Here is a 52,061-nt window from a genome sequence, read left to right as displayed (position 1 = left end):
TACCCGCGATCTGCCGGGTGGTGCGATCTTTACGGATGGGCGCGTACGGGAGAGACTGCGGGAATGGGCGAGGTCTATCCGATGCCGACGGTCGGTGACGTGTTCAGCGACGTGCGCGGCGGTGGTCGAACGATGCGGGTCAGCTACCACGAGAACCGTGAGGTGGTGGTGATCTCGTTGTGGTCGGACGCGCTGTGCCGGGGCTCCTTCCAACTGGCCGCCGACGAGGTGGGCCGCCTCGCCGCCCTGCTGTCCCAGATCGAGCCGCCGACCCTGCCGATCCCGGCGGCGGCGGGCACCGAGCCGGCCCCGCTCGCCCCGGAACAGACCGGCGACGTGTCCATGCTGGCCAGGCCGATCCCCCGGATCGCCTGACGGACGTTCAGCCGGTGGCGCGCGCGTCGGCCCACCGGCGCGCCTCGATCTCCCCGGATTCGCCCGGCACGGACACGGTTCCGTTGATCAGGGCTGCCGCGCGCTCGGCGAGGGCGGGGACGTCGGCGCCGGGCCGGTACAGCGCGGCCCACAGTTCCGCCTCCAGGGCCAGCGCGGGCTCCTCCCAGGGCTGCACCGGCCGGGCCGCCTTCACCCCGGCCGCCCGCCACCGCGCTTCGACGCGTGCCTCGTACGCCGGTCCGATGTCGAACATGATGCCGGCGAACGGGTGGTCGAAGGCCGGCAGCGACCACGGGCGGGTCCGGCCGATCCGGGGCAGTCCGACGGCCTTCACCAGCTCGAACACGAGATCGTCGGCCGGGTCGCCGCCCCGGTCGTCAGGCTCGGCGACGACCCGCAGCCGGTCCGTGTCCGGCCGCAGCCCGGCAGCCGCCGACCAGGCGCTCAGCTCGGTGACGACGTCATCAAGCGTGCACCCGGACGGCTCGGGCATGCCCCTCGGCTGATGCCGGTAGCTCTCACAGCCGCGGCCTGCCGGCCACAGGTGGGTGAGCGGCCCGGTCCGGCCCGGGGTCGCCGGGCACATCACCGCGCAGGAACCGTCACTGACGTAGAAGGCCAGCACCGGATGCCCGGTCGACGCGGTGAGCGCCGCGCAGGCGCCCCGCAGGTCCGGCGGATCGTCGAAGCCGCGGGTCTCCAGCAGCTGCCAGCCGTCGCTCAGGTCTCGTAGCCAGGTGTGCCGGTGCCCGAACCCGCCGATCCCGTCCTGCTCGGCGAGCAGCCCGTGCGGCCGCGCGACGACGACCGTCCCGAAATAGCCCACGCGGGTTCAGCGGCGGCCGGTGGCCAGGGCGATCAGGAACTGGCCGCCGCCCGGCTCGACGGTGGTGGTGACGGGGAGGCCGGGGACCAGGCGGGAGAACCGGTCGGCCAGCCAGTCCGCGGCCTCCTGGGCGTCCTTGCGGCTCGGGCAGCGGGCCACCAGCTCACGGCCGCCCTTGCGTTCGAGGCGTTCGGCGACGGTGATCAGCGGGGCGGGCTCGATCACGTTCAGCCGCTCCGGCCAGGCGATCACCACCTTCACCGCGCCCTTGCGGGAGTTGCAGGCCCGGTGGGCGAGGCGTTCGGCGAGTTTCGCTTTGCGGTCGGCGGTACGGCTGTCGACGCTCGGGCCGCGCGGGTCGTTGACCGACATGCCGGCGTCCACCGGCTCGTCGCACACCCAGCAGCGCCAGCCGTCACGTTCCGCCACTTCGTCAAGAGTGCTCATCGGCGACGACGCTACCCGCCTGGACCGGCGCTCCTACGATCGGCGTCGGCATCGGTACCGGCGGACGGGAGCGGGCACATGCGGCGTTCGATGATTGCCGTTCTGCTGGTGGCGCTGGTGGCGGGCTGTTCGGCGCCGGGCCGGCCGGCCGCGCCGGGCGAGCTGAGCGATCCCTGTCCGCTGATCACCGACGAGATGCTGCGGCGGCTCGCGCCCGGTTCGGAGCGGGTGCCGTCGCAGGTGCTGGGGTCGATCAGCGGCGACCGGAGCTGCGTGGTGGACCTGGCGGGCGCGATGCGCGGCGACCTGTACGTGGAGGTCGCCGTCACCGGAACGGGCTCGTACGACGAGGAGTGGCGATCTGAGCGGTGCGCCGGCATCCAGGCCGAACCGACCGCGGACGGGCCCGGCGACCGGTCCTGTTTCCGGGTGAAGGCGTGGGCGGACGGTGAGGCGCGCATCGACGGCTGGGCGTGGTCCGGCGACGATTTCGAGGTACGGGTGGCGTACCAGCTGGTCGACCCGCAGATCCTGCCGCCCGGCGCAGAGCAGGACCTGCGGAACCTTCTCGCGTCCGCGGTGGACACGCTGCCGGTGTAGCGCCAGCCGTCGCCCAGGCCGGTCGAACGACCGGCGAAAGCCGCGTCAGCGACGGCCGGCGAGGCCAGCCGTCGCCCACGCCGGTCAAACGACCGGCAAAAGCCGCCTGAGCGACGGCCGGCGATCCTATCCGGCGGATTCCAGGGCGGTGATCCGGGCGCGCAGCGCGTCGACCTCGTCGCGGAGCTCTTTCGCGGCGGTCACCAGGGCGGCGACCAGGCCGTTGTAGTCGACGCTCTTCAGGTTGTGGTCGCCGAACTCCTGCACCAGCTCGGGGAACGCCGCCTCCACCTCCTGCGCGATCACGCCCATCGACGGTTTCCCGGAACGGCTCTCCCCGACGTCCGGGGTGTCCTTCCAGTCGAAGGCGACGCCGCGTACCCCGCTCAGCCGGTCCAGGACCCCGCGCAGCGGGCGAACGTTCTCCTTCACGCGCATGTCGCAGATGTTCGGAGCGGCGATCGGGACGAACGCCCGTACCTCCGTGGAAGTGACCCGCAAGCGTTCCGTCCCACCTGTGCCGGTGTCGACGCGCACGTGGAGCCCGTCGCTGGGGTTGCCGGTGCGGACGTCGAGGAAACCGCCGGGATTCTGCCCGTTGTTGACGTTGCCCCCGAACAGCCGCATCCCGGTCTCGCCGGCGTCGGTGCGCCCGCCGAAGTACAGGTTGCCGTCGGTGCCCGCCGCCGCGTGCGGTAACTGCACGTTCCCGGAGCCGAGGGTGAGCCGCTGGCCGGGCGCGCCGGTGCCGATGCCGACGTTGCCACTGGCGGCGATCCGGACGCGTTCGGTGCCGCCGTTGCCGGTGTCCACCCGGATCCGCAGGCCCTCCTGCTGATTGCTGGTCTTCACGTCGATGAATCCGCCCGGGATCTGCCCGGCGTTGACGTCGCCGCCGAACAGCCGCATGCCGTTCTCCCCGGCGTCGGTGCGCCCGCCGAAGTACAGGTTGCCGTCGGTTCCGGCGTTCGCGTCGGGCAGTTGCACGTTGCCGGAGCCGAGGGTGAGCTGTTGGCTCGGGTTCGTGGTGGCGATGCCGACCCGGCCGCGGGCGTTGTTCGACGATGGCGTCACCCGCATCACCTCTTCGAGGTTCGCCGGGGCGCCGTTCGTGTTGGTGCGAATGACGAGAGCCGAGTTGTTCCGCGTACCCAGGAAGTTGTTGTTGCCGTTGATCTGATTGCCGTCGAGATCCCAGGACATGGTGTCCTCCTCCGCGAGTGCCTGTGCGTTCGTCGCTACTCGCGCGTGGGGAGCCATTCAACGCGTGCGGCCTCGATCCGACAGCGGTTTCAGGTCAGCGCCCGGCTTGCGGCTGCGATCAGGACCCCGAGGAGTACGGCCAGGAGCACCGGAGCCTTCAACAGCCGGGCGACCACGACCCCGGTCAGGGCGGCGAGGACGGTCCAGTCGACGGCGCTCCAGCGGCGGCCCAGCACCTCGGTCACCACCAGGGCGGCGAGCAGCGCCGGCGCAAGCAGTCCGATCACGCCGCGGCTCCAGGCCGGCAGTTCGCGGTCGCCGAGCAGCGCCGGGCCGGCCGCCTTGAGCAGGAGACTTCCCGCCGCCACCGCGACGATCACCACCCACAGCGTCATGTCGTCACCTTTCGGGAGCGGAGGCCGACCAGGGCGCCGGCGGTGGCGCCGACCAGGGCGATGCCGGCCGGGACCCACCACAGCAGGCCCGCCGCGACGGCCGCGCCGAGGGCCGCGGCGATCAGCGGGAGCCGGCCCTGGCGGAGTTCGTCGAGCAGCAGGGCCAGGAAGAACGCCGGGAAGACGACGTCCAGGCCGAGGGTCTCGACCAGTTCGCGGGAGGGGGCGCCGAGGACGCCGACGACGGTTCCGGCCACCCAGGCGGGCCACTGCACGATCGTCGCGCCGAACATCCGCCACCGGTCGAACCGGCCCCCGCCGAGATGGGCGGCCACCCACGAGCCGTCGACCACGGCCTGTCCCTGCACCGCGCGGCGGAACCGGCCGCCGGACAGGCTCGGCCCGACCGCCAGCCCCATCGGCAGGAACCTGCCGTTGATCAGCAACGCCGCCGCGACCGCCGGTCCCGCGGCGCCACCGGAGGCGAGCGCCGTCATCAACGCGAACTGCGCCGACCCGGAGAAGATCAGGACCGAGGCGGCGATCGCGGCGACAGCGCTCCAGCCCTGTTCCCGCGCGCTCGCCCCGAATGTCACGGCCAGCACGAACCCGGCCGTGGCCAGCCCCATCCCGACCTTCATGCCGCCGACGAAGCTGTCTCGACGCCCGTCCATGCCCACCCCCGGGTAGGGCACTTACCCGGCGGGGTGGGCACGGAACCGCCGGGTCAGGCCGCCTGGGTGAGCATGTCGCCCCAGCCGGCCTGGATCATGCTGGTGAACCGCCATTGACCGCCGCTCTTGGCCATCACGTCGGCGTACCGCATGTGGTGGGTCTGCCCGTCCGCGGTGATCGTCGAGTCGGTGATGACCACGGCGAGGTCACCGTTGAGGAAGAACGGCCGCCGCTCGTTGTCGATCTGCGCGGTGGACCCGTTCATGCTCATGCTCTGCACGAACGTCTCCCGGTCCCACTGCTGGGTGACGCACTCCCCGCGGGAGTCGTTGGTGGTCACCGTCAGCGGGAACCGGGCCACGTCGGCCATCGCCCCGGTGTCGTTGCGGCGGGCGAACTCGTCGTACCGGTCGAACCACTCCAGCAGCTTCCGGGTGTCCTCCGGCGTCGGCGTGAAGGGGGCGGTGGTGAACGGGCTCTGTTCGGTCAAGGCAACCTCCCGATAGAAACTCCGTACATTGTACCGAGTTTCCGGGCGATCATCTGCCCCGGTTCCGCGGATGGTTGCGGGCGGCCCGTTCGTTGCCGTGCCGGTAGTTGCCGGTGACCCGCGCCATCAGCTCCTGCGGGTCGCCCTCCGCGACGTCGGCCAGGAACCGGACGGCGGTGGCGCCACGGAGGACGGACGCGGGACGGCCGTGATGCAGGACTTCGACGTCCCCGTTCTTGCGGAGACGATAGGTGAAACCTTCAGGTACGCCAGACATCGCCGTATCCTCATCGCCGGCCCGCCCTCCGGCCACCCATTTACGCGGTCAGAGCCCGCCGGGCCCGTGGTAAGGAGGCCGCGGAGGCGGCGGCTCGAATCCGGGACCGCGGAGTTCCGCGATCACCTTGTTGATGTCGCCGAGCGAGACGGAACGCTTGTGGATGCGTTCGATCCGCTCCCGGATCCGGTCGGCCGACAGCGTCGGATACTGCCGCACCACCTGGCGGATCAGTTCGATGCTGCCGTCCTGCAGGGGCGTCACCTCCGGCCCCGGCGGCTGGCCACCCTGCGAGGGCTCGAACGGATAGTGCATCGCGGGCCGCGGATCCTCGTCGTAGACCATCGCACACCCTCCTCGGGAAGCGTCTTCTCCGACCTGACGCTAGGAAGCCGCCCGCCCGCAGGTCCATGCCGGATCGCCGGGCAGAAACCTGCCAGGTGATCCGCACGACGACACACATCGATCATTCATTGAGATGATGGCCGCCGATGCGCGGGACCCGGCCTGCGGCCCCGGGGAAGGGATTCCGGTCGAAGTGGCAGTCCGCGTCGCGGTGGTCGATCCGCTGCCGATGTACCGGCAGGGAGTCGTCGGTGTGCTGGCTTCCGCCGGGCACACCGTCGACACCCCCACTGACGTGCTGCGCTGGATACGCCGCCGGCAGGCTGGCTGTGTCCTGCTGACGGTCCGGGCCGAGCCGGACTGGGATCTCCTGGACCGGCTGTCCGGGGAGCCCTCCGCCGCCATGATCGCTCTTCTGGAGGACGACACCCCCACGGCCGGGGTACGGGCGGTGCGCTCGGGCGCCCGATCCGTTCTGCCGCGTTCGGTGGCGAACCGGATGCTGGTGCGTACCGTCGAGGCGACCCTCGACGGCCAGTCGGTCATCCCCGCCGAAGTCACCCTCCTGTTGTCCGCGGCGAATCCCCGGGATCCGGCGCTGGCGTCCGCCGACCGGGTGACATGGTTACGCCACCTCGCCGCCGGCGGCACGGTCGCCGAGCTGGCCGACCGGCTCGGCTATTCCGAACGTGCCATGTATCGCCTGCTGCAGGCCCTGTACCAGGAGATGGGCGCACATTCCCGGATCGAGGCGGTGTTGCGGGCCCAGAAGGCGGGCTGGGTCTGATCAGCGGTTCCGATGGTCATCGAGCACCGCGAGAAGCGAGCCCAGCACACCCTGCTTGGCAGCGTCCAGTTCGCTGAACAGGATGCGAAGCCGGGCGATCAGTCCGGGAGCGCCCGGGGACTGCGTGCGGGCTCTCGCCAGGTGCAGCCGGGCCTCCTCGAGGTGCTGCCTCGCCTCAGGGCTCCCAGGCCGCTCGTCCAGGGCCAGCCCGGCGAGAGCGAACGCCAGCATGTCACGGGTCGCGAAGTCGTCCTCGTCGTCGCGCAACCGTTGCCGGGATTCCGCCTCCAGCTTGCGAAGCGACTGCCGCGCCCCGCTGATGTCACCGCTCCGGCGGATGAGGAGCGCGTTGAGGGCCAGCACCAGGAGGGAACGACCGGGCCGCAGGTACCGTGCGGCGCGCTCGGCCTCCTCACGGGCCAGGCCGACGTCACTGTTGCGCAGGTATGCCACGCACCGGGTGGTCCGCGCCCGAAGCAGGGTAATCGGATCGGAGATCTCGCCGGCGGCATCCACCGCCTGTCCGGCGACTCGAAGCGCGCTGGGCAGATCGTTCTCGGCCAGATGAAGGTCCGCCTCCCCGTCCAGGTAGGCCGGTTCCAGCCATTTCTCGGTGGCAGCGGCGCGCGCCGCCCGCATTGATCTCCACGCCTCCCCGAACCGATCCTTCTCGGCGTACCACCGGGCAAGTTTGAGATGCAGGTTGACCGTGCGGACCGCAGCGAACTCGGTAGCGGTGCCCGTAGTGGGAAAGTTCGCGTCCCCTGGCAGGTCGAGAGCGTGCGTCGCACCGGCGATCGCTTCATCGATCAGTCCGTTTCGGCGGTCGCAGTCGGCGAGCCCTTCCAGCGCGCCCATCAGTACGGAGAGATCACCGATCCGCTCGGCGTCGTCCACCACCTTCTGGAAGTGCTCCCGCGCCAGCCGGGTCCGGTTCGCCTCCCAGTACATCGCGCCCTGATTGAGGTGGATCCGTTGCTGGGCGGCGAGGTCACCGAGCGACGACGCCTTCACGAGGGCCTTCTCGTACGCCGTGACCGCCTGCTCGAACTCCCCGCGATGGACGTGGATGTCGGCGAGCGCATTCTCGTTCGCCATCTCCATGTAGTCGTCGCCGAGCCGGTCGCGGACCGCGATGCGCTGACCGGCGAGCAGGTAGCCGCTGTTCCACCGGCGCAGGTGCCGGTAGACGTCCTCCATCACCGGGAAGGCCAGCCGGGGCAGCCCGGCGTCGATCAGCGCGTTCAGCTCGGCGAAGCGGGTTCGCAGATCGTGTACGGCGGTGACCGATGGAATGTGCAGACCGGCGAGTTCGTCGGCCACATTGGCCAGCAGGTCGCGCCGGGCTCCGGGCTCCATCTGTCCCAGATAGATCCGCGCTTCGCGATCCGGCACGAAGTACCGGCCGTCGACCTCGTCGCGGTAGACGATCCGATCGCGGTGCAGCCCGGCGAGAGCGTCGGCCGGGCCGGTCTCCCCGCTCCGGGCGCCGCTCGTCTCGTCCTCGACGGTCAGCGCCGCGACGACCGCTCCCACGGGAACCGGCGTACCGAAGGCAGCCAACGCTTCGACGACGCGGCGCTGCACCGGCCCGAGCCGGTCGATCAACAGCAGTGCCAAGCGTTCCGGCACGTCACGCGGCGGGAACCGGAAGAGTTCGACGGCCAGGTCGGGCAGACTGATCGGCCGCCGTACCGAGGCCACCAGCGCGTACATCAGTTCCGCATGCCGCAGATTGCCCTGTACATGCCCGTGCAGGCGGCGTCGCAGACCCTCGGCAAGGCTGTCGAGGTGCAGGATCGCGGTGTTCTGGTCACGCTTGCGCAGGTATTCGTAGAACTCGGTGCTTTCGAGCGGCGGCAACGACACCGCATCGTGGACCTCCGGCCAGGTTCCGTTCGCCGGTGACACGGGTGACCTCCGGAAGGCCAAGACCACCGAGACACGGTGGTTCTGATCGGTGGTGAGCAGTTCGAGGGCTTCGTCCAGGTCGGCATCGGCCAGCTCGGGCCGGTCCGGCCGCAGAAGGTTCTCGGCGGCGTCCACGGCGACGACCACCCGCTGATTACCCAGGCGTTCGAGAACCGATGCCAGCCGTTCCAGGGAGGCCCGGCCGTGCTTGATATCAAACGGCGGGAACGATTCCGGTTCGATCAGGTCGATGAAGGTCCGCAGGTCCAAGCCGGTGGCCGCATCGACGGTTCGCCGCCGCACCTGGACGCTGGGGTCCTTCTCCAGCGGGCCGAGAACCGTCTGGAGGATGGTGGACTTGCCCATCCCCGCCAGTCCTTTGACCAGCACCGCACCGTACGGTCCGTCAGCCACCCGCCGGGACAGGGCGACCTGTTGGGCGTGCCGGCCGATGACCGGCGGCTCCGTGCCCGGCGGGGGCGTCGCAGCGTGCTTGCGCTTCACCGGCGTTCTCCGGGCCGGTGGCGACGAGGACTCGTCCTTCTTGAGATACAGGTCGGCGGCCGAGGCGGCCAGATCGAAACACCATTGCCGTTTGTCTTCCGAGATGTCCCGCCCGACATGGATGAGGCCGACTCCGACCAGACACAACAGCATCTGCTCCCGCCACAACTTGGCGAATCCCGATCCCTTCTGGGATTCGATCGCGCCCTTCCGGATTTCGGCACTCAATTCCTGGAAGTGACGGACCTCCGCGCTCATCCCGGCTTGCGCCGGATTGACGAGTGCTTTGATGATGTCATTCCGGATCTCACCCTGGTAGTGATGGATTCGGTCGAGCACCAGGGCTACGAGAAGGTGCATCGGATCCCAGGCCAGCGGCGCCTGCCGGGAGAAGTGGTCATAATCTATGAGCATGTACGCCTTGGGGTTGGGCTTTCCGGCAACGGGCAGAAATATGTTCCGCCCGCTGAGGTCACCGTGCGCCTTCCCGATGATCAGATCCTCCACGTCGCGTTCCGACTCGGCGCCCTCGATGAAGTCCAGTGGACTTCGCCGAGTATCTCCGTAGCCGTGATCCTGTGCCCATTTCATGACCTTCGGCAGATATTTGTCGCCGATCGCCGCTCGGAGGATCTCACCGGTGGTGGAATCCCGGCCGTGCGGATCCGGGCCGTTCCAGTCTCGAATGACCGAATGGACGATCGAACGGCAACAGCGGTTCATCAGGGACTCCGCAGCTATCTGATACAGCTGCTGGTAATGCTCGGCGCCGTCCCCGGCGAGGCTGAGATAAACTGCGCGCCATTCGCCGATGGTGACCTCTCCGCCGAACTGCGGGGCTAGATGCGCACTGCGGAAGCCGTCTGACGCCGCCCAGGCGTCGTTGAATACGCCCGAGCGATTCGGTGAACAGAATTTCATGACGAGGCGTCGACTTCCGTACCTGTCGCTCTGCGTCACTTCAGCGACCGGGAATCCGCTTCGCCCGTCCGTCAGCCAGCCGCGATGGCGAAGTTCGTACTCCGCCCTCTTCAGGTACCACTCCTCGAAAGCCGACATCAGATCAAGCGGGAGAGCCTCTCCCCACTTCTCGCGATCTCTCAACTCTCGCATGGCGGCTCCTACGGGCGCACGACGACTATCGTCAATGTAGGTGCTCGCTGTGATCAATTGAATCCTGCGCGGAGGGATCGTTTATGGCTGAAGAGCTGACCGAGTTCGGCAAGGCCCGCAAGGATCTCGTCTGGGGCATGTACACCGACGTGCGCCAGCACTCCCGGCATGCGGAGACGCTGCGGTCCAATGTCGTCAACTTCATGATCGTGGTGGCGTCGGTCCTGATCGCGGTGATCGCCAACGACCGCAGCGTGACCAGGTCCGAACGTGCGCTCTGTATCGCCGTGGCAATGGTCGGGTTGATCGGTCTGGGGTTCGCCGCGTCGTACACGGAACTCCACGAGCGCAATCGGCTCCGCGCGATGCGGCTCCGCAGGCACCTGGACGACACGTACTTCGCCGGCGAGACGACGACCATCGAGTCCCTCCTCGACGAGGCCGACGGGCCGCACGAGTCGGGGCGCCTCTATCGCTGGACCCGGCGGATCACCGGCAGCACCCAGCGTTTCTGGTTCCTTCTTCCCGGAGCGGTGTTGCTCGCCGGGGTGTGGCTGACGGTGCTGAGTCTCTGAGGCTGTCGATTCGGAGGGCGTGCCGATCGTCGTACGGTTGAGGCCCGGCTCCGGGCCGTGACCTGAGGGGACATGACGTGGCGAAGTATGTGCTGTTGATCCATGGCGACCCGGCGCTGTGGAACGCGATGACGCCGGCCGAGAAGGAAGCCAACACGGCGGCGCACGAGGCGTTCACCAAGGCTGCCGGGGATCGGGTTCTCGGCGGGGAGGAACTGGAGTCGCCGCAGGCCACGACGACTCTGCGGGCGAGCGGTGGCGGGGAGCCGCTGATCACCGACGGGCCGTTCCTGGAGACCAAGGAGTCGCTCGGCGGGTTCTACCTGATCGAGGCGGCGGATCTCGACGAGGCGATCGGGCTGGCGTCGTTGCTGCCGGAGACGCGGATGTCGCACTGTGGGGTGGAGATCCGGCCGGCGATCTTCCACGGGTGAGCGGAACGGCCGGTGGCGGCGGGGAACCCCCGCCGCCACCGGCCGTGCGATCAGGCGCCGGGACGGGCGATGTCGCCGCGCCACGAGCCGGTCTCGCCGCCGCGGTTCTCGATGAATTCCTTGAACCGCTTGGCGTCGGCCTTCACCTGGTGGCTGTCGACGCCGACAGCGCTGCCGACCTTCTCGGCGAGGCCCTCGGGCTCCCAGTCGAGCTGGATGGTCACCCGGGTCTCGCTGTCGGCGAGGCGGTGGAAGGTGACGACGCCGGCGTGCTTGGTGTCGCCGCCGGTGCTGCGCCACGCGACCCGCTCGTCGGGGTGCTGTTCGGTGATCTCCGCGTCGAACTCACGCGTCTGCCCGGCCACCTTGGTCACCCAGTGGGTCCGGGTGTCGCCGATCTGCGTGATCGACTCGACGCCGTCCATGAACTTCGGGAAGTCCTCGAACTGGGTCCACTGGTTGTAGGCCGTGCTGATCGGCACGTTCACGTCCACGGACTCGGTCACGGTGCTCACGATCTTCTCCTTCGTTCCGGGTGACCTTGACCTACCCGCTCTCGCCTCGCCCAAACACATTGCGTCGGTTCATGCGTCGATACGAGCCACGCCCATCGGATTCGGATAGGGGACGACCGTGCCGGCCACAGTGGCCAGCGGCGTCAGCAGATCGAGGATTCTGCTGTGCTCCGCGGGACTGAACACACGCCACGGCTGCGCCGCCAACCGGTCGGTGCTGTCCTCGACGGCCTGGTGCACGGCCGTGCCGGCCGCGGTGGGCCGCCGCTCATGATCGAGCCAGCCACGCTCGGTCAATGCCACGGCCGCGGCCTCCCACTCCTCATCGGTCCAGCCCCGGTTGGGCTGGAGCCGGTCCCGGCCGCCGTGCAGCGCGGCCCGCAGCACCAGCGCCTGGCAGCCGGTGATCCCGGCGTCGACGAGCGCGGTGATGTGCCCGTCACCGCGATGTTCGCGCAGCACGGTGGCGGCCAGCCAGAGCCGCGCGAACGGGTCGCCGGGTGCGGGCAGCGCGGCGTTCGCCGCGGCGAGCGCCCGGCCGTCGGTCGCCGCCGCCCGGGCCGCGGCCTCCAGCAGAGTGGCGGTCTCCGCGCAGAGCCGCGGGTCCGCCGGCAGAACGGCCCGCAGCGCGGCGGACGCCCCGCCGAGGCGTGCGGTCAAGGCCTGCTCCGGCGAGGCACGCTGCCACACGTCGGGGAGGGCGCGGGCCACCATGGCCGGCGCGAACGAGAAGAACAGGGCGGTCACCGGCGCCGCGGTCACCGCCCCGAGGGGCGCCGCCCGCCCCGCGAAGTAGCCACGCCAATAACCACGCAGCCCGGCGGCCTCGAAAGCGGCCCGGGCCTGAGGTGCGAAGTAGGTGACGGCGTGCAGGGGCTCGTACCGTTGCCACAGCTTCCTGACCATCGACATACCACGATCCAAGCGCACCATCGTCACGTGAGGGGGGATGCCGGTGGACGGCGATGAGGTGAGGGCTGCGGTGGCGGAGGCGCACCGGCGGGAGTGGGCGCTGGTTCTGGCGACGACGGTACGGTTCACCCGGGATCTGGACCTGGCTGAGGAGTGCACGCAGGAGGCGTACGAGCAAGCTCTCCGGATCTGGCCGGAGGCCGGTGTGCCGGACCGGCCCGGGGCCTGGCTGACCCGGGTGGCGCGCAACCGGGCCCTCGACGTCATGCGGCGGGAGACCGGGCTGCGGCGGCGGCTGCCCCTGCTGGTGAACGACGAGACGGCGCCCGGACCGCACGAGGCCACCGACGACCGGCTCCGGCTGATCTTCACCTGCTGGCGCGGGCGGCGAGCCGGGTGGCCCCGGACGGGCGGATGCTGCTGCTGCCGGAGCAGGACCGGTCCCGCTGGGACACCGCGATGATCACCGAGGGGGTGGCGTTGCTGACGGAGGCGTTGCGGCGGGCGCCGAGCCGGTACGCCGTGGAGGCCGCCATCGCCGCCGTGCACGCCGAGGCCCCCACCTGGGAGGCGACGGACTGGGACGAGATCGTCGGCCTGTACACGGTGTTGCGGCGGATGTGGCCGGGTTCCCCGGTGATCGAGCTGAACCGGGCGGCGGCGATCGGCATGCGCGACGGCCCGGCGGCGGGCCTGGCCGCGATGGAGCCGCTGTTGAACGAGCCGGCGCTGGCGACGTACGGATATCTGAGCGCCGCCCGCGCCGACTTCCTGCGCCGCCTCGGCCGATGGGAGGAGGCCGCCGTCGCGTACACCGAAGCTCTCGCTCTGACCGGCAACGACGTCGAGCGCGAGTTCCTGGAGCGGCGGCTCGGCGAGGTCACCGGCCGGCCCTGCCCTAACATCAGCGATCATGGCGATTCCTGAGCGCGTCCCGATCGCGTACGAGCCGGACTACCGCACCGACACGATCGGCACGTTCGACGGCGGCCAATTCCTCGGCTGCGTCACGGCCCCCCTCTCCGACGGTCCCGGGGAGTGGTTCCTGCACAAGCGGTGGTACGCCGTACTCCATCTCTTCGACCGGGACGGCGCCCACACCGATTCACAGATCTGGTGCGGCGGTACGAGTGAGAACGAGGACGCCTCGATCGACCGCGCCCGGGCCCGCCTGAACGAATGGCTCGCCGAACTGCCCGGCACGTCCTTCGGGGACATCGCCGTCAAGCTGTTCCGGGTCGAGTTCGAGGGACACACGTTCGGGCTGGTCGACGAATCCGAGGACTACGAGGCGGACCACGCGGAACTGGTGCCGAACGACCTCGGCTTCGACCCGCCGTGGGACGGCTCCTACGACACCTGACGATCGGCTGGTAGATTGCCGGAGGCCGTGCGAGAGACCGAGGAGGTGGTACCCGTGAACGTTACGACGTGGGTGCTCCTCACCAGGGCCACGGTCGGGCGATAGGTCGTCCGGGAGCGCCGTTCCAGCGCACTCCCGAAAGGTACGACCCATGCGGTTCAGCTCCGAGAAACGCCTCGACGACGGCGTCCTCGAACGCGAATTCACCCTCGACGGGATCCCCGGCATCCTGTGGACCCCGGAAGCAGCACCGGCCCCGCTGATCCTTCTCGGCCACCCGGGCGACCTGCGCCGGATGTACCCCCGGCTGGCCGGCCGGGCCCGGCACGCCGCCGCCAACGGCTACGCCACCGCCGCCATCGAACTCCCCGGCAATGGCGACCGGCCCCGCGACCCCGCCGCCGACCAGGCACGCGCCGAGCTGCGCGCGGCGGTTCAGGCCGGTGAGCCGGTCAGTGACGAGATCGTCGACCGGCTCGTCCTTCCACTGGTCGATCAGGCCGTCCCCGAATGGCGGGCAGCCCTCGACGCCCTGCTGGCGCTGCCCGGGATCCGCGGGCCGGTCGGGTACTCGGGCGGGATCATCTCCATCGGCACCCGCCTGGCGGTGGTCGAGCCGCGCATCTCGGCGGCGGTGCTGTTCGCCGGCAGTTACGTGCCGCGCGGCATCATCGCGGAGGCCCGGCAGGTCACCATCCCGCTGCTGGTCCTGCTGCAGTGGGACGACGAGGGCAACGACCGGCAGCAGGCGCTCGACCTGTTCGACGCCTTCGGGTCCGCGGAGAAGACCCTGCACGCCAACACGGGCGGTCACACCGGTGTCCCGAGCTTCGAGGGTGATGACGCGAACCGTTTCTTCGACCGCCATCTGATCTGAGGGGTCCTGCGGCCGGTGCTCCCCCACCGGCCGCAGGACCGGACGGTCGCCGGCATTCACGACTCGCATCCCATGCAGCGCAGCGGCGACCAGATCCGTGACGTCTGCAGCGGTCAGCGTCCCACTGCCGCCGAGGCCTCCGGAAATCTTGAGCGCAGCTCAGCGCACAAGAAGGGGCGGAAGTTGGATCTTGTGCGCCCGGCGACGGCCCCAGGCGCACAAGATCGGCGACGCTTCGAGCCCTGACCGCCCGGACGATCATGGCGGCGGAGTGGGTCACCGGTTCAGGGTGATCCAGTAGCGGCGGGTACGGCCGAGTGGGGTGTCGCGCACGTCCTCGAGGACGCCGCCGTGCTTCTCGATCACCCGTACCGAAGCAGTGTTGTCCTTCTCGCAGGTGATGAGGACGCTGTCGAGGCCCCGCTGCCGGGCCAGCCCCAGCACCTCGCCGAGCGCCCAGCTCGCCACGCCACGGCCGCGTGCCGACGGGCGGACGCCGTAGCCGATGTGACCGGCCGCGTCGAGCAGGAAGTCGTCGAGCGCGTACCGCATCGTGATGGCCCCGAGGATGGTGTCCTTGTCGTCGACGATCCACCAGTATCCGGCGTGCACCAGGCCCGGCACGGGTGGCAGGCTCTCGTCTCCTTCGCGGCGCAGCCGTTCCAGCCATGCGGCGAAACCGGCGGGCGTCTCGATGTCGTCGCCGGAACGCCACCCGCTGCCGGGCTGGTGGACGCCGTGTCCCCACTCGTCACGCGAGGTCAGCCATGCCGCGTGCAGCTCCGCCGTCGGATCGATCAGTCTCAGCACGCCCCGAGATCACCACGTCGGCAATCCGGCCGCAACCCGTTTCGAGCGCGGGCGACTCAGGAGACCGCCGAGCCGCGTGCCGCATCCTGGGGACGTGACGGACCTGGCCGGCGGAATCCGCTGTCGCGGGTCATCCGGGCACACGATCGGCCGGCGGTCTCGGGAACCGCTATGCCGTGCGGCTGAGCAGGGCGCGACTGATCGCGGCGGCGGTCGGCAGGTCGTCGACCGTGACGAGTTCCGTGTCGCGGGCGCAGACGGCGTGGCCGAAGCCGGGGCCGATCACCGCGACCGCGGACTCGCCGGGAAGCGGCTGATCGAGCACGATCGTCGAGGTCGCCCGGCCGGGCAGGGCCGCGTCCGGCCGGCTGGCCACCATGACCGAGGTCTCCGCCGCGGCGGCGATGTCGCGCAGCCGGTCCATGGCTCCGGCCAGCGCGCCGTCCAGCGCGCCGGGTGTCGTGGGGACCGGTGTGCGGTGCCGGGCGGCGATCTCGAACGGCGTGCCGGCCGGCTGGTGGAAACCGGGCCGCGGCCCGCGCAGCGCGTTCGCCGCGTCGTGGTCGAAGTCGCAGCCGATCTCGCCGGGGCGGCCGAACAGCCAGCCCTGGCCCCGGTGCGCCCCGAGCCGCCCGGCGGTACGCAGGTCGTCCTCGGTCTCGATGCCCTCGGCGATCACGGTCGCCCCGGTCCGCTGCGCCTCCGCCCGTACCGCGGCGGTGACCTTGCGGGTGTGCCCGCTCTCCGGGTCCCGGATCAGGCTCATGTCCAGCTTGATCACCTCGGGCTCCAGGATCGGCAGGAACGCCAGCGACATCGGGTCCACGCCGACGTCGTCGAGCGCGATCGCGTTCCCGCCGAGCTGGATGTGCCCGGCCAGCCGCAGCAGGCTGCCGGGGACCGCCGGGAGCGCCCGCTCGACGTACTCCAGGATCGCCCGGAACGCCGGCCGGCTCGCGAACAGCTCCATGAGCCGCGGCGACAGCGGCTGGTCCATCACCGCCGGTTCCCCGTTCGCGAACAGCAGCGGCGGGGCGACCGGCGCCGCGATCGCCCGTTCCAGGGCCCGGTCGAAGCACAGCATGTCCAGCTCACCGAGCCGCCCGGCGGCCCGGCCCGCCGCGAACAGGCGGTCCGGGAACTCCAGCTCCGTCCCCGCGGGGCCGCGGGCCAGGGCCTCCACCCCCACGACCGTACGGGTGGACAGGTTCACGATCGGCTGGAACAGCGGCCTGACCAGCCGCCCCGCCAGAACCTCGTCGATCGTCAGGGCGCTGACCCGCGTATGCATGACCCGGTCTCCTCAGAACGGCGATCTCCTCCCTCATCGGCCGAAAGCCCGCGCGGTCAAGCCCTTCCACCGTGTCGAGTACGGCCGGCCATGACGCCCGAAGTCCACACGCCCGATCACACCGCCGAAGCGTGCTGAGTTCGGCCGTTCCGCGCACCCCAAAACCACACGCGGGTCAGCGCGAGGGCGGCGGACAGGATGATCACCGCGAGGATGGCGTGGCCGATGTCGGGCGCCCACAGGCTGAGTTTGGCCAGGTCCGCGCCTTTCCAGAAGGACGGGACCAGCCAGGCGGCGCAGGCGGCGAGCGCGGCGCAGCCGGTGGTCCAGGTGGCGAGAGCTGCGAGGGTACGGCTACGCGACCGCACCTTCCGGGGCCCGCCGCGCAGGACCCGCGTCACCGACCGGATCAGCACGAGCAGCAGGATCGCGGCGATGGCGTACAGGCCGGCGAGGACCTGCACGTGCATCGGGTCCTCGGCGGCGGCCACCGGAGCGGCGCCGTGCATGATCCGGGCCAGGTTGAACGCGCCCGCGCTGAGCACCGGATCCGCCGGCAGGCCGTAGACGTTGGCCATCACGACGACGGCCAGGTTCGAGCCGGGCACCAGCACGATGTGGGTGAAGTAGTCGGGGGTGGCGCCGGCGTGCCAGACGATACGTTGCCCGGTCCCGTCGAGGGTGCTGTTCTGCCAGCCGAAACCGTAGGTGCCGTGCCCGGTCGGCACGGTTCCGTCGTGCATCTGCCGGGTCGCGTCCGGGCCGAGAATCCGGGCGCTGCCGTACCGGCCGCCGTTGAGCTGAGCGATCGCGTAGTGGGTCAGGTCGTCGAGGCTGGCGGCGAGGAATCCGTACGGGACGCCTGCCGTGTCGAACGGCGCGTCGAACCGCTGCGGCCGGCCCAGGTAGTAGCGGTGGCCGGGCGGGACACCGACGGCACGCGCCTCCTCGGCGGTGGCGGCCGCGTGGGTCATCCCGAGCGGGCCGAGCACGTGGCCGCGCAGGTAGCCGCCGAACGTCTCGCCGGTGACCTGCTCCACCAGCGCGCCGAGGATCATGTAGTTGGCGTCGCTGTACTCGTAGGTCCGCCCGGGCTCGGCGACCGGCCGCAGCCCGGCCAGGTCACGCACCGAGCGGGCCAGGCCGCCGGGCTCGTTGTCGTACCGGTCGGTCAGCCCGGTGCTCCACACCTGCGGCAGCCCGCTGGTGTGGTTGAGCAGCCGCCGGACCGTGATGCCGCCGTCGAGTCGCGACTCCGGGAGGTACGCCGAGGCGGCCGCGTCCAGGTCGACCTTGCCGGCCTCGGCCAGCTGCGCCACGGCGAGCGCGGTGAACGACTTGCTCGTCGACCCGAGCAGGAACGGCGTCGACGTGGTCATCGGGCGCCCATTGCCGTCACGGCCCCAGGCGCCCCGCTGGACGACGTCGGTTCCGCGGATCACGGCGTACGCCAAGCCCGGGCTCTTGATCTGCTCCATGTGGTCGCGCAGGTAGCTCTCGCCCGCCGTGGACCCGTCGGCGGCGGCCGGGCCCGCGGTCGTCACCGCCACGGCGACCGCGGCCAGCACCCAGCGCAGCATGCGCATCGATCGCATCCCGTCAGCCGATCTGGCTGAGCAGCTTCTCGAGGGCGGCCAGCCGCTCCCGGACCTCGCCCAGCTCGGTCCGCACACCCTTCAGCTCGTCCGCCGCGGCCCGGGCGGAGTCGGCGCCACGCTCGGCCAGCGCCCGGTAGCCCTCCTCACGAGCCGCCGCGTAACGGGCACGGTAGAACGCGACGGCGACGAGACCGCCGACGAGGATCACCGCCAGCCCGATCACCGCCGCCGCTATCGTCGACGTCTGCGCCATGTCCAGCGCCACCTGCTCGGTCATCGCCTATCTCTCCTTGTCGGTCAGGGTCTGCGCGGCCCGCGCGATCGCGTCCAGGTCCAGGGCGAGGGCGAACGGGACGGCCTCCACGTACTTCACCGAGCTGCCGTCCGGCGCCGTCACCAGCTCCCCCGTCACCAGCCCGGCCGCTTCGAGTTTCTGCAGGTGCATGTAGAGCAGCGGCCGGTTCATGCCGAGGCGCCGGGCCAGCTCGCTGACATAGGTCCGGCCGTGCGCCAGGGCGGCGAGGATCCGCAGCCGATGCGGGCTGGCCAGCGCCGCCAGCAGCGCGACCAGGTCGTCGCCGTCACTCATCCGGAACCGTCCTCTCCACCAGGGGCGTCAGGTTTGCATGACACCCCCCTGTCAGCAAACCCTGACACCACGGATGGGCTCATGTCAATGCCGTCGGTTGCCGAGTCTGTCCGGCTGGTGCTCAGGGCTGTCTCACCAGTGTCGAGACAGCCCTGAGAACCAGCCGGGGTGACGCCTGCCGTTGTCAGCCCGTACCGGAAAGTCGGAAAGTGATCAGCCGGCGGCGGGTTCGTAGCGGTAGCCCACGCCCCACACGGTGACCAGCCGCGCCGGCGCCGCCGGGTCGGACTCGATCTTCTCCCGCAGGCGGCGCACGTGGACGGTCACCGTCGACTGGTCGCCGAACCGCCAGCCCCACACCCGGTCCAGCAGCTCGGCCCGGGACCAGGCACGCGCCGGGTGGCGCAGCAGGAACTCGAGGAGATCGAACTCGCGGACGGTCAGGACCAGCGGGCGGCCGGCCAGCTCCGCGGTCCGCCGCCCGGTGTCGGCGACCAGGTCACCGTCACGCAGCAGGACCGGCGGCTGCACGGCGGGGGTGCGGCGGCGCAGCACCGACCGTACGCGCAACGTCAGCTCCCGCGGGCTGAACGGCTTCGTCACGTAGTCGTCGGCGCCGACCTCCAGACCGAGGACCCGGTCGCTCTCCTCCCCCAGCGCCGTCAGCATGATCACCGGCAGGTCGGGCATCCGGCCGCGCAGCCGGCGGCACACCTCGAGACCGTCCAGACCGCCGAGCATCAGGTCGAGCACCACCAGATCCGGCCGGTCGGTGTCGGCGGCGGCGAGCGCCGCGGGCCCGTCCGGAGCGAGGTGTACGCGGCAGCCGTCCTGCTCGAGATAGCGGCGCACCACGTCACTGACCGTCGGGTCGTCGTCGACGACCAGCACCAGAGGGGACACGCCGCCCATGCTGCCGTACGCCGTAAGCACTTCGTAAGCGCCCACCGCCCGTCCCACCGGTTTACTGGTACCCGTGACCCGCAAACCTCTTCTCTGGATCGTCGTCGCCGTGCTGGGCCTGGCCGGGGCCGGCGCGCTGTACTGGTTCCAGCCCTGGCGCCTGTTCACCGACAAGACCGTGACGGAGACCCTCGCCGTCGTCCCGACCGCCCCGCCCGCGTCGCCCGCGCCGTCGTCCTCGGCCGCGCCGGCCGCGCCGCCCGGACCGGCCGTGGTGGCCCAGGGTTCCTTCATCACCCACGAACACGACACCACAGGCAAGGCGCGGGTCGTACGCAACCCCGACGGCAGTCACCAGCTCGAACTGGTCGGCCTGGACACCAGCGACGGCCCGGACCTGCGGGTGTGGCTGTCCGACCAGCCGGTCCGCTCCGGCACGGCCGGCTGGAAGGTGTTCGACGACGGGAAGTACCGGGAGCTCGGCAAACTGAAGGGCAACCACGGCGACCAGGTCTACAAGATCCCGCCCGGCGTCGACCCGGCCGACTTCACCAGCGTCAGCATCTGGTGCGCCCGCTTCTCGGTCTCCTTCGGCGCCGCCACCCTCACGGCGTGAGGCCCGCAGCGGCGGTCCAGATCGCCAGGGCCTTGTGGAGCAGGTCGGCGTTGCCGGTGACGGGCTCGCCGGCCGGGCCGGTGACGGTGTCCTCCAGGCCGATGCGGGTGGGCAGGCCACGCCGGCCGGCGTGGGCGATCAACGGCCAGCACGTCTCGTTCTCGCCGTGCAGCAGCCGGGGGCCGGGGACGCCGTGGTCGTCGAGGTGGGTGAGGATCTCGTCGGCGGTGTCCGCGGCCGTCCCGGCGATACCGCCGATGATCTCCACCAGGATGCGGGTCCAGCCGGTGGGCCGCGCCCCGGCCAGGGTCCGGGCGTCGGCGACGGACCACACCCCGGCCTCCACCCCGATCCCCGCGCTACGCAACGTCGCCGTCAAGTCGGCGAAGCCCGGCTCGCCGACGTTGACCGACGCGAAGTCGGGGCGGGCCGCCGGCGGCAGGCCGCCCCAGCGCGCCACTGTCGCCAGGCGGCGGCCGGCGTCACCGTCGGTGATCCACAGCCCGGTGGACACCCCGATCGGCACGCCCGGACAGGCCTGGCGCACGGCGGCCACGGCGGCGCCGATGTCGCCGGGGCGCAGCGACTCCGTACCGCCGGGATCACGCGGATGCAGATGCAGCGCCTCGGCGCCGGCGGCCACCGCACCGGCCGCCTGCACGGCCAGGTCACCGGGCGTGACCGGCACCGCCGGATGCTCGCCGGGGCGGCGGCCGCCGTTGAGGCACGCTTTGATCCGTTCGATCTCGGTGCGCACGGTTCCCCCTTCCGCCGGCGGCCTTCACCCTAGTGGGAGGCGACCGGCGGAGGGACGGCATGGACGGTGACGAGCCGGTGCGGGCGACGGTCGTCGTGGCCGGGCTGGGGCCGGTCGGGGCGGTGCTGGCCGCCCTGCTGGGCAGCCGCGGCGTGGACACCGTGGTGGTGGAGCCACAGGAGCAGCCGTACCCGAAGCCGCGGGCCGCCGTGCTCGACAACGAGGCGCTGCGGGTGCTGGCGCTGGTTCCCGGCCTGCCACCCTGGGCGGCGTGGGCGACGCGGGTGGCCCGGAACGGGGCGGTCGGGCCGGATCACCGGCCGCTGCTGATGATCGCGCAGAGCGCCGAGGCGTACGGATATCCGGGGGTCGTCCGTCTCGATCAGCCGGCGTTGGAGGCGGGGCTGCGAGCGGCGGTCACCGGAGCGGGGGTACGGGTGCTCGCCGGGCGCAGCGTCCGCGGCGCCGAGCAGCACGAGGACCGGGTCGACGTTCTGCTCGACGACGGCACGAGGGTGACCGCGCGGTGGCTGGTGGGCTGCGACGGCATCGGCAGCACCGTCCGCGGCACGGCGGGCATCGGTTTCCCCGGGACCAGCTACCCGCAGCCGTGGCTGGTCGTCGACGCCCGTACCGACGCTGAGGAGACCCCGGCGACCGTCGCGTTCGTGCTGGATCCGGCGCGGCCCGCGGTGGCGATGTGGCAGGGCGGCCGCCGGCGGTGGGAGTGGATGCTGCATCCCGGCGAGGAGCCGGAGGCGATGACCAGACCTGATGCGGTACGGGATCTGATCGCGGCCTGGACCGATCCCGCGACCGTGGAGATCGAGCGGGCCGCCGTGTTCACCTTCCACGCGCGGATGGCCGGCCGGTGGCGTGCCGGGCGGGTTCTGCTGGCCGGGGACGCGGCGCACGCCATGCCGCCGTTCGCCGGCGCGGGTCTGGCGATGGGCATCCGGGACGCCGCCGCGCTGGCCTGGCGGCTGGCCGAGGTGGCGGCCGGGGCCGGTCCGGAGCTGCTCGACGGCTACGAGCGGGAGCGCCGGCCGGACGTCGCGAGCCTGACGGCGCTGGCGTTGCGCATCGGGCGGATCGTGCAGACCCGCAGTGGTACGGGGTCGTGGGTCGCCCGGGGTGTGCTGCGGGCCGTGGCGGCGATCCCCGGGTTCGCTGGTCGCGCCGGCCGGACGATGCCGTCGCGCCGGCTGCCGCGCGGGGCCGCGGGCGCACTTCCCGGCGCGGGCCGGGTCCTGCCGAATCCGCGGGTGACGGTCGCGGGCGGGCCGATTGTCCGGCTGGACGAGGTCGTCGGCTATCGGTGGGCGTACATCGGGCACGGTTGTGATCCCCGCACCGTGACCGCCCACCCCTCCCCCGGCGCGGTGCTGCTGGCTCTCCACCTGCCGGATCCGCCGCCGGGCTGCCTGCCGATGACGGATCTCGACGGCCTGCTGTCCGGGCCGCGCGGCAGTGTCACGGTGGCCCGCCCGGACCGTTTCCTGCACGGTATGCTGCCCCGTCAGACCGGTTTCGATCAGCCGGAACCGGTCGTGTAGGGGTCAGCTGTCCCGGCGGTGGCCGCTGGCACGCTGGCAGTCGGCCATCCGCCGGCGGGCCGAGTGCAGCCGCTCGCCCATCACGCTCAGGAACCGGGTGGTCAGCTCGTTGCCCAGGCCGGGGTCGGACTGGAACAGGGCGCGGACCAGCGCCCCGTTGAACGTCAGCGCGTGCGTGGTGTCGATCGCGACGGCCCCGAACGTCCAGCGGTACGGCGGGAACAGCCACGAACAGCCCAGCACCGTCGGGGACCGCAGCTTCTCCAGCACGAAGTTGTCGTGCCCGGGAACCTCGGTGTCCAGATAGACCTGACCGTCGGTGAGCAGCCAGAACTGGTCGGCGGGCGCGCCCTCCCGGAAGATCCGGTTGCCGGCGTGGAACATCGAACGGCTGGTCAGCGGGGCGAGCAACCCGAGCTGGTGATCGGTGAGTCCGGACAGGAACGGCTGCTCGGCGAGCGTTTCGACGGTGGTGAACACGGCTCCTCCTCGACACGGCGGGGGTTGCCCGTCCAGTCAATGCCGTTCGGCCACGAAAGGTGAAGGCCGAAAGTCCCGCCCGTTCGGCGCGCTGCGGGACTCCTTCGGGACCGTGCCGGGTCAGGTGCGGGGCAGACGTGGAGCGGGACGCGGGGGAACGCGGCGGTCGGGAAGTGTTCGGTGAGGTGGTCGCGGGGCAGGCAGTCGGGCCGGGGCCAGTCCCGTCGCGGCGCCCAGGATCGCGCCGGCGCCCCATCGGCGGCGGGCCGGATGGTCCTCAGGCATCGGCTGATCCGGCGGCGTCGACCAGGGTGGTCAGCGCGGCGATGACGGCGGGTCGCTGGTCGGCGGGGATGTTGCGCAGGAGCTCCGCGAAGCGGGCGGCGCGGGCCACCGCCAGCTCACCGGCGGCACGCCTGCCGTCCGGGGTCAGCTCCAGCCACACCAGCCGGGCGTCGCCGGCGCGCTCGGCGCGGCGCACCCAGCCACGGCCGGTCAACTGGCTGACCAGGCGGCTGACCGTGCTCTTCTCCAGGCGCAGCCGCTCGCCCAGCGCGCTCTGGGTGAGCGGGCCGTCCCGGTCCAGCTCGCCCACGGCGTGCGCCTCGGAGGTCGGCACGGGGGTGCCGCACGGGGTGCGGTCCGGCTGGTGCAGGCCGAACGCGCGGACGAACGCCGTGATCCGTCCCTGCAGGACGAGCGCCTGTTCCAGATCATCGTCCATCATGGTTCGACCGTACAACCAATCAGTTCGACGATGCAACCATCTCAGTTCTGTGGGATCGGCCAGGTGGCTTCGGGGTGGCAGCGGGCCGGGCACGCCAGGATGTAGATCTCGTTGCCGAGGAAGAGGTGGGCCTGCTCGTCGCTCGTCCCGTACTCGTCCTTGTCCTTCATCGGCCACATGTCGAAGCCCGCGTTCTCCGGGACCTGGGCGAGGAACACCATGTCGGTGCCGCAGGCGCAGCGGTGCTGCTCCGGGTACTGGGCCCACGACGGCACCCCGCCGATCTTGAAGCCCTGCCGGCCGCGGACCCCGTCGACCACCTCGGTGTCCTGCCGCACGTGCAGCCGGTGCGACTCGACGAGCGGGTCCTCGTCGGGGGCCGGCTCTCCGGCCGGGCGGATCAGGATCCGCCAGAACGTGTCCTCGTCGGGCGGGCCCGGAACGTCGTCGTGCACCGGGCACTGGAAGGCGAGCAGGTGGTCGCCGCCGAAGTGCGGGACGCCGGCCGGGATCTCCACCTGGAAGAAGAAGACCATCCGGGCGCCGCAGTGACACGCCGGCCACGGCTCCCCGGCGGCCAGGAGCGGCCATCCGCCGATCGTGTTCCGGTCGCCACGAACGGCTGCGTCCGGCAGGGTGACGATGAGGTGGATCAGGCCGGGATCTGACATCCGCGCCACGATACCGGTCGGGTTCGATGGGAGGCGTGGACACGGTCATGCGGCTGTTCCGGGACGCGGTGGACAGCGTCCCGGCGTACCGGAGGTTCCTGGCGGCGCACGGGGTCGACCCGGGCGGGGTGACCGAGGCGGCGCAGATCCCGCTGATGACCGGGCGACTACCACCAGCGGTTCCCGCTGCCGGAGCGGTGCCGGGGCGGGCGGCTGGACACGGCGGCGATGGTGGCGGTGTCGTCCGGGCGGCCGACGGTCCGGCCCCGCACGATCCGGGACGAGGAGCCGGTCGCGGCGCGGTTCGAGCAGGTGTTCCGGGACGGGTTCGGCGCCGATCAGCGCAGCACCCTGGCCGTGGTGTGTTTCGCGCTGGGCAACGGGGCCGGCGGGATGTGCACGGTGGCGGCGTGCCGGACGCTGTCCGCGGACGGATATCCGGTGACGGTGACGGTGGCGGCGCCGGGCAACGACATCGACGAGATCCTGCGGCTGGCCGGTGAGCGGGGTGGGTCGTACGAGCAAACGGGGCGTGGCGTCGCTGTACGGCACGGCCGATGCGGGGGTGCTGGGCAACAAGACGCCCGGGAGCGTACGGGTACGCCGGTTCCTGGCCGGGCGGCCCGATGTCGCGTCCCGGCTGTTCGGGGATTCCCGCCTGCCGACCCTGGTGCAGTACGACCCGGCCGCCCGCGCGTTCGAGACCGCCCCGGACGGGACGCTGGTGTTCAGCGCGGACGGCACGGTGTACGTGTTCGGCCGTTCCCCGCTCACGGTGTCGTTCTTCGGCGCCAACGTGTACCCGGAGAACGTCGCCGTCGGCCTGGAACAACCGCCGGTCAGCGGGTGGACGACGGGACGTTTCGTGCTGCGTACCCTCGAGGATTCCGATCGTGACCGGCATCTGCGGGTGATCGTCGAGCTGGCCGCCGGCGCGGAGCCGACTCCGGACCGTGCCCGGCTGGCCGCCGCGTCGATCCGTGCCGAGCTGTTGCGCCTGAACAGCGAGTTCGCCGACTACGCGCCGCCGGAGAGGCAGACGCCACTGGCCGAGCTGCGGCCCGCCGACGACCCGGAGTTCTTCCCGAAGGGTGTCAAACACCGCTGCACCCGGCCGGTCTAGACCTTCACGGCGCCGATGCCAAGGGTGCTGGTGGCCGGCAGCAGGCCGGCGGTGAGGACGGCGCCCAGCAGCGGCAGGTTCAGTTCGGCCAGCCGGGCCGCGCGGGTCTCGCCGAGGGCGCGCCACGGACCGGCGGCCAGCTCGTCGGTGTGGCGCTCGACCTGGTCACGCAGCTCCTGACCGGCCGGGGTGGCGGTGCCGTCGGGGGTCAGCAGGCCCCGGCCGGTGAGACGGTGCCGTGCGGCCGCCCACTCGTCGTCGCTCCATCCGCGGCCGGCGAAACCGGCGACGGGTGCGGCGCCGATCGCGGCGAACGAGACGAGCGCCTCGCAGGCGTCCAGGCCGGCGGTGCGGAGGGCGGTCAGGTGGCCGTCGCCGCGGTGCTCGCGCAGGATCGTGTAGGCGTGCCAGAGCCGCAGGTGCGGTTCGTCCGGCCAGGGCAGGTCGAGGTTGGCCGCGGCCAGAGGCCGATGCGCCACATCGATGCTCTCCGCGGCGATGCGGGCCAGGGCGGCGGCTTCCGAGAGGTCGCCTTCATGAAGACCCTTGAGGGTACGGTCGACCGCTTGCCACCGCGCCTCGACGACCTTCCCGGGCGCCGCCGTGTCCCAGACGGCCGGGACGTGCTCGGCGATGGTCGCCGGGCTGAAGCTGTAGTACGTCGCGGCGACCAGGTGCGGTCCGGCCGCGCCGAGCGGGGCGGTGCGCCACGCGAAGTAGCTGGGCCAGCGGGATTCGACGTCGTAGCCGAGCGCGGCCGCCTCCTCGAACGCCTCCGGGCTGAAGTAGAGCGTCGCGTGCACCGGCTCGATCTGGTGCCACATGTTCCGTGCGAGTGTGGGCATCGCCAGCATCCTCACTGTCTATGTACGCTATGACAGTGACGGTAGATCCCTGGCGCATCACTGGTCAATCCCAAATAGACAGTTACGTCGGCCGGTGGGTCGAACAGGCTGTCACCCTGATCAACTCCACCGAGGACATCGGCGAGCTGACCCCGGTCGCCGACGCGCTGCGCCCCCTGTTCGGCGCCGGCGAGCACCTGGACACCGCCGTGGCCCGGCTCAACGACCTGCTGACCAGGCACCGCGCGGTGCCCAACCTGCACGGGCACCCGGGGCAGCCCCCGGTCCTCGCCTTCCACCGCCCGGACGCCACCCGCGTCGACGCGTGGGCCGCCGACATGGGCACCGCGCTCGCCATGGTGATCGGCGTCGGCCAGGCCGCCCGCCTCGGCGCGTGCGAAGCCGAGCGGTGCGCGCGGGTCTTCTTCGACACCACCCGCAACGCCTCCCGCCGATTCTGCGGCCTGACCTGCCAGAACCGGGCCAAGGCCAGCGCCTACCGGGCCCGCAGGGCGGCGCGCTGAGCGATTTGTCGGCATGATGCTGCGGTGCATCCGTTGATCGCCGCTTTCGGCCTCGCCGTCCTCCTCTCCGCGACCGGCGCAGGCCTGGAAGGAGTCGATCTCCAGTACGGGGCCGAGACAGCGGCCATGCTGTTCCTGGCCGGGTTCACCGCGCTGGCCGGCCGGTCCGTCCCGCGGCCGCTGCGTCTCGCCCTGTTCACCGTCGCCGTGCTGCTGGCCGCCGCCGCCGTGGTGGAACTCGTCGCGCTCCGGATGCCGTCGCCCGGGCTGCCGCCCCGCGGCGCCAACGGCTGCCCGCTCGCCACCGGGCCGCACGCCGACTACTGGCGGGACCGGCTCTGGTCCGGCCAGCTGGCGGAGCTGCTCCGGTTCGGCGCGGTGGCCTCCGCGGCGGTGGCGGTGCTGGCGCTGCCCGGCTCACGGCGCACCCGCACCCTGGCGCTGCTGACCGTACCCGCCGTGGTGTTCGGCCTCTTCGTGATCGCCTCCGGCCCGAAGGACCCCGGCCGGATCGCCGCGATCTCCCCCGCCCTGCTGACCCTGCTCGCCGCGGGCATCCTGACCGCCTCTGCCGTCACCCGTGCCGTCAGCGGCCTGGCCACCCGGGTCGCGCTCATCGCCGGCGCGGTCCTGACCTTCGCCGCGGTCCTGCCGGGCGCCGACGACCTGGCGTCCCTGCACCGGCAGATCCCCGAGCCGGAGAGCGCCTTCACACTCTGCGGCTACGCGTTCGGCGCCGCCACCGCTCCCCCGGTCGGCGCCGTCGCTCTGACAGCCGCCGCGGCAGTGCTGTTCCTGGCCGCGCCCGCCTTGGTCACCTGGGCGGTGCTGCGGGCCGGCCGGCTCAACTGAGGCGCTCGCGGCCCTCCCGGATCACGTTGACGCCGGCGTTGCCGCTGCCGTGCGACGGGGTGTCCGCGGTGGGTTCGGTGTCGACCGGGCTCGCCTCGGTCTCCTCCGCACCGGTGACGTGCTGGTCGGTGCTGCTGCCGGCGTCCTCGCCGTGAACCTTCCGCTCCTCGCCCACTGCCGTCACCCTCCGCTCGAACCGTTCCGTCCGACATCGGTTACCCGTACCTGACCGCCGAAACCCCGGCTGGTTCTCATGGCTGTCTCAGCGGCGCTGAGGCAGCCATGAGAACCAGCCGGCGGGGTGACCGCGACGCGCATGCATGGCCCGCACCCGCGGGACGGCCGTGAGGGGAGGCCTGCCGTGGCCGCCGCGAGGCACGGGACGCTGCGTGGCCCGTACCCCGGCCGGGTTTGCCGTTTCCGGCCGGGAAGTGACCTGATCGATTTCTAGCGTGGCCGCATGACGAACATCCGCCCGTTCCGTATCGACATCCCGCAGTCGCAACTCGACGACCTGACGGCCCGCCTCGCCAACACCCGGTGGCCGGACGAGCTGCCCGGAGTCGGCTGGAGCCGTGGCGTCCCCGTCGGATACCTGCGGGAGGTCGCCGACCACTGGCGCACCGGCTTCGACTGGCGGGCCCAGGAGGCGGCCCTCAACGCGTACCCGCAGCACGTGACCACCATCGACGGGCAGAACCTGCACTTCCTGCACGTGCCGTCGCCCCGGCCGGACGCCACGCCGCTGCTCCTGCTGCACGGCTGGCCCGGCTCGGTGGTGGACTACCTCGACGTCATCGGGCCGCTGACCGATCCCGGCGCCTTCCACCTGGTCATCCCGTCGCTGCCGGGATTCGGGTTCTCCACCCCGCTGGCCGGGCCCGGGATGAACGCGGACCGGGTCGCCGGCATCCTCGCGGCGCTGATGGCCCGGCTCGGGTACGGCAGGTACGGCGTCCACGGCTACGACTGGGGCGCCTGGATCGGCGCAGCGGTGGGCCGGCACGACCCGGAACGGGTCATCGGCGTCCACCTCACCGCGCTGGTCACCGTCCCGGACGGCGAGATCGGCGAGCTCAGCGTGGCCGACCAGCGACGCTGGGAGCGCATGCCGAACTTCAACGACGGCTATCTGCAGTGCAACGCCAAACGGCCGCAGACCGTGGGGTACGCCCTGACCGACTCCCCGGTCGGCCAGCTCGCCTGGATCATCGAGAAGTTCAAGGAACTCACCGATCCGGAGGAGGCCCTGCCGGAGGCCGCCATCGACCGCGACCGGATCCTCACCGACGTGTCGCTCTACTGGCTGACGGGCACGGCCGCCTCCGCCGCCCAGATCTACTACGAGGAGTTCTCGGCGCCGGTACCGGGCGGCGGCGGGCGCGGCACGGTGCCCACCGGCGTCCTGGTGTCCGCTCACGACACGACGATCCGCCCCTGGGCCGAACGCGATCACCACATCGTCCACTGGACGGACCTCGGCAAGGGCGGCCACTTCCTCGCCATGGAGACACCCGATCTGCTCGTCGATGACATCCGGACGTTCTTCCACAAGCCGAAACCTGAAGCAAAGGTCTGAGTTACCCCTTATGTCGCGGATGGCCCGGCGACCTGAGGGAGAGGCAAGCCCATGCGTACGATCCTGAAAGCGGCCCTCATCGCCGCCTCCCTGGCGGTTCTCGCGCCCGGCACCGCCGCGCAGGCCAAACCGTCGCGGGAGGTGACCGCGATGCTCGGCACGTACGGTTTCGGGCGGGCCGGTGTCATCGGGCAGTCCGGGCAGCAGGCCGGGGTGTGGCGGTCGTACTCGGTCCGGTCCGGGTTCGGCGGGGACGACCTGATCGTCACCTACCGGCCCCGGACCAGGCCGGCCAAGTACGAGACGCAGGTCTACACCGCCGCGTTCAACGAGGTCGCCGACGCGTCCGGGGAGTGCCGGAAGGTCGGCGAGAACGGTGTCGCCCGCCGGGTCTGGGTGTCGTTCCGCTGCCGGACCGGGTTCGCCCCCAGTTACACGCTGCTGGTGCGCTGACGCGTGATCCGTGGCCCGGCGGGTAGCCGAGCCCGCACCTGGCCGACTTCATCCGCACCTGTCACGCCGAGGCCCTGCTGCTCGGGCTGATCGGAAATGTCAGGGGGTGCGGTTAGGGTCCGGGGCGTGCTGGAGAGACTTTCCGATGTGCCCTGGGCCGAGCTGACACACGCCTACGGTTCGGCGGCCGACGTTCCCGGCCAGATCCGGGCGCTGGCCTCCCCCGACCCCGCGGTGCGCGCCGCGGCGTACCGGAAGTCGTTCGGCAACATCTTCCACCAGGGCACCCGGACCCAGGCGAGCGCGTTCGCCGCGCCGTTCCTGCTCGAGCTGCTGGCCGACCCCGCCACCCCGGACCGGCCCGGTCTCCTCGAGCTGCTGACCGCCCTCGCGATCGGCTACGACGAGTCGTGGCTGCCCCATCCCTTCCCGGCTGCCGACCTGCGCAGGCGCGCCGACGGCGGCGACGTGGTGCTGGCGGGCAAGCCGCTGCCCACCGGTGAGGAGGACGACCCCGGCGACTACGAATACGGGGAATCGCTCGACGAGGACGATCAGGAGCGGATGTACGCGTTCATCGACCTGGCCGTCCACGAGGCGGTCCGGGCCGGGGTTCCGCTGCTGCGCACCCTGCTGATCGACGCCGATCCCGCCGTGCGGACCGCCGCGGCGTACGCGCTGGCCTGGTTCCCCGAGGACGCCGCCGGCAGCATCGCCCCGCTGACCGCCGCCGCCACCGGCCCGGACGACACGGTCGCGGCGTCCGCGCTGGTCGCCCTCGGCCTGCTCGGCGCCCCCGACGACACCGTCCTGCGGGCTGCCGTGTCCGGCGATCGGGAGCTGCCCCGATGGGGTGCGGCGGTCGCACTGGCCGCCCTGCACGGCCCGGGCGCCGGCCTGGACGCGGTGGCGGAGCTGCACACCTGGGCGGCAGGTGACCGTCCGGCTCCCGGCGGTATCCCGTACCTCGAAGGCAACCTGTCCGGTTACGCCGCGCTCGCGTTGCGCCAGCTCGGTGACGCGCACGCCGGCTCCGCGTTCGACACGCTGCTCGCCCGGATCCCGTCGGTCGACGGCCCGGACGCCATCCCGGTCGTCAAGGAGGCGCTGAGCCTCGCGTTCCCCGACGGCCGGATCGCCGCGGGCACCCGTTTCACCGATCTCACCGATCGTCAGCAGCGCCTGGTCCGCGCCCTCGCCGGCTCACCGTCCACCTGGCAGTGGGGTGACTTCGGCGTGTTCGGCGACTTCATGGGCATGGTCCACGGGTACGGCCTGCCGATGACCGCCGAGGCGATGGCCACGTTCGCCGCCGCCGACGGGCTATCGTGACGGCATGGGTTGCTGCTGCTGCGCCGCCATGAACATCCGCCCCGCCGTCTGACGGCGGTCTCGCGGTTCGCCGTTCCCCGGCCCGCGCCTTTGCACCGCCGGATCAGTGTCCCGCCGGCAGCGCTTCCGCATGCTCGCTGTGCTGCCGGATCCTCCTGCCTTGATCCGGAGCCACCTCATGTCCCAGCATCCGTGCCTGTTCCTCATGGTCGGCCTGCCCGGCGCCGGGAAGACCACCCGGGCCGCCGAGATCGCCGCCACCCACCGCGCCCTGCGGCTGACCCCGGACGAGTGGATGATCCCGCTCTTCGACGGAACCCAGCCCGACGGCAGGCGCGACCTCCTGGAGGGCCTGTTCCTCAACGTCGCCGTGGCGGCGCTGCGCCTGGGCACCAGCGTCGTCCTCGACTTCGGCCTCTGGAGCCGCGACGAACGATCCGCGCTGCGCGGCCTGGCCGCCTCAGCCGGCGCCGCCTGTCAGGTGGTCTACCTGCCGGTCGGCCTGGCCGTCCAGCGAACCCGGGTCGCCCGCCGTCAGGCGACCGCCCCGCACACCACGTTCCCGATCTCCGACGCCGAGATCGTCTACTGGCGGGACCGGTTCGAGGCGCCCGACCCCGCCGAACTCGACGCCGCCTCCCCGATCCCGGGTCCCCCACCGGGCTGGCCCGGCTGGCCGGAGTGGGCCGCCGACCGCTGGCCCTCCTTCACCCCGACCTCACCCGCATAGCCCTCCGGCTGGTCGTCGGTGCTGTATCCCGCCGCCTGAGACAGCACTGACGACCAGCCAGGGTTGCACCGTTGCCGGCCCGCAACCGGGTGACATAGTCGTCGGGAAGCGGCCGGGCGACGATCACGACTCGTCCGCGCGTTGGTGGCCGGGAGACGCGATGGTCATGGTGGTGAAGGGTGGCCGATGAGTCAGAGGCGCTACTGGGAGACCGCGGGGGCGGAGAAGACGTTCACACATCCGGTGTGCCGGGATTGGCTGGCGAGGGTCAGCCGGACCGCCCGGGTGCTGGACTACGGATGCGGTTATGGCCGGGTCATGGCGGAGCTGAGCGATCTCGGCTTCGATCGTGTCGCCGGGGCGGACATCTCGGCGGCGCTCCTCGCCCGGGGCCGCCGGATGCTGCCGGATCTCCGGTTCGAGCTGATCGAGTCGCCGCCCGGGCTGGACCATCCGGCGGGGAGCTTCGACGCGATCCTGCTGTTCGCGGTGCTCACCTGCGTTCCCGCGGACGAGGACCAACGGGCGCTGATCGCCGAGGTCCGCCGCCTGCTGGCGCCCGGCGGGCTGCTGTACGTGAGCGATCTCGTCCTCCAGACCGACGACCGTAACCGGCGCCGGTACGCCACCGGTGCGGGACGGAACGGTACGCCCCATGGAGTCTTCGCCACCGACGACGGCGCGGTCTGCCGGCACCACGACCCCAGGCACCTGCGGGGTCTTCTCGACGGTTTCGAGCCGGTGGCCGAACGCGGCATCGAGGTACCCACCATGAACGGGAACCCGGCGACCGCCCTGCAGCTACTGGTCCAGGTGGGTGGTGTCGTTGAGGCGTACGACGGCACGGTTGTGGAAGAAGTCGTCCTCGTGCAATGAGGTGATGCCGCCGGCGGAGAACCTGAAGTTGACGTAGCCGGCGGCGTCGATCGGCATGCCGATCCAGGCGGCGACGAGGAACGTTGCCGTGCCGCCGTGCGCGACCACGATCTGGTGCGGAACGTCGGAACGCCGGATCCGGTCCATCGCCCGGTAGGCCCGTACCGCCAGCTCCCCTTTGGTCTCGGCTCCCGGGATGCCCTCGTCGTGGCGCATCCGCTCGCCGACCGCGGGCGGCGGGATGAACCGCTCGTCGAGCCACGCCTGCGGACGGCCACCGGCCTCCCCGTACGACTTCTCGCGCAGATCAGCGTCCAGCACCACGTCGGCGCCGAGCCGCTCGGCGATGATCTCGGCCGTACGCCGGGTGCGCAGCAGGTCGGACGAGAACACCTCGGCAGCTGGAAGCAGCCCCGCCAGAGTTTCCGCGATCCGAACGGCATGCCGCAGCCCACGGGCCGTCAGATCCGAGTCGTACCAGCCTCCGACCAGGTCATCGACGTGATGTGTCGCTTCCGGATGGGTGACCAGATAGACGTTGCGCACCACGGTTCTCCTGTTCTGCCAGCCGCCCGTCGGCGGCGCGCATGACCTTGGCCGGGTTGTGGTCCAGCGGGCCGCACCACGGCAGCTCGCGGCGTGCCCGGGCATGGATGCGCCGGACGATGGCGGCGAGTTGGGCGACCTCCGGCGCGCCGGCGGCGAGCGCCCGGTGGAAGGCGACGGCCCAGTCGCCGGCGCCGCACGGGGTCCAGCCGTCCCCCAGCAGTGTCCGTTGCGCTTCCCGGGGTGTCATGCCGTCGAGCGTAGACATCGCGGGTGCCCGGGGAACGTCCCCCTCGCCCGTTCCCCGGGCACCCGGATCACCGACGGTACCGACCGATGTCGATACCGTCGTCCCACGCCGGGTTGACCCCGTCTCCACCCACGGGGGTAGGTCAGGCGGTGAGGGCCGGATAGTCGGTGTAGCCGCGGTGGTCGCCACCGAAGAACGACGCCCGGTCCGGGGTGTTGAACGGGCCGCCCGCCGCGAGCCGGGCCGGGAGGTCCGGGTTGGCCAGGAACAGCGCGCCGTACGAGACCAGGTCGGCGAGGCCGTCGGTGATCAGGGCGAGCGCGTCCGGGCCGGTGACGTCGGGGTGGGTGGCCGGGTTGACGATGAACGTGGCCGGCCACTGGGCGCGCAGCTTGCGGGTGAGTTCCCGGTCGGGGCTCTCCACGATGTGCAGGTAGGCCAGGCGGATCTCGGCGAGACGGGCGGCGAGGGCGGTGTAGACCTCCTCCGTACCCTCCTCGGAGATGTCGTTGTAGGGGTTGTCGGGCGAGATCCGGAAACCGACCTTGTCGCCGCCGATCGCGCCGGCGACCGCCGCGGCGACCTCCACGCCGAAGCGGATGCGACCCTCCACACTGCCGCCCCAGCCGTCGGTACGCCGGTTGACGCCGGACGCCAGGAACTGGTGCACCAGGTACCCGTTCGCCCCGTGGATCTCCACGCCGTCGAACCCGGCGGCGATCGCGTTGCGGGCGGCGGTGACGAAGTCGGCGATGGTCGCGGTGATCTCGTCCTCGGTCAGCTCGTGCGGGACGACGAAGTCCTGCGGCCCGCCGTGGGTGTAGAGCTGGCCGGCGGCCCGGACCGGGGACGGCGCGACCGGGATCAGCCCGTCCGGCAGCAGGCTCGGGTGGCCGATCCGGCCGCTGTGCATGAGCTGCGCGAAGATCACGCCATCCTCGGCGTGGACCGCGTCGGTGACCCGGCGCCACGCCGCCACCTGCTCGGCCGAGTGCAGGCCCGGGGTGTCGTCGTAGCCCTGGCCGACCACCGACGGCTGCACACCCTCGGTGATGATCAGGCCGGCCGAGGCGCGCTGCGCGTAGTAGGTGGCGGTCAGCTCGGTCGGGGTCGCGCCGGGGCCGTACGCGCGACTTCGGGTCATCGGCGCCATCGCGATGCGGTTGGCCAGCTTGGTGCCGGCGAGATCGTACGAGTCGAATGCGTCAGCCATGGCCGTTCCCCTCGGATAAAGTTCGCAACGCGAACCAAGTTAGTTCGCGGCGCGAAGTAACGCAAGGTAGGGTGGAACACATGGCAGACGACCCGGGACTCGGCAACACCCTGGTGTGCCTGTCCACCATGATCCAGCGGCGTTATGCGCAGATCTGCGCCGACCACGACCTGACCGTCGCCCAGGCCCAGCTGCTCGGCCTGGTCAAGGACGGCCCGCGCGGCCTCACCGAGCTGTCCCACCTGCTCGGCCTGGCCAAACCCGGGCTGAGCGGCCTGGTCGACCGCACCGAGCGCCGCGGCCTGGTCCAGCGCATGTCCTGCACGCAGGACCGCCGCGCCTGCGACCTGACCAGCACCCCGCTGGGCAAACAGGTCGGCGACGCCCTGCACGCCGACGTCGGCGCCCGCCTTCCGGAGATCATCGCCGACCTCCCCGCCGCTGATCGCGAGACGTTCGCCCACCTGCTCACCGTGATCACGGGCGGCCGTTGACAATCGACGCATGCGGATCTCCCGACGCGTCACCGCCCTCGCCGGCGCCGGCGGTGTGATCGTCTTCCTCGCCGCCGTGACGGCCCTGCATCTGCTGCCCACCGGCCTCGACCCGATCGGCCGCACGGTCAGCGAATACGTCAACGGGCCCTATGGCGGCCTGATCCCGGTGGCCGGCCTCGGCATCGGTCTCGGCTCCCTCGCCATCGCCCGCGCCCTCGGCCGGCTGATCACCCGCGCCACCCGGATCGCGCTGACCGTCTGGGGCGTGGCGATGCTGGTGGTCGCCGCCTTCCCCGCCGACCCCGCGCCACCCGGCCGCCCGATCACCCTGACCACCGCCGGCACCGTCCACATCGTCGCCGGCGCGATCGCCTTCGGGTCACTGCCGGTAGCCGCCGTCCTGATCAGCCGCGCGACCCGCCGCACGCTCCGGATCCTCGGCCTCCTCACCCCTCTCGGCCTGCTGTTCTTCCTGATCACACTGGTCAACCGGCCACCGGTCTCCCGCCTGATCGGCGAGCCGATCGCCTACGGCCTCGGCGAACGCGCCATGATCACCGTTTACTGCGCGTGGCTTCTGGCTGCCGCTTCCCAGGCATTTCACAAACCCTCTCCCGGTACGCCGTGAGCCGCCCCACCCCGGACCGTCTACTCCCCGGCGAGACCCGCACCCACTCCCATCGGGCTGGCCGTCGGGGTGGTCGAGACACCAGCCGGGCAAGATCCACCGCTGACCGGGACGGGCCGTGCGTTCGCCTTCGAGATGAGGCGGCGCTGGGGTTCTACGCTCGCGGCGGTGACGACTTCTTTGGATCGGACCGTGCGGTCCGTGTGCGCGAGCTATCTGGAGATCGCCGACCGGTGTGCGCCCGGGCTCGTCGAAGGGCTCTACCTGCAGGGATCGATCGCGCTGGGTGACTACCGGCCCGGGGTCAGTGACATCGACTTCGTGGCGGTCGGCAGTGCGGCGGCCGAGCCGGCCAGCGCCGGGGAGATCCATCGGGAGTTGCGGCGGCGGCACGGGCGGAAACCGTACTTCGACGGGCTCTACGTCACCTGGGACGACCTCCGCTCTGATCCGGCGACGCTGCCGGGTGGGGTCGCGGTGCACGAGTGGCGGGTTCGAGGCGGATCCGATGCCGAACGGAACCTCGTCACCTGGCACGTTCTGGCGCGGGCTGGGGTGGCGGTCCGGGGGCCCGCGCTGGACGGGATGGTCCGTACCGACTGGCCGGCACTGGCCGCTGCCACCAGGGAGAACTTGGCCGGGTATTGGCCCCGGTGGGCCACGCGGACCGCCCGGTCCCCGGTCGGATTGTCGGCGTGGGCCACGAACTGGGGCGTGCTCGGGGTGGCCCGGCTGCGGCACACCCTCGCCGCCGGGCGGATCACCAGCAAGACGGAGGCTGCGGCATTCGCCGAGGTGACGTACGGGGACCGCTGGCACCCGATCATCCGGGAGGCGCTGCGGCTGCGCACCGGCGGCGACCCGGTCTACCGCAACCCGTGGCGTCGCCGCGCCGACATGCTGGGTTTCGTCCGCGAGGCCCTGCGCCGATGACCGCATGCGAGGCGGCGGCGATGACAGAACACGAGGTGTTGCGGCGATGACGGGACACGAGGTGTCACCCCGATGACCGAGTACGTGGAACGTGTCGATGCCGAGGATCGGGTGCTGGCCGTGGTGCCGCGCCGGGACGCCGTCCGTAACGGCTGGATGCACCGGATCGCGACCACGATCTGCCGTGACGACGACGGCCGGATCCTGGTGCACCGGCGGCCGGACGGGGTCAGCCGGTTCCCCGGTCACTACGAGACGAGTTTCGGTGGGGCGGTGCGGCCCGGCGAGACGTACGCCCGGGCCGCCCGCCGCGAACTGACCGAGGAGACCGGTCTGGACCTGCCGGTCCGGCACCTCGTCACGTTCCTGTGCCGAGGCGCGTACCACCTCGCCGTCCACGAGGCCCGCGTGCCGGAAGCCGCCCGGCTGCGCCCCGACCCGGCGGCGGTGGCGTGGCACGGCTGGCTCACCGAGGCGGAAGTCCTCGAGGCCCGGGAGCGGTGGCATTTCGTGCCGGACGGCCTGATCGCCCACGACCATGCCGCCGCCCGCTGGTGAACCGAACAGCCGACCCGCGGCCGGGCGGCCGATGCTCACCGCTGACCGCGCGCCGGGTCAGGCGACGGCGTCGGGCTCCGGCGGGTCGGTGCGGTTCCAGGCGATGACGGCGGCGGGGATCATGCCGGCCACCAGCGTCGCGGTGACCATCACCTGGATCCAGTTGTCGCCGGGGATCAACGGCGTCCCACCCGATCGGCTCAGCACACCGTCCGCGATCGCGATCAGCGTGAGCAGGGTGAACAGGCCGATGGTCACACCGTGGGCACGGCGGTGGGCGGCGTCGCGCTCGCTGATCTCGCGCTCGTCGAGGAACCGCTCGGGAACGCTGTCGAGCAGCCGGACGGCCTTGCGCAGCAGCAGGAGGCTCCCGATCGCGAGCACCGCTGTGACGCCGAGCAGGGCCGTGCCGACCGCGTCGTCGGGGCGGCCGGCGGTGATGAGGCCGCAGGCCAGGACGGCGGTGGGCGGCACGACAGCGACGATCCGGCGGGTGGTGCGGCCGGCCAGCCAGCCGGGCAGCGGCGCCTCGCGCTGCGCGCGGATCCGGGCGTCCATCTCGGCACGCAGTGCGAGGACCTGCTCGGCGGTGGTGGGTCGTTCGCTCACCGGGGATCGTCTCCTGTCGAAGGGGGGTACAGCTGGGCGGACATGGGGGTGAGCGGGGCCAGCGCGAACACCGCCTCGACGGGCAGGCCGAAGTGCTCGCAGATCCGCAGCGCGACCTCGAGGGACGGGCCGTAGTCGCCGCGCTCGATGAACCCGATGGTCTGCGGGTTGACGCCGACGGCGGCGGCCAGGTCGGCGCGGGACACGCGGCGCTCGGCCCGCAGGGTCGCGAGCCGGTTGTGCACGGCGGTCCCCCGGCGCCCGTCCTTCTTGCCCATAGCCACCGAAGCATTATGTATACGCAACGATACGTTCGTCTACTGTGGTGCCATGAACGTTTCGATCGCCTCGCTGTATGACGCGTTCGCCTACGTGCCGCGGCCGGTCTCGCTCGACTACTGCGACTGCTGCTTCACCCCCGAGGAGGAGCGGGCGGTGCTGGCAGGCGTTCCGTTGCGGTCGCTGCCTGCGGAGACCCTTCAGCCGTACGCCGCCAATGTGATCTTCAATGTCGGCAGCCCCGCCGACCTGCGGTATTTCCTGCCGCGCATCCTGGAGATCGCCGCCGGTGACGGGTTCGGCTGGCCCGACCTGGAGCCGCTGATGAACCGGATGCACCACGCCGGCTGGCATCAGTGGGCGCCCGCGGAGCGCGACGCGGTCCGGGCCTTTCTGGCCGCGCTGTGGGCGGCGGAGCGGAACGGCGACGTGCTGTGCGCGATCGGGAACGCCGAGGACGATCTCACGCCGTACCTGAGCGCGTGGCTCGCCGCCCTCGCCGACCCGGTCACCCGGCCGGCGGAGGCGGCTCGCCTGCGGACCCTGCTGCAGGAGGACTACGCGAAGGGCCGCCTCACGAACGCCTTCTGGAGCGGCCGTCCCGATCAGCACGAACAGGTCGTCGCCTGGCTGACCGGGCCGGAGCTGCAGCTGGCGATCTTCGCGGCGTACGAGGTGACCGACGACGAGGCGACCGCTCAGATCCTCACGGACATCGACGCGCTGCTATGAGCGCCGGCTGCCGCTGAGTGTCCGTGGCGGGCCGCCGCAACCGTTCGGTCTCGGTCAGGCCGGCTGCCGCCAGGCGACGGGACATCTCGTCGGCCGGCCACCGGTACGCGGTCGTCACCTTGTGATCGAAGGCGGACACCTCGTCACCGTCGACGAACCCGACCACCAGCACCCCGCCGGGCCGCAGCACCCGCCGGAACTCCGCGAGCACCCCGTCCAGATCGTCCGGCGGCAGGTGGATCAGCGAGTAGTTCGCCAGGAGGCCCGCGATCGTCCCATCGCCGGCGTCGAGGCTCGTCATCGAACCCAGCCGGAACGGGACGCCCGGATGGGCCGCCCGGGCGTGCGCGAGGAACTCCGGGACCAGGTCGACCCCGGACACGTCGACGCCCCGCGACCGCAGGTGGCCGGTGAGATGGCCGGGGCCGCAGCCCAGGTCGAGCACCGGCCCGTCGTGGATCGTCAGGTGCCGGGTGATGAGGTCGAGGTCGTCGGGGTCGACCTTCTCGGGGGCGGCGAACAGGCTGATGTACAGGTCGGCGACGGCGGCGTAGGCGTCCCGGATCTCCTCCATGATCAGACCCGCTCGATCTCGGCCGCGAGTTCCGGCGCCGGCACGTCGCCGGCCTCCGGGAACAACGTGACGGTCACCGTGCCGCTCCGCTCCCAGACCCCGGCGACCCGGCCCCGGTGCACCACGACCGGGGAGATCCAGCCTGCCGCCCGGCTGATCTCGGCCCGCCGGTGCGGCGCGACGATCTGCTCGTCCTTGGTGCCGGGACCCAGAACGAACTGATCAAAAGCAGGCAGCAGCCGTACGTCCGGCATCGGTTCCGCGGTGGCGATGTCGTCCACGTCGGCGCTCCGGGCGTACGCCGCAAGTCCCTCCACGGTGACCGCCGTGAGCTCGCCGGAGGCCGCAAGCGACGCGAACCAGCCTTTCAGCGTCGCCCGCCGGGTCGCCCCGCGCAGCAGCCACTGGTCGAAGGCCTCCATCGTGGCCGGCCCGTAGGCGCCCAGGTAGGCGGGGATCGCCCGGCTCGCCGCCTCGTCCGGATCCGGCAGGCCCGGCCAGTCCGGCGCCCACGTCGCCGGGCTGGTGAAGGTGATCCGGTTGCCGTCGGACGGGCCGTTGCACAGCAGCCCCTGCCAGGCCAGCGGCTTCAGGATCGCACCCCAGCCGGACGCCAGCAGCTCGGCGAGCGAGTCGTCCCGGGTGTGCCGCACGATCTCGGCGGCCAGCTGCTCCCGGGTGAGCACCCGGTCGTGCAACGCCGCCCGGGTCGCGTCGGCGAGCGCGGCGACCTGATCAGTGGTGGCGTAGGTGCGCTGCCAGGCGCCCTTCTCCCAGGTGCGGGCGGCGCCGAGCAGGCTCAGGAGATCCGCCGCCTGCGGCACGGTGAGCAGGTGCAACGTACCCCGCATCGCCCACACCTTGATCAGCCTGCGGCTCGCCAGCGCCGCCGCTGCCGCGCCCCGGCCGGGCTCCGGGCGCCGCGCCGCGATCGCGTCCTCGGCCGCCGACGCCACCTGCGCCTGCACCCCGCACAGCCGTTCCACGATCTGCTCGGCGCCGATCCCGCCCGGCCGGTCCAGGAACTGCCGCCGCATCCGCCACGACCGCACCCGGTCCCAGGTCAGCTCTGTCATCCGCCCACCCTATGAAGTGGACCGTCACAATGGGGTGCGTGAACCGACGCCGCCGCAAGAAACTTCAGCGCCAACTCGTCGACGCGGCCGCCTGGGCCGAGCCTGCCCGGGTCGCTCGCCTGATCCGGGCCGGCGCCGACCCGAACCTTCCCGACCTGTACGGCACCACCCCGCTGTACCGGGCGAGCGTCCAGAACCGTGCCGACAACGCGGCAGTGCTGCTGGCCGCCGGCGCCGACCCGAACCGTGAGAGCGGCACCGGCGAGGAGGGCCTGCCGCTGTGCGGCGCCGCCTGCTGGGGCCACGACGACACGGTCCGCGCGTTGCTGGCCGCGGGCGCGGACCCGTCGTTACGCGAGGATTCCGGGCAGGGCCACTCCGCGCTGGACTGGGCCGCCTTCGGCCCGCACCCCACCACCATCGCCCTGATGACCCCGGCCGCCAGGGCGGCATGACCGGGGTGGGCTGAAGCATGAGAATTCGCCGTACGTTCGCTGTTCTGGCCGCCGGGCTGATCACCTCACCGCGGCCGGAGTGATCCACACGCGGAGGCGGTCGGGGCCGACTATCTGGCGGTCCAGTCGCTGACGTGGACGGGCTCCTGCCTCGACTGCTCACGATCGGACCGCAGAGTCCGTGTCGCGGGTTCATTCCGGGCGGGCGCACATCGGCGGCCTCGATCGCGTCCTCTTGGCTGCATCATCAGGCGGCGCGTCGACAGGCATTCGATGCGGCCGTGACACCGATCCGCCCAAGATAGCGACACCGGGATCCTTCGCTCGACGGTGGATCTTGTGCCCTTACCCTCGAACGGACACTGCGAGGCGTGGGCGGATCCATCTCGGCGAGTTCGGGAGGCGGTTTTTACGGCGTACGCCGGGAGGTTGTGAGGCTGTCGAAGCACGGCCGCAGCAGGTTGATGATCTGTGCGGGTGAGGCGTCGGCGAGGGGGCCGAGCCGCAGCATGTAGCGCTCGATGAGCACCCCGTGCACGATGGCGCTGAGCAGGGCAGCGCGCAGGTCGGCCTCGTCGCCGGGGATGGCTGCGGCGATCCGGTCGTGTTGTGGGCCGGCCATCTCCCGGTAGCGGGTGGCGGCGTCGGGGTTCGTCAGCATGGAGCGGAGGACGGCCAGGGAACCGGCCGGTTCGCTGTCCAGCCGGCCGGCCAGGGAGTCCAGCAGCGCGTCGGTGAGTTCCTCCGGAGTGCCGGCGGGCAAGGCCTCCGCGGGTGGCTCGGCGGCGCGGGCGAACAGTTCATCCTTCGACCCGAAGTAGTGCATGACCAGGCCGGGGTCGACGCCCGCGGCCCGGGCGACGGCGCGGATGGTGGTGCGGTCGTAGCCGGATTCGGCGAACAGTTCGCGGGCGGTGTCGAGGATGCGCTGCTCGGTCTGGCGGCGCTGGTCGGCGCGGGTCACCGGCTCACTCTACGGGCGTTGACCGAACCGCCCATTCGTTCTACGGTCGTTGAATGAGAGCGCGTGAGGTCGCAGAACGAATGCTGCGAGCAAGCCTCGAAACCGACGTCGACACAGCGGTGAACCTGATGGCCCCCGACGGATACATCGAATGGCCGTACCGCCCGCCCGGCGCCCCGGAACGCATCCACGGACGCCCCGGGATCCGCCGGTTCCTGACCGGGACGGTGGGCGGCCTGATCACCTTCACCGAGTACCGGCACATGACCGTCCACGAGACCGCCGACCCCCAGGTCATCATCGTGGAGTACGAGGCGCACGGCACCGTGGTCGCCACCGGCGCCCCGTTCGAGCAGACCGTGCTCGCCGTGTTCCGGGTGCGGGACGGGTTGATCGTCTCCTACCGGGACTACGTCAACCCGCTCCCGCTGATCGGCCTCCTGGATCAATAGCCGACGGAGAAGTGCTGCTCACCGCCCGGTTTCTCCAGCTCGTCGAGGACCGCGACCGCGAGGTCCTCGGCCGACAACCGCGACGAGCCGTCCGCCGCGACCACCAGATCCGTGCCGCCGCGCCGGTAGTGGCCGGTCCGTTCGCCGGGTTCGAGCATCGCGGGCGGGCTGACGTACGTCCAATCGGCCCGATGTCCCCGGCACGCGTCGAGCTGGGCGATGCTGGCGGCGGCGATGGGACGGATCGCGGGTGGCACGTACCCCGGATGGTCGATCGCAAGCCCGCCGCCGGGCGCCCGCAGCGGCGCGGAGCCACCGATGAACAGAATCGGTCGTCCGGCGGCGGCCGCCGCGTCGAGCAGGGCCGTGGTCGTCGCGGTGACGCTCCGTTCTGCCCCGGGAGCGGGCCGGGTGGCGCCCACGACCGCGTCCGCCGTGGCGAACAACGAGGTCATCGACGTGACGTCGGTGGCGTCACCGGTCACCACCGTCACTCCCGATGGCGAGCCCCGGCGCACGACTGCGGTCACCGAGTGTCCCCGGCTGACGGCTTCGGCGACGACGCGGGAGCCGGCCGTTCCGGATGCGCCGACTACGATGATCTTCAATGGTTGATCCTTTGCGGGGAGTGGAGGGGAACTGGCTCGCGACGATCGCGGCCAGAGCGAGAGCGAAACCGGCCAGCTGTACGGGCCGGAGCGCCTGATCGAGCAGAAGCACCCCGAGCAGGGCGGCCATCATCGGTGACAGCAGGGCGAGCACGGCCGCCGACGTGACCGGCAGCGTGGTGACGCCGCGGAACCACAGGGTGTAGGCGATCAGCCCGCCCGGCAGGCCCAGCCACAGGTAACCGAGCGCCGCCGGCCCGTCGATCGGTGGCGGGGCGCCCTCGAAGATCCAGGTCAGCGGCAGCAGCACCAGGCCGCCGGCGGTGAGTTGCCAGCCCGCGTACGCCGCCGCGCCGACCCCCGCCGGGCGCCCCCACCGTTTCGTCAGCGTCACGCCGAGCCCCATCGCGGCGGCCCCGGCCAGCCCGGCAACGATCCCGGCCGGGGAGAACGCGGCGGCAGGGCCGATCACCACGAGACCGACCCCGGCGATGCCGGCGATCCCCCAGCCGACCGTCCACGGCGTGGGGCGTTGATGCAGCAGCGGCACGGCCAGCAAGGTCACGATCAGCGGCTGGGCGGCGCCGAGGGTGGCGGCGACGCCGCCGGGCAGGCGTTCGGCGCTGACGAACAGCAGGGGCAGGAAGACGCCGATGTTGAGCGTGCCGAGCACGGCCGCCCGTCCCCACCAGGTTCCTTGCGGGAGCGTACGGGTGAGCAGCACCGCCACCACCCCGGCCGGCAACGCCCGGAGCAGCGCGGCGAACAGCGGATGTCCCGGTGGCAGTAGTTCGGTGGTGACGACGTAGGTCGTACCCCAGACAAGGGGTGCGAAAGCCGTCACCGCGGTCCTCAGAAACGTCACCCTCACAGGCTCCCCAGACTGCGAGAATGAGTCCAACACATCATTGTCAGGGCAGCCATCTCGATTCACGATGGATCGATGGAGCTCCAGCAGATGCGTTACGTCGTCGCCGTCGCGGAGACGAGCAGCTTCACCCGCGCGGCCGAACGATGCCGGGTCGTGCAGTCGGCGCTGAGCCATCAGATCGCCCGGCTCGAACGGGAGCTCGGCGCCCGTCTGTTCGCCCGGACCAGCCGTCAGGTGCGCCTCACCCCGGCCGGGACGGCGTTCCTGCCGGTCGCCCGGCAGTGCCTGGACGCCGCCGACCGGGCCGCCGCCGAGGTCGCCGCCGCCGTCGGGGAGATCCGCGGCCGGCTCACCGTCGGCGCCATCCCCACCGTCGCCGCCGTCGACGTCCCGGCCGCGCTGCACGCCTTCCACCAGCGGCATCCGCAGGTCCGGATCGGGCTGCGGGTCGGCAGCAGCGAACAACTGATCGACCTGGTCAAGGCGGGTACGGTCGACCTGGCGTTCCTCGGCCTGCCGGTCTCGGCCCGGCCGGACGGCGTCGACAGCCGGGAACTCGCCCGGGATCAGCTGGTCGCGGTCGTCGCCCCCGGCCATCCCCTGGCGTCCGAGACCGAGGTCGACCTGGCCCGGCTGGCCACCGAGCGGTTCGTCGACCTGCCCGCCGGAACGGCCGGGCGCGCCCAGTCGGACCTGGCGTTCGCGGCCGCGGGCGTACACCGGGAAGTCGCCTTCGAGGTGACGACGGTGGACCTGCTGATGCTCCGGCTGATCCGGCAGAACCTGGCGGTCGCCCTGCTCGCCGCGGCGTACACCGAGCACCTGTCCGGCGTCGTCACCGTCGGTGTCCGCGACGCACCGACCCGCGCCGAGCACCTGATCTGGAACGCCGCCACCCTGACCCCGGCCGCCTCCGCCTTCCTCACCGCCTGCGTGCCCTGAGCGCGGCCGTTCTGTCATGATCCGGGCCGTGAGTGTCGACGGGTTCTGGGAAGTGGTCGAGGCGGCGCGGGCATCGGCGGACGATCCCGCGGACGCCGAACAGGTGGCGGACCGCACGCTGGAGTCGCTGATGCGGCTTCCCGCGGCAGAGGTCGCGCAGCTGGCGCGGGCGTCGTGGGAGCTGATGGCCGTCTCGTATCGGCGCGATCTGTGGGCGGCGGCCTATCTGGTCAACGGCGGGTGCTCCGACGACGGTTTCGCATACTTCCGCGGCTGGCTGATCGCCCAGGGCCGGGAGGTGTTCGAGCGGGCCGTCGCCGATCCGGACTCCCTCACCGACCTGCCTGCCGTCCGGGAGGCCGCGGACGGCGGCCCGGAACTCGAGTCCGAGGAGATGTTCGGCGTGGCGTTCCTGGCGTACGCCGAACTCACCGGTGCGGCGCCGCCACCCGTCACCGGCCGCTACCCGGACCTCGGTCCCGACCTCGACGACGACCAGGTGCGGCAGCGGATGCCACGCCTGACCGCTCTCCTGGGCGATTGAGCGTCACCGGCCCTGGGCGGCGCGTTCGGCCTCGCTGCGGACGATGCAGAACTCGTTGCCCTCCGGGTCGGCCAGGGTCACCCAGCCGGTTCCGTCGGGGCGGCGCAGGTCGGCGACCTCGGTGGCGCCCAGCGACAGCAGCCGGGCCAGCTCGTCGTCGCGGGTGCCCTCGGCCGGGCTCAGGTCGAAGTGGATCCGGTTCTTCACCTGCTTGCCCTCCGGAACCACGATGAACAGCAGGTGGCTGCGGCCGTCCCGGGAGGTGATCATGCATTCCTCGTGGCCGGGCAGGTTCGGGTCGTCCGGGTCCTCGACCCAGTCCAGAACGGTCTGCCACCAGCGGGACTGCGCGTACGCATCGATCGCATCAACCGTGGTGTGCGAAATGTAGGAGGTCACCGCCGGATCATCCCGGCACGGCCCCGTCCCCGCCATCGATTATGGCGCGGGACGGGCCGTGCGGACCCAAGTGGTCAGGAGGCGGACAGGACGTCGACGATGAAGCGGAGCGCGCCGCCCGGCCGGCCCTCGCCGGGGTTCTCGCCGTACGCCTGGGCCGCCGGAATGTCCAACTGGACCCGGCTGCCGACCTTGACGCCGACCAGGCCCTTGTCCCAGCCCTGAATGACCTGGCCCCCGCCGACCGGGAAACTGAACGGCTCGGAACGGCTCCAGGACGAGTCGAACTCCTTGCCGTCGGCATAGGTGACACCGACATAGTTCACCTTGATCGTCTGACCGGACTCGACGGCCGGGCCGGTGCCCTGGATCAGGGTGGTCGTCTTCAGCTCGGTGACCTTGCCGCTGCCCTTGGTGGCGGCCGGCTTCTTGCTGAGGGCCGGGTCGGCGCCCGCGGGAACCGGCGGGAACGCGGCAGCCGACGCGGCCTCGGTGGGTTCGGCGGGAGCGGCGGCCGGGGTCGCGCTGGCGGCCGGGGCCGGTGACGACGGCGAGGAACTGTTGACCCACAGCACCAGGCCGACGACCACGGCGATCACCGCGGCCGCGGCGCCGGCGACGGTCAGCATCTCGCGGCGTTTCCGCATCGCCCGGGCGCGTGCCTTGGTGGCCTTGGCCTCGGCCCGTTTCTCGGCTTTCGTCTTCAGCGGCGGTCCACCGGCGCTCTTGCGCGACGGACCGACGGAACGGGGGGCTGCCGCGTTGCTGCGGCTCACTGCGGAATCGGGCACGGTCCGACAATAGAACACCCACCTGTGAACACGCCTACCCCGGGAACGTACGCTGCCGTGGATGCGGATCGACCTGGTCGCCCTGATCGTCGAGGAGTACGACCCGGCCATCGCCTTCTTCACCGGCGTGCTCGGGTTCGACCTCGTCGAGGACTCGCCGTCGCTGACCAACGACGGCCGGCCGAAACGCTGGGTGGTGGTCCGGCCGCCCGGCGCGCAGACCGGGATCCTGCTGGCCCGCGCCGACGGCGACGAGCAGAGCGCGGCAGTGGGGCGGCAGGCCGCGGGCCGGGTCGGCTTCTTCCTGCACGTCGACGACTTCGACGCCGCGTACCGGCGGATGACGAGCGCGGGGGTCACTTTCGTCCGCGAACCCCGTACCGAATCGTATGGCCGTGTCGCTGTCTTCCTGGACATCGCCGGAAACCGCTGGGACCTGCTCGGCGACGCGTGACCCACCGTGCGGGCGCGTCAAAATCAGGATCTTGCGGGGTACGGCTCCGCGAACCGTGCCCCGAACAGCCCGATCCGGTCGTCACACGTAGGTCAGCGGACAGCCGTACCGCAGGGAATGCTCGGCCGCCTGCTGAAACACCGCCACAGAGAAGGTGACCGGGTCATCGATCGCCCGGGTCAGCGCCAGCGGCCCGCTCGGCAGCACGGCAGGCAACCCGACGTGGGCCGCGACCGGGGTGATCGCCGCCCGGAGCCGCTGCGCACTGAACACCCGCGTCACATCGTCGAACGACGTCTCCACCGGAACATCGATCAGCCCACCGAAGTCCACCGGCACGAACAGCGAGGCGTCAAGGAATTCCGCCGGCCCGTACCGCGTACAGATGTCGGCGAACCCGTCCATCCTCGGAGCGATTTTCTCCTCGAACCGGCCCACCTCAGCCGGCGGCCCTGGGTACGGCGGCAGGCCCCTCGCGGTGAACGCTTCGTCCAGGAACGGCCCGTACCCGTGCTCGGCCCAACTCTCCCCGCCAACACCGACCAGGTACATGCCCACGCCCAACCACCCCACCCATCACCCTCAGCTCGAGACGATCGTGAGTGTCGGGCCGGACCCGCGCGGTTCGTGAGGAGCCGTTCGGCTGGTGCTCATGGCTGTCTCTCGCGCGGCGAGACAGCCATGAGCACCAGCCGCCACAAGATCCACCGCCAACCGTATGGCCCCCGCCGCTCGTGGTGGACCCGATGATCCCTACCCCCGATCTTGAGTGCTTCACGCCGGGGCCGGACGCACAAGATCCGAATCCTGCCGATACTTGTGCGATCGACTCCGGGATCCGGTACTCACTCGCCCAAGATCCTGAACCTCATCGATCTTGCGGAGAAGGTACCGGAGCGGCCCGCACAAGATCACCGGCAAGTGTGGACCACGGTGGTCGATCGCTCACGATCCGGGCGGGTCGGCGAGGCAGTCGAGGTAGTTCGTCAAGGAACTCGACGGCAACCACAAGACGTGCGGGCCGAGAACGCACCGTCGACGGAGACGGGTGCGGCGAGATCCGCGAGCCAGAAAGGCTTGTCGAAAAGTGGGCGGATTCGACATACAGACTCGGCAGGCGGCCGGGTTCGGCTGGCGGGCCGGTTCGGCTGGCGGGCCGGTTCGGCTGGCGGCCGGGTTCGGCGGCGGTGGGGACCGGCTGGTTGTCAGCGCTGTCTTGACTGGCCTGAGACAGCACTGAGGGCCGGCTGGAAGATCTCGGCTGGTGCTCATGGCCGTCTCCGGACGGTCGAGACAGCCATGAGCGCCAGCCGTACAAGATCCACCGGTGGGCGACGGGCCCTGGGAACAAGCAGGTGCAGAGGTCGGCCGGCGATGGTCAGCGGGTGAAGAGGGCCTGCCAGCGGGAGGGGAGGGTGGTGGTGGGGGCGGCGACCTGCGAGACGGAGATCTGGTGCAGGCCGTCGGTGGCGAAGGCGTCGATCTCGGCGCGGGTCAGCGGCCAGGGTGGGCCGGCGCCGTCGCTGTCGAGGCGGGTCGTTGCGGCGGCGAGGACGATCAAGGTGCCGCTGGGGGCCACGAACGTGCCGATGGTGGTGATCGCGGTGGTGCGGATGGCGGTGGGGAGGGCCTGGACGTTGTTGCTCTCCAGGACCAGGTCGAAAGCGTGCCGCCAGGCGGGCGGTGGGGTGAGCAGGTCGGCGACGACGTAGTCGACGAGGGTGCCGGGGTGACGTGAACGGGCCAGGTCGATGGCGGTGGCGGAGATGTCGAAAGCGGTCGTGCGGTAACCGAGGGCGGCGAGGTGTTCGGCGTCGCGGCCGGGGCCGCAGCCGACGACCAGAGCGCTACGGCCGTCGCCGGCGGGCAGGTCGAGGGCGCGCAGGTGGGCGCTCGGTTCGGCCACGTCCCACGGGACTTCGGCGTGGCCGGCTTTCGATTCCGCGTACAACGTCTCGAACCAGCCGGTGGGGTCGCCGGCCGCGAGGGAGGCAGCCGCCAACCGCCGGGCATCGCCCGCCGAAGGCGGAGAAGAGGGGCTCATCGCGGGATGGACCGCCGCATCTCGCGGAGGGCCTGGCGGCGGATGTCGCCGGTCAGCGTGTCGACGTAGAGGCGGCCGTCGAGGTGGTCGGTCTCGTGCTGCAGGGCGCGCGCGAGGAAACCGGCGCCCTCGATGACGACCGGTTCGCCGTGCTGGTCGAAGCCGCGGGCGGTGACCGATTCGTATCGCGTGGTGGCGTAACCCAGGCCGGGCAGGGACAGACAACCCTCCTCGTCGGTCTGTTCGCCGGCGAAGTCGCTCAGCACCGGGTTGACCAGGTGGCCGACGCGGCCGCCGACGTTGTAGGAGAAGACGCGCAGGCTCACGCCGATCTGCGGGCCGGCGACCCCGGCGCGGCCCGGTTCGCGGACGGTGTCCTCCAGGTCGCGGACGACCGAGCGGAGCTGGGCGTCGAAGTCGGTGACCTCGTCGGCGGGTGTGCGCAGGACCGGGTCACCGTAGAGCCGAATCGGCCGAACTGTCATGCCTGAGAGGCTACCCGGCCGTTACATGGCGATGGGGTTCAGGCGAACAGCGCGGGGCGTTCGCTGATCAGCATGTGGCGGAGTTTGATCAGGGAGCGGCGGGTCTGGCTCTTGACCACGGTGACCGGCACGTCCAGATCGTGGGCGACCTGTTCCACGCTGAGGTCGGCGAAGTACCGCATCATCACGATCGCCCGGTCCCGTCCGGGGAGCCGGGCGAGCGCGTCGAGGAGGGTGAGGCGCAGTTCGGGGCTCATCGTGTACGCCGGTTCGCGCATCCTGCCGGGCACGGCCTCGCTGCTGCTGCGGCGCCGGCGGTGGTCCAGGTAGACGCGGAGCAGGACCTTCTGGGCGTACGCCAGAAGGTTGTCACTGGTGGCCGCGCGCTCCCAGCTCAGGAACAGTTTGGCCAGCGTGGTCTGGGTCAGGTCCTGGGCCAGGTGCCAGTCGCGGCAGAGCTGGAAGGCGCTGTTCTGCAATCGCCCGGAGAACGCACCGGCGAAACGTGCGAAATCGACGTGCATCGGACCGGCAGACCGATCGTTCCGTACGTTTACTACCGGTATTTCAAGTATGTCGAGCATGTCCGTGATGTCGCCTCTCCCCCGTCACCACGGCACCGACCGCGTGCCACTGTGGACCGTCTTCTGGTGCCGCGCGCGTCAAAGTACGCGCTCAGCCCCCTTCCGTGGGGGCGGTTTCCGACAGTGGCACGCATTCGGTAGAGACGGCTCGGAGCACGCTATGAACCGCCTGTGCGACCGCGCAGCGCCGCCCGGACCGGCGCGGACTTCGCGGCGGCCTCGTCGACCTCGGCGATCGGATCGCTGTCGATGGTGATGCCGCCGCCGGCCCACACGTGCACCCTGGCGCCGTCCGCGGCGACGGTGCGGATGCTCAGTCCGAGATCCAGGTGATCGCGGCCGAGCCAGCCGAGCGCGCCCATGCTGACGCCGCGGCCCACCGGCTCCAGGGCGGCGATCCGCTCCAGGGCGGCGAGTTTCGGGGCGCCGGTCACGCTGCCGCCGGGGCAGACGGCCCGGAGCAGCGCCGCGATGCCGACCTCGCCGTCCAGCGGCGCGGAGACGACCGATTCGGCTTGCCAGAGGCCGGACCATTCGCGTACGGCGAAAAGCTCGTCCACCCGGACCGGGCCCGTCCCCGCCAGGCGCGCCAGGTCGTTGCGCTCCAGGTCGACGATCATGACGTGTTCGGCGCGTTCCTTCGCCGAGGCGAGGAGTTCCCGGCGTCCCGCCGCGGTGGCCGGGCGGGTGCCCTTGATCGGCCGGGTGATCACCCGGCCGCCCCGGACCTCGACGAGCGTCTCCGGGGAGGCGGTGGCCATCGCCCAGCCGTCGCCGGCGAGCACCCCGCCGTACCGGGCCCCGGCCAGCCCCGCGACCCGGCGCAGCGCGGCCGAGGGATCGCCGTGGTACGGCGCGGACGCGTGCCCGACGACATTGACCTGATAGACGTCGCCGCGGCCGATCGCGGCACGCACCCGCTGAACCGCTTCAGCGTGCTCCTCCCGGCTCCAGCTCTCCCGCCACGCCCCGAGACGCCACGGCGGGACAGGCGACGGCTCAGGCGGCGAGAGGCCGGCACGGGACGGCCCGATGTGCGACGGCTCGGGACGCGGCAGCCCGCGAGACGACGGCCCGACAGGCGAAGGGCCGGTGTGCGACGGCTTGAGGTCCCAGGCCGGGGCGGACGGCGTGACCGGTGCGCCGTGTGCGTAGACCACGGCGTACACGTCGGGAATGCCCGGCACCGGCGTGGGCGCGCCCGGCGTCCCACCGGCCATTACAGAACCGGCATCCGCCGACACGTAGAGTGCTGCCCCGCAAATTTCGCCATCGCCGATCGGCCCGTTCTTGTCACCCGTTCGGCCAAGGTTTCGCACCGGGAGTCCGTTGTCGGCGAGGAACCCGGCGAGAAGCTCGGCAGGGTCACCGGAATCACCCTGATGCCATCGAAACACACGCAACACGTGGTGGCGGCCCTGACAGTCCGTCGGCGCACCCGGCGGACGCCCGATCGGAGGTAGCGGAGAGTGGTCGAAACCCGTCCCGCCGTGGACCATGGAAGTCGATGAACCGTGCGCCGGCGCCGTCACCGGGTTGCACCGTTGTCGTTCGATGTGAGGTAACGTTCGTCACCGCAGTTGTGAACCTTCACACAGTCCCCACCGGAGCCAAAA

General features: G+C 71.6%; 69 protein-coding genes and 1 pseudogene. 29 read left to right on the top strand and 41 right to left on the bottom strand.

Going from position 1 to position 52,061, the window contains the following annotated elements:
- The first annotated feature begins 63 nt into the window (after window positions 1-63).
- Complete coding sequence (locus ACZ3II_RS34355) at window positions 64-375, top strand: hypothetical protein (RefSeq protein WP_465523190.1); 312 nt, start codon at window positions 64-66, stop codon at window positions 373-375.
- A gap of 7 nt (window positions 376-382) precedes the next feature.
- Here the strand turns inward: ACZ3II_RS34355 and ACZ3II_RS34350 are convergent, their stop codons facing one another.
- Window positions 383-1,222 carry a hypothetical protein gene (locus ACZ3II_RS34350; RefSeq protein ID WP_465523188.1) on the bottom strand — a complete coding sequence of 280 codons (840 nt, stop codon included), beginning with the start codon at window positions 1,220-1,222 and terminating at the stop codon, window positions 383-385.
- 6 nt (window positions 1,223-1,228) lie between these two features.
- Window positions 1,229-1,669 (bottom strand): hypothetical protein, encoded by a 441-nt coding sequence (locus ACZ3II_RS34345; RefSeq protein WP_465523186.1) that lies wholly within the window; start codon window positions 1,667-1,669, stop codon window positions 1,229-1,231.
- Between the two features lie 90 nt (window positions 1,670-1,759).
- Between ACZ3II_RS34345 and ACZ3II_RS34340 the strand changes: the two genes are divergently transcribed.
- Entirely contained in the window at window positions 1,760-2,269 is a 510-nt protein-coding gene (locus tag ACZ3II_RS34340; RefSeq protein ID WP_465523184.1) for a hypothetical protein, read from the top strand.
- A gap of 126 nt (window positions 2,270-2,395) precedes the next feature.
- On the opposite strand, the gene ACZ3II_RS34335 is transcribed toward ACZ3II_RS34340, so the two are convergent.
- The 6 genes from ACZ3II_RS34335 to ACZ3II_RS34310 form a co-directional block, all read right to left on the bottom strand.
- Window positions 2,396-3,472, bottom strand: coding sequence for a tail fiber domain-containing protein (locus ACZ3II_RS34335; RefSeq protein ID WP_465523182.1), 1,077 nt, complete (start codon window positions 3,470-3,472; stop codon window positions 2,396-2,398).
- A gap of 89 nt (window positions 3,473-3,561) precedes the next feature.
- Window positions 3,562-3,867 (bottom strand): AzlD domain-containing protein, encoded by a 306-nt coding sequence (locus ACZ3II_RS34330; protein ID WP_465523180.1) that lies wholly within the window; start codon window positions 3,865-3,867, stop codon window positions 3,562-3,564.
- On the bottom strand, window positions 3,864-4,541 hold the full coding sequence (locus ACZ3II_RS34325; protein ID WP_465523178.1) for an AzlC family ABC transporter permease: 678 nt from the start codon (window positions 4,539-4,541) through the stop codon (window positions 3,864-3,866). The genes ACZ3II_RS34330 and ACZ3II_RS34325 overlap by 4 nt, the downstream gene beginning before the upstream one ends.
- 53 nt (window positions 4,542-4,594) lie before the next feature.
- Window positions 4,595-5,032, bottom strand: coding sequence for a DUF4440 domain-containing protein (locus tag ACZ3II_RS34320; protein ID WP_465523176.1), 438 nt, complete (start codon window positions 5,030-5,032; stop codon window positions 4,595-4,597).
- Between the two features lie 49 nt (window positions 5,033-5,081).
- The gene (locus tag ACZ3II_RS34315) at window positions 5,082-5,309 is read right to left on the bottom strand and encodes a hypothetical protein (protein ID WP_465523174.1); all 228 of its coding nucleotides are present in this window, start codon (window positions 5,307-5,309) and stop codon (window positions 5,082-5,084) included.
- Between the two features lie 48 nt (window positions 5,310-5,357).
- Window positions 5,358-5,654: a hypothetical protein gene (locus tag ACZ3II_RS34310; protein ID WP_465523172.1), complete on the bottom strand. Its 297-nt coding sequence runs from the start codon at window positions 5,652-5,654 to the stop codon at window positions 5,358-5,360.
- Window positions 5,655-5,847: 193 nt separating this feature from the next.
- On the opposite strand from ACZ3II_RS34310, the gene ACZ3II_RS34305 reads away from it, so the two are divergent.
- On the top strand, window positions 5,848-6,441 hold the full coding sequence (locus tag ACZ3II_RS34305) for a DNA-binding response regulator (protein WP_465523170.1): 594 nt from the start codon (window positions 5,848-5,850) through the stop codon (window positions 6,439-6,441).
- Here the strand turns inward: ACZ3II_RS34305 and ACZ3II_RS34300 are convergent, their stop codons facing one another.
- On the bottom strand, window positions 6,442-9,969 hold the full coding sequence (locus ACZ3II_RS34300; protein WP_465523168.1) for an ATP-binding protein: 3,528 nt from the start codon (window positions 9,967-9,969) through the stop codon (window positions 6,442-6,444).
- 83 nt (window positions 9,970-10,052) lie between these two features.
- On the opposite strand from ACZ3II_RS34300, the gene ACZ3II_RS34295 reads away from it, so the two are divergent.
- Together ACZ3II_RS34295 and ACZ3II_RS34290 are read left to right on the top strand one after the other, a co-directional pair.
- Window positions 10,053-10,544: a hypothetical protein gene (locus tag ACZ3II_RS34295; RefSeq protein ID WP_465523166.1), complete on the top strand. Its 492-nt coding sequence runs from the start codon at window positions 10,053-10,055 to the stop codon at window positions 10,542-10,544.
- 77 nt (window positions 10,545-10,621) lie between these two features.
- Window positions 10,622-10,978 (top strand): YciI family protein, encoded by a 357-nt coding sequence (locus ACZ3II_RS34290; protein ID WP_465523164.1) that lies wholly within the window; start codon window positions 10,622-10,624, stop codon window positions 10,976-10,978.
- Window positions 10,979-11,028: 50 nt separating this feature from the next.
- Here ACZ3II_RS34290 and ACZ3II_RS34285 read toward each other — a convergent pair whose 3' ends face one another.
- Together ACZ3II_RS34285 and ACZ3II_RS34280 are read right to left on the bottom strand one after the other, a co-directional pair.
- Entirely contained in the window at window positions 11,029-11,493 is a 465-nt protein-coding gene (locus ACZ3II_RS34285; protein WP_465523162.1) for an SRPBCC family protein, read from the bottom strand.
- 69 nt (window positions 11,494-11,562) lie between these two features.
- Complete coding sequence (locus ACZ3II_RS34280) at window positions 11,563-12,405, bottom strand: SCO6745 family protein (RefSeq protein WP_465523160.1); 843 nt, start codon at window positions 12,403-12,405, stop codon at window positions 11,563-11,565.
- Window positions 12,406-12,448: 43 nt separating this feature from the next.
- Here ACZ3II_RS34280 and ACZ3II_RS34275 point away from each other — a divergent pair, with 43 nt between their 5' ends.
- The 4 genes from ACZ3II_RS34275 (at window position 12,449) to ACZ3II_RS34260 (ending at window position 14,645) form a co-directional block, all read left to right on the top strand.
- Window positions 12,449-12,868 carry a sigma factor gene (locus tag ACZ3II_RS34275; protein WP_465523158.1) on the top strand — a complete coding sequence of 140 codons (420 nt, stop codon included), beginning with the start codon at window positions 12,449-12,451 and terminating at the stop codon, window positions 12,866-12,868.
- Window positions 12,820-13,332 carry an RNA polymerase sigma factor gene (locus ACZ3II_RS34270; protein ID WP_465523156.1) on the top strand — a complete coding sequence of 171 codons (513 nt, stop codon included), beginning with the start codon at window positions 12,820-12,822 and terminating at the stop codon, window positions 13,330-13,332. The genes ACZ3II_RS34275 and ACZ3II_RS34270 overlap by 49 nt, the downstream gene beginning before the upstream one ends.
- Window positions 13,319-13,768, top strand: a complete 450-nt coding sequence (locus ACZ3II_RS34265; RefSeq protein WP_465523154.1) for a hypothetical protein — start codon at window positions 13,319-13,321, stop codon at window positions 13,766-13,768. Before ACZ3II_RS34270 ends, ACZ3II_RS34265 begins: the two co-directional genes overlap by 14 nt.
- A 151-nt stretch (window positions 13,769-13,919) precedes the next feature.
- Window positions 13,920-14,645 (top strand): alpha/beta hydrolase, encoded by a 726-nt coding sequence (locus ACZ3II_RS34260; RefSeq protein ID WP_465523152.1) that lies wholly within the window; start codon window positions 13,920-13,922, stop codon window positions 14,643-14,645.
- Window positions 14,646-14,921: 276 nt separating this feature from the next.
- Here the strand turns inward: ACZ3II_RS34260 and ACZ3II_RS34255 are convergent, their stop codons facing one another.
- The 6 genes from ACZ3II_RS34255 to ACZ3II_RS34230 form a co-directional block, all read right to left on the bottom strand.
- Window positions 14,922-15,455 (bottom strand): GNAT family N-acetyltransferase, encoded by a 534-nt coding sequence (locus ACZ3II_RS34255; protein WP_465523150.1) that lies wholly within the window; start codon window positions 15,453-15,455, stop codon window positions 14,922-14,924.
- 169 nt (window positions 15,456-15,624) lie between these two features.
- Window positions 15,625-16,746 (bottom strand): EAL domain-containing protein, encoded by a 1,122-nt coding sequence (locus ACZ3II_RS34250; protein ID WP_465523148.1) that lies wholly within the window; start codon window positions 16,744-16,746, stop codon window positions 15,625-15,627.
- 116 nt (window positions 16,747-16,862) lie between these two features.
- Window positions 16,863-18,332, bottom strand: coding sequence for a serine hydrolase domain-containing protein (locus ACZ3II_RS34245; RefSeq protein WP_465523146.1), 1,470 nt, complete (start codon window positions 18,330-18,332; stop codon window positions 16,863-16,865).
- Window positions 18,333-18,345: 13 nt separating this feature from the next.
- Entirely contained in the window at window positions 18,346-18,621 is a 276-nt protein-coding gene (locus tag ACZ3II_RS34240; RefSeq protein WP_465523144.1) for a hypothetical protein, read from the bottom strand.
- A 3-nt stretch (window positions 18,622-18,624) separates the two neighbouring features.
- The gene (locus tag ACZ3II_RS34235; RefSeq protein WP_465523142.1) at window positions 18,625-18,933 is read right to left on the bottom strand and encodes an ArsR/SmtB family transcription factor; all 309 of its coding nucleotides are present in this window, start codon (window positions 18,931-18,933) and stop codon (window positions 18,625-18,627) included.
- 213 nt (window positions 18,934-19,146) lie between these two features.
- Window positions 19,147-19,845 carry a response regulator transcription factor gene (locus ACZ3II_RS34230; protein WP_465523372.1) on the bottom strand — a complete coding sequence of 233 codons (699 nt, stop codon included), beginning with the start codon at window positions 19,843-19,845 and terminating at the stop codon, window positions 19,147-19,149.
- Window positions 19,846-19,900: 55 nt separating this feature from the next.
- On the opposite strand from ACZ3II_RS34230, the gene ACZ3II_RS34225 reads away from it, so the two are divergent.
- Entirely contained in the window at window positions 19,901-20,452 is a 552-nt protein-coding gene (locus tag ACZ3II_RS34225; protein ID WP_465523370.1) for a DM13 domain-containing protein, read from the top strand.
- Here ACZ3II_RS34225 and ACZ3II_RS34220 read toward each other — a convergent pair.
- Window positions 20,442-21,209, bottom strand: a complete 768-nt coding sequence (locus tag ACZ3II_RS34220; protein WP_465523140.1) for a 3-keto-5-aminohexanoate cleavage protein — start codon at window positions 21,207-21,209, stop codon at window positions 20,442-20,444. The two genes, ACZ3II_RS34225 and ACZ3II_RS34220, sit on opposite strands and share 11 nt — an antisense overlap.
- A 59-nt stretch (window positions 21,210-21,268) precedes the next feature.
- On the opposite strand from ACZ3II_RS34220, the gene ACZ3II_RS34215 reads away from it, so the two are divergent.
- Complete coding sequence (locus ACZ3II_RS34215) at window positions 21,269-22,765, top strand: FAD-dependent monooxygenase (protein WP_465523138.1); 1,497 nt, start codon at window positions 21,269-21,271, stop codon at window positions 22,763-22,765.
- A gap of 3 nt (window positions 22,766-22,768) precedes the next feature.
- Here the strand turns inward: ACZ3II_RS34215 and ACZ3II_RS34210 are convergent, their stop codons facing one another.
- The 4 genes from ACZ3II_RS34210 to ACZ3II_RS34195 all read right to left on the bottom strand — a co-directional run bounded on the left by ACZ3II_RS34210 (window position 22,769) and on the right by ACZ3II_RS34195 (window position 25,119).
- A complete protein-coding gene (locus ACZ3II_RS34210; RefSeq protein WP_465523136.1) occupies window positions 22,769-23,245 on the bottom strand; it encodes a Crp/Fnr family transcriptional regulator in 477 nt (158 codons plus the stop codon).
- A gap of 277 nt (window positions 23,246-23,522) precedes the next feature.
- Window positions 23,523-23,972, bottom strand: coding sequence for a MarR family winged helix-turn-helix transcriptional regulator (locus ACZ3II_RS34205; RefSeq protein WP_465523134.1), 450 nt, complete (start codon window positions 23,970-23,972; stop codon window positions 23,523-23,525).
- A gap of 41 nt (window positions 23,973-24,013) precedes the next feature.
- Complete coding sequence (locus ACZ3II_RS34200; protein ID WP_465523132.1) at window positions 24,014-24,643, bottom strand: YwqG family protein; 630 nt, start codon at window positions 24,641-24,643, stop codon at window positions 24,014-24,016.
- Between the two features lie 338 nt (window positions 24,644-24,981).
- The gene (locus ACZ3II_RS34195) at window positions 24,982-25,119 is read right to left on the bottom strand and encodes a hypothetical protein (protein ID WP_465523130.1); all 138 of its coding nucleotides are present in this window, start codon (window positions 25,117-25,119) and stop codon (window positions 24,982-24,984) included.
- A gap of 32 nt (window positions 25,120-25,151) precedes the next feature.
- On the opposite strand from ACZ3II_RS34195, the gene ACZ3II_RS34190 reads away from it, so the two are divergent.
- The gene (locus ACZ3II_RS34190) at window positions 25,152-25,766 is read left to right on the top strand and encodes a hypothetical protein (RefSeq protein ID WP_465523128.1); all 615 of its coding nucleotides are present in this window, start codon (window positions 25,152-25,154) and stop codon (window positions 25,764-25,766) included.
- On the opposite strand, the gene ACZ3II_RS34185 is transcribed toward ACZ3II_RS34190, so the two are convergent.
- Entirely contained in the window at window positions 25,763-26,611 is an 849-nt protein-coding gene (locus ACZ3II_RS34185; RefSeq protein ID WP_465523126.1) for an SCO6745 family protein, read from the bottom strand. The two genes, ACZ3II_RS34190 and ACZ3II_RS34185, sit on opposite strands and share 4 nt — an antisense overlap.
- A 35-nt stretch (window positions 26,612-26,646) precedes the next feature.
- On the opposite strand from ACZ3II_RS34185, the gene ACZ3II_RS34180 reads away from it, so the two are divergent.
- Window positions 26,647-27,135, top strand: coding sequence for a CGNR zinc finger domain-containing protein (locus tag ACZ3II_RS34180; protein WP_465523124.1), 489 nt, complete (start codon window positions 26,647-26,649; stop codon window positions 27,133-27,135).
- 24 nt (window positions 27,136-27,159) lie between these two features.
- A complete protein-coding gene (locus ACZ3II_RS34175) occupies window positions 27,160-27,987 on the top strand; it encodes a hypothetical protein (RefSeq protein ID WP_465523122.1) in 828 nt (275 codons plus the stop codon).
- Here the strand turns inward: ACZ3II_RS34175 and ACZ3II_RS34170 are convergent.
- Window positions 27,980-28,162 carry a hypothetical protein gene (locus ACZ3II_RS34170; RefSeq protein ID WP_465523120.1) on the bottom strand — a complete coding sequence of 61 codons (183 nt, stop codon included), beginning with the start codon at window positions 28,160-28,162 and terminating at the stop codon, window positions 27,980-27,982. The two genes, ACZ3II_RS34175 and ACZ3II_RS34170, sit on opposite strands and share 8 nt — an antisense overlap.
- Before the next feature lie 285 nt (window positions 28,163-28,447).
- Between ACZ3II_RS34170 and ACZ3II_RS34165 the strand changes: the two genes are divergently transcribed.
- The 5 genes from ACZ3II_RS34165 (at window position 28,448) to ACZ3II_RS34145 (ending at window position 32,957) form a co-directional block, all read left to right on the top strand.
- Window positions 28,448-29,566 carry an epoxide hydrolase family protein gene (locus tag ACZ3II_RS34165; RefSeq protein WP_465523118.1) on the top strand — a complete coding sequence of 373 codons (1,119 nt, stop codon included), beginning with the start codon at window positions 28,448-28,450 and terminating at the stop codon, window positions 29,564-29,566.
- Window positions 29,567-29,617: 51 nt separating this feature from the next.
- Entirely contained in the window at window positions 29,618-30,019 is a 402-nt protein-coding gene (locus ACZ3II_RS34160) for a hypothetical protein (protein ID WP_465523116.1), read from the top strand.
- Between the two features lie 126 nt (window positions 30,020-30,145).
- Window positions 30,146-31,351: a HEAT repeat domain-containing protein gene (locus ACZ3II_RS34155; protein WP_465523114.1), complete on the top strand. Its 1,206-nt coding sequence runs from the start codon at window positions 30,146-30,148 to the stop codon at window positions 31,349-31,351.
- Window positions 31,352-31,529: 178 nt separating this feature from the next.
- On the top strand, window positions 31,530-32,081 hold the full coding sequence (locus ACZ3II_RS34150; protein ID WP_465523112.1) for a P-loop nucleotide/nucleoside kinase family protein: 552 nt from the start codon (window positions 31,530-31,532) through the stop codon (window positions 32,079-32,081).
- A 186-nt stretch (window positions 32,082-32,267) separates the two neighbouring features.
- Entirely contained in the window at window positions 32,268-32,957 is a 690-nt protein-coding gene (locus ACZ3II_RS34145) for a class I SAM-dependent methyltransferase (protein WP_465523110.1), read from the top strand.
- Here the strand turns inward: ACZ3II_RS34145 and ACZ3II_RS34140 are convergent.
- The 3 genes from ACZ3II_RS34140 to ACZ3II_RS34130 form a co-directional block, all read right to left on the bottom strand.
- Window positions 32,883-33,503, bottom strand: coding sequence for a histidine phosphatase family protein (locus ACZ3II_RS34140; RefSeq protein ID WP_465523108.1), 621 nt, complete (start codon window positions 33,501-33,503; stop codon window positions 32,883-32,885). The genes ACZ3II_RS34145 and ACZ3II_RS34140 overlap by 75 nt on opposite strands.
- Window positions 33,451-33,753, bottom strand: a complete 303-nt coding sequence (locus ACZ3II_RS34135; protein ID WP_465523106.1) for a hypothetical protein — start codon at window positions 33,751-33,753, stop codon at window positions 33,451-33,453. The genes ACZ3II_RS34140 and ACZ3II_RS34135 overlap by 53 nt, the downstream gene beginning before the upstream one ends.
- A 142-nt stretch (window positions 33,754-33,895) precedes the next feature.
- The gene (locus ACZ3II_RS34130) at window positions 33,896-34,966 is read right to left on the bottom strand and encodes an alkene reductase (protein WP_465523104.1); all 1,071 of its coding nucleotides are present in this window, start codon (window positions 34,964-34,966) and stop codon (window positions 33,896-33,898) included.
- Window positions 34,967-35,046: 80 nt separating this feature from the next.
- Between ACZ3II_RS34130 and ACZ3II_RS34125 the strand changes: the two genes are divergently transcribed.
- From ACZ3II_RS34125 to ACZ3II_RS34110, 4 genes are all read left to right on the top strand, one after another.
- A complete protein-coding gene (locus tag ACZ3II_RS34125) occupies window positions 35,047-35,460 on the top strand; it encodes a MarR family winged helix-turn-helix transcriptional regulator (RefSeq protein ID WP_465523102.1) in 414 nt (137 codons plus the stop codon).
- Window positions 35,461-35,470: 10 nt separating this feature from the next.
- The gene (locus tag ACZ3II_RS34120; protein WP_465523100.1) at window positions 35,471-36,091 is read left to right on the top strand and encodes a DUF998 domain-containing protein; all 621 of its coding nucleotides are present in this window, start codon (window positions 35,471-35,473) and stop codon (window positions 36,089-36,091) included.
- A gap of 168 nt (window positions 36,092-36,259) precedes the next feature.
- A complete protein-coding gene (locus ACZ3II_RS34115; protein ID WP_465523098.1) occupies window positions 36,260-37,024 on the top strand; it encodes a nucleotidyltransferase domain-containing protein in 765 nt (254 codons plus the stop codon).
- Window positions 37,025-37,096: 72 nt separating this feature from the next.
- Window positions 37,097-37,582 carry an NUDIX hydrolase gene (locus tag ACZ3II_RS34110; protein WP_465523096.1) on the top strand — a complete coding sequence of 162 codons (486 nt, stop codon included), beginning with the start codon at window positions 37,097-37,099 and terminating at the stop codon, window positions 37,580-37,582.
- A 57-nt stretch (window positions 37,583-37,639) separates the two neighbouring features.
- Here ACZ3II_RS34110 and ACZ3II_RS34105 read toward each other — a convergent pair whose 3' ends face one another.
- Window positions 37,640-38,191: a hypothetical protein gene (locus ACZ3II_RS34105; RefSeq protein WP_465523094.1), complete on the bottom strand. Its 552-nt coding sequence runs from the start codon at window positions 38,189-38,191 to the stop codon at window positions 37,640-37,642.
- Window positions 38,188-38,469: a helix-turn-helix transcriptional regulator gene (locus ACZ3II_RS34100; protein ID WP_465523368.1), complete on the bottom strand. Its 282-nt coding sequence runs from the start codon at window positions 38,467-38,469 to the stop codon at window positions 38,188-38,190. The genes ACZ3II_RS34105 and ACZ3II_RS34100 overlap by 4 nt, the downstream gene beginning before the upstream one ends.
- 52 nt (window positions 38,470-38,521) lie before the next feature.
- Here ACZ3II_RS34100 and ACZ3II_RS34095 point away from each other — a divergent pair, with 52 nt between their 5' ends.
- Window positions 38,522-39,202 carry a hypothetical protein gene (locus tag ACZ3II_RS34095; RefSeq protein WP_465523092.1) on the top strand — a complete coding sequence of 227 codons (681 nt, stop codon included), beginning with the start codon at window positions 38,522-38,524 and terminating at the stop codon, window positions 39,200-39,202.
- On the opposite strand, the gene ACZ3II_RS34090 is transcribed toward ACZ3II_RS34095, so the two are convergent.
- The gene (locus ACZ3II_RS34090) at window positions 39,177-39,776 is read right to left on the bottom strand and encodes a class I SAM-dependent DNA methyltransferase (protein WP_465523090.1); all 600 of its coding nucleotides are present in this window, start codon (window positions 39,774-39,776) and stop codon (window positions 39,177-39,179) included. The two genes, ACZ3II_RS34095 and ACZ3II_RS34090, sit on opposite strands and share 26 nt — an antisense overlap.
- Before the next feature lie 2 nt (window positions 39,777-39,778).
- Window positions 39,779-40,852, bottom strand: a complete 1,074-nt coding sequence (locus ACZ3II_RS34085) for a DNA glycosylase AlkZ-like family protein (RefSeq protein WP_465523088.1) — start codon at window positions 40,850-40,852, stop codon at window positions 39,779-39,781.
- A 38-nt stretch (window positions 40,853-40,890) separates the two neighbouring features.
- Between ACZ3II_RS34085 and ACZ3II_RS34080 the strand changes: the two genes are divergently transcribed.
- Window positions 40,891-41,307, top strand: a complete 417-nt coding sequence (locus tag ACZ3II_RS34080) for an ankyrin repeat domain-containing protein (RefSeq protein WP_465523086.1) — start codon at window positions 40,891-40,893, stop codon at window positions 41,305-41,307.
- A 409-nt stretch (window positions 41,308-41,716) separates the two neighbouring features.
- On the opposite strand, the gene ACZ3II_RS34075 is transcribed toward ACZ3II_RS34080, so the two are convergent.
- Window positions 41,717-42,271: a TetR/AcrR family transcriptional regulator gene (locus ACZ3II_RS34075; RefSeq protein ID WP_465523084.1), complete on the bottom strand. Its 555-nt coding sequence runs from the start codon at window positions 42,269-42,271 to the stop codon at window positions 41,717-41,719.
- Between the two features lie 53 nt (window positions 42,272-42,324).
- Between ACZ3II_RS34075 and ACZ3II_RS34070 the strand changes: the two genes are divergently transcribed.
- Complete coding sequence (locus tag ACZ3II_RS34070; protein ID WP_465523082.1) at window positions 42,325-42,723, top strand: nuclear transport factor 2 family protein; 399 nt, start codon at window positions 42,325-42,327, stop codon at window positions 42,721-42,723.
- Here ACZ3II_RS34070 and ACZ3II_RS34065 read toward each other — a convergent pair.
- Window positions 42,717-43,268 (bottom strand): annotated as a pseudogene (locus ACZ3II_RS34065) (NAD(P)-dependent oxidoreductase); the annotation flags it as partial. The gene ACZ3II_RS34070 and the pseudogene ACZ3II_RS34065 sit on opposite strands and share 7 nt — an antisense overlap.
- Entirely contained in the window at window positions 43,198-44,196 is a 999-nt protein-coding gene (locus tag ACZ3II_RS34060; protein ID WP_465523080.1) for an EamA family transporter, read from the bottom strand. The pseudogene ACZ3II_RS34065 and the gene ACZ3II_RS34060, both read right to left, overlap by 71 nt.
- A gap of 78 nt (window positions 44,197-44,274) precedes the next feature.
- Here ACZ3II_RS34060 and ACZ3II_RS34055 point away from each other — a divergent pair, with 78 nt between their 5' ends.
- Together ACZ3II_RS34055 and ACZ3II_RS34050 are read left to right on the top strand one after the other, a co-directional pair.
- Complete coding sequence (locus tag ACZ3II_RS34055) at window positions 44,275-45,144, top strand: LysR family transcriptional regulator (RefSeq protein ID WP_465523078.1); 870 nt, start codon at window positions 44,275-44,277, stop codon at window positions 45,142-45,144.
- 28 nt (window positions 45,145-45,172) lie between these two features.
- The gene (locus ACZ3II_RS34050; RefSeq protein ID WP_465523076.1) at window positions 45,173-45,688 is read left to right on the top strand and encodes a DUF4240 domain-containing protein; all 516 of its coding nucleotides are present in this window, start codon (window positions 45,173-45,175) and stop codon (window positions 45,686-45,688) included.
- Between the two features lie 3 nt (window positions 45,689-45,691).
- On the opposite strand, the gene ACZ3II_RS34045 is transcribed toward ACZ3II_RS34050, so the two are convergent.
- Complete coding sequence (locus tag ACZ3II_RS34045) at window positions 45,692-46,087, bottom strand: VOC family protein (protein ID WP_465523074.1); 396 nt, start codon at window positions 46,085-46,087, stop codon at window positions 45,692-45,694.
- Between the two features lie 74 nt (window positions 46,088-46,161).
- On the bottom strand, window positions 46,162-46,878 hold the full coding sequence (locus ACZ3II_RS34040) for an FKBP-type peptidyl-prolyl cis-trans isomerase (RefSeq protein WP_465523072.1): 717 nt from the start codon (window positions 46,876-46,878) through the stop codon (window positions 46,162-46,164).
- A 61-nt stretch (window positions 46,879-46,939) separates the two neighbouring features.
- Here ACZ3II_RS34040 and ACZ3II_RS34035 point away from each other — a divergent pair, with 61 nt between their 5' ends.
- Window positions 46,940-47,332, top strand: a complete 393-nt coding sequence (locus ACZ3II_RS34035) for a VOC family protein (protein ID WP_465523070.1) — start codon at window positions 46,940-46,942, stop codon at window positions 47,330-47,332.
- A gap of 81 nt (window positions 47,333-47,413) precedes the next feature.
- Here ACZ3II_RS34035 and ACZ3II_RS34030 read toward each other — a convergent pair whose 3' ends face one another.
- From ACZ3II_RS34030 to ACZ3II_RS34010, 5 genes are all read right to left on the bottom strand, one after another.
- Window positions 47,414-47,890 carry a hypothetical protein gene (locus ACZ3II_RS34030; RefSeq protein WP_465523068.1) on the bottom strand — a complete coding sequence of 159 codons (477 nt, stop codon included), beginning with the start codon at window positions 47,888-47,890 and terminating at the stop codon, window positions 47,414-47,416.
- An 820-nt stretch (window positions 47,891-48,710) separates the two neighbouring features.
- Complete coding sequence (locus ACZ3II_RS34025; protein WP_465523066.1) at window positions 48,711-49,334, bottom strand: class I SAM-dependent methyltransferase; 624 nt, start codon at window positions 49,332-49,334, stop codon at window positions 48,711-48,713.
- Between the two features lie 38 nt (window positions 49,335-49,372).
- The gene (gene def, locus ACZ3II_RS34020; protein ID WP_465523064.1) at window positions 49,373-49,861 is read right to left on the bottom strand and encodes a peptide deformylase; all 489 of its coding nucleotides are present in this window, start codon (window positions 49,859-49,861) and stop codon (window positions 49,373-49,375) included.
- 38 nt (window positions 49,862-49,899) lie between these two features.
- Window positions 49,900-50,385, bottom strand: coding sequence for a sigma-70 family RNA polymerase sigma factor (locus tag ACZ3II_RS34015; protein WP_465523062.1), 486 nt, complete (start codon window positions 50,383-50,385; stop codon window positions 49,900-49,902).
- 218 nt (window positions 50,386-50,603) lie between these two features.
- Window positions 50,604-51,944 carry a chorismate-binding protein gene (locus ACZ3II_RS34010; RefSeq protein WP_465523366.1) on the bottom strand — a complete coding sequence of 447 codons (1,341 nt, stop codon included), beginning with the start codon at window positions 51,942-51,944 and terminating at the stop codon, window positions 50,604-50,606.
- Window positions 51,945-52,061: the final 117 nt, after the last annotated feature.

It is taken from the genome of Actinoplanes sp. NPDC019969 (genome assembly GCF_055562375.1).
Note: the sequence above shows the minus strand (reverse complement) of the source record. Positions and strands in the feature narration are given on the sequence as shown.

What these genes read in the sequence shown, in the direction of transcription:
- ACZ3II_RS34015 (WP_465523062.1), bottom strand. Translation starts at nt 50,385, where the DNA reads ATGCACGTCGATTTCGCACGTTTCGCCGGTGCGTTCTCCGGGCGATTG.
- ACZ3II_RS34120 (WP_465523100.1), top strand. Translation starts at nt 35,471, where the DNA reads ATGCGGATCTCCCGACGCGTCACCGCCCTCGCCGGCGCCGGCGGTGTG.
- ACZ3II_RS34165 (WP_465523118.1), top strand. Translation starts at nt 28,448, where the DNA reads ATGACGAACATCCGCCCGTTCCGTATCGACATCCCGCAGTCGCAACTC.
- ACZ3II_RS34330 (WP_465523180.1), bottom strand. Translation starts at nt 3,867, where the DNA reads ATGACGCTGTGGGTGGTGATCGTCGCGGTGGCGGCGGGAAGTCTCCTG.
- ACZ3II_RS34205 (WP_465523134.1), bottom strand. Translation starts at nt 23,972, where the DNA reads ATGATGGACGATGATCTGGAACAGGCGCTCGTCCTGCAGGGACGGATC.
- ACZ3II_RS34295 (WP_465523166.1), top strand. Translation starts at nt 10,053, where the DNA reads ATGGCTGAAGAGCTGACCGAGTTCGGCAAGGCCCGCAAGGATCTCGTC.
- ACZ3II_RS34265 (WP_465523154.1), top strand. Translation starts at nt 13,319, where the DNA reads ATGGCGATTCCTGAGCGCGTCCCGATCGCGTACGAGCCGGACTACCGC.
- ACZ3II_RS34085 (WP_465523088.1), bottom strand. Translation starts at nt 40,852, where the DNA reads ATGACAGAGCTGACCTGGGACCGGGTGCGGTCGTGGCGGATGCGGCGG.
- ACZ3II_RS34035 (WP_465523070.1), top strand. Translation starts at nt 46,940, where the DNA reads ATGCGGATCGACCTGGTCGCCCTGATCGTCGAGGAGTACGACCCGGCC.
- ACZ3II_RS34345 (WP_465523186.1), bottom strand. Translation starts at nt 1,669, where the DNA reads ATGAGCACTCTTGACGAAGTGGCGGAACGTGACGGCTGGCGCTGCTGG.
- ACZ3II_RS34195 (WP_465523130.1), bottom strand. Translation starts at nt 25,119, where the DNA reads ATGTCGTTGCCCGGCGCCGCCACCGTCACCGTCACCGGATATCCGTCC.
- ACZ3II_RS34160 (WP_465523116.1), top strand. Translation starts at nt 29,618, where the DNA reads ATGCGTACGATCCTGAAAGCGGCCCTCATCGCCGCCTCCCTGGCGGTT.
- ACZ3II_RS34090 (WP_465523090.1), bottom strand. Translation starts at nt 39,776, where the DNA reads ATGGAGGAGATCCGGGACGCCTACGCCGCCGTCGCCGACCTGTACATC.
- ACZ3II_RS34340 (WP_465523184.1), top strand. Translation starts at nt 1,760, where the DNA reads ATGATTGCCGTTCTGCTGGTGGCGCTGGTGGCGGGCTGTTCGGCGCCG.
- ACZ3II_RS34185 (WP_465523126.1), bottom strand. Translation starts at nt 26,611, where the DNA reads ATGCCCACACTCGCACGGAACATGTGGCACCAGATCGAGCCGGTGCAC.
- ACZ3II_RS34010 (WP_465523366.1), bottom strand. Translation starts at nt 51,944, where the DNA reads ATGGTCCACGGCGGGACGGGTTTCGACCACTCTCCGCTACCTCCGATC.
- ACZ3II_RS34215 (WP_465523138.1), top strand. Translation starts at nt 21,269, where the DNA reads ATGGACGGTGACGAGCCGGTGCGGGCGACGGTCGTCGTGGCCGGGCTG.
- ACZ3II_RS34325 (WP_465523178.1), bottom strand. Translation starts at nt 4,541, where the DNA reads ATGGACGGGCGTCGAGACAGCTTCGTCGGCGGCATGAAGGTCGGGATG.
- ACZ3II_RS34110 (WP_465523096.1), top strand. Translation starts at nt 37,097, where the DNA reads ATGACCGAGTACGTGGAACGTGTCGATGCCGAGGATCGGGTGCTGGCC.
- ACZ3II_RS34310 (WP_465523172.1), bottom strand. Translation starts at nt 5,654, where the DNA reads ATGGTCTACGACGAGGATCCGCGGCCCGCGATGCACTATCCGTTCGAG.
- ACZ3II_RS34055 (WP_465523078.1), top strand. Translation starts at nt 44,275, where the DNA reads ATGGAGCTCCAGCAGATGCGTTACGTCGTCGCCGTCGCGGAGACGAGC.
- ACZ3II_RS34125 (WP_465523102.1), top strand. Translation starts at nt 35,047, where the DNA reads ATGGCAGACGACCCGGGACTCGGCAACACCCTGGTGTGCCTGTCCACC.
- ACZ3II_RS34355 (WP_465523190.1), top strand. Translation starts at nt 64, where the DNA reads ATGGGCGAGGTCTATCCGATGCCGACGGTCGGTGACGTGTTCAGCGAC.
- ACZ3II_RS34300 (WP_465523168.1), bottom strand. Translation starts at nt 9,969, where the DNA reads ATGCGAGAGTTGAGAGATCGCGAGAAGTGGGGAGAGGCTCTCCCGCTT.
- ACZ3II_RS34150 (WP_465523112.1), top strand. Translation starts at nt 31,530, where the DNA reads ATGTCCCAGCATCCGTGCCTGTTCCTCATGGTCGGCCTGCCCGGCGCC.
- ACZ3II_RS34130 (WP_465523104.1), bottom strand. Translation starts at nt 34,966, where the DNA reads ATGGCTGACGCATTCGACTCGTACGATCTCGCCGGCACCAAGCTGGCC.
- ACZ3II_RS34315 (WP_465523174.1), bottom strand. Translation starts at nt 5,309, where the DNA reads ATGTCTGGCGTACCTGAAGGTTTCACCTATCGTCTCCGCAAGAACGGG.
- ACZ3II_RS34280 (WP_465523160.1), bottom strand. Translation starts at nt 12,405, where the DNA reads ATGTCGATGGTCAGGAAGCTGTGGCAACGGTACGAGCCCCTGCACGCC.
- ACZ3II_RS34070 (WP_465523082.1), top strand. Translation starts at nt 42,325, where the DNA reads ATGAGAGCGCGTGAGGTCGCAGAACGAATGCTGCGAGCAAGCCTCGAA.
- ACZ3II_RS34095 (WP_465523092.1), top strand. Translation starts at nt 38,522, where the DNA reads ATGAACGTTTCGATCGCCTCGCTGTATGACGCGTTCGCCTACGTGCCG.
- ACZ3II_RS34100 (WP_465523368.1), bottom strand. Translation starts at nt 38,469, where the DNA reads ATGGGCAAGAAGGACGGGCGCCGGGGGACCGCCGTGCACAACCGGCTC.
- ACZ3II_RS34260 (WP_465523152.1), top strand. Translation starts at nt 13,920, where the DNA reads ATGCGGTTCAGCTCCGAGAAACGCCTCGACGACGGCGTCCTCGAACGC.
- ACZ3II_RS34270 (WP_465523156.1), top strand. Translation starts at nt 12,820, where the DNA reads ATGCTGCTGCTGCCGGAGCAGGACCGGTCCCGCTGGGACACCGCGATG.
- ACZ3II_RS34145 (WP_465523110.1), top strand. Translation starts at nt 32,268, where the DNA reads ATGAGTCAGAGGCGCTACTGGGAGACCGCGGGGGCGGAGAAGACGTTC.
- ACZ3II_RS34235 (WP_465523142.1), bottom strand. Translation starts at nt 18,933, where the DNA reads ATGAGTGACGGCGACGACCTGGTCGCGCTGCTGGCGGCGCTGGCCAGC.
- def (WP_465523064.1), bottom strand. Translation starts at nt 49,861, where the DNA reads ATGACAGTTCGGCCGATTCGGCTCTACGGTGACCCGGTCCTGCGCACA.
- ACZ3II_RS34240 (WP_465523144.1), bottom strand. Translation starts at nt 18,621, where the DNA reads ATGACCGAGCAGGTGGCGCTGGACATGGCGCAGACGTCGACGATAGCG.
- ACZ3II_RS34335 (WP_465523182.1), bottom strand. Translation starts at nt 3,472, where the DNA reads ATGTCCTGGGATCTCGACGGCAATCAGATCAACGGCAACAACAACTTC.
- ACZ3II_RS34250 (WP_465523148.1), bottom strand. Translation starts at nt 16,746, where the DNA reads ATGCATACGCGGGTCAGCGCCCTGACGATCGACGAGGTTCTGGCGGGG.
- ACZ3II_RS34135 (WP_465523106.1), bottom strand. Translation starts at nt 33,753, where the DNA reads ATGACACCCCGGGAAGCGCAACGGACACTGCTGGGGGACGGCTGGACC.
- ACZ3II_RS34230 (WP_465523372.1), bottom strand. Translation starts at nt 19,845, where the DNA reads ATGGGCGGCGTGTCCCCTCTGGTGCTGGTCGTCGACGACGACCCGACG.
- ACZ3II_RS34245 (WP_465523146.1), bottom strand. Translation starts at nt 18,332, where the DNA reads ATGCGCATGCTGCGCTGGGTGCTGGCCGCGGTCGCCGTGGCGGTGACG.
- ACZ3II_RS34200 (WP_465523132.1), bottom strand. Translation starts at nt 24,643, where the DNA reads ATGTCAGATCCCGGCCTGATCCACCTCATCGTCACCCTGCCGGACGCA.